Annotated in this window: 53 protein-coding genes and 1 tRNA gene (1 of these 54 cut by a window edge); 26 read left to right on the forward strand and 28 right to left on the reverse strand. The window is 71.7% G+C overall.

The window, feature by feature from the left end; translation table 11 throughout:
* Positions 1–124: 124 nt before the first annotated feature.
* Entirely contained in the window at positions 125–382 is a 258-nt protein-coding gene (locus AW273_RS29250) for a phosphopantetheine-binding protein (protein ID WP_062355019.1), read from the reverse strand.
* A 191-nt stretch (positions 383–573) separates the two neighbouring features.
* On the opposite strand from AW273_RS29250, the gene AW273_RS29255 reads away from it, so the two are divergent.
* From AW273_RS29255 to AW273_RS29265, 3 genes are read left to right on the forward strand one after another with little or no spacing between them, the layout of a single operon-like run.
* Complete coding sequence (locus tag AW273_RS29255) at positions 574–2,136, forward strand: condensation domain-containing protein (RefSeq protein WP_062355022.1); 1,563 nt, start codon at positions 574–576, stop codon at positions 2,134–2,136.
* A complete protein-coding gene (locus AW273_RS29260; RefSeq protein WP_062355024.1) occupies positions 2,133–3,023 on the forward strand; it encodes a hypothetical protein in 891 nt (296 codons plus the stop codon). Before AW273_RS29255 ends, AW273_RS29260 begins: the two co-directional genes overlap by 4 nt.
* Before the next feature lie 10 nt (positions 3,024–3,033).
* Positions 3,034–4,188 (forward strand): cysteine desulfurase family protein, encoded by a 1,155-nt coding sequence (locus AW273_RS29265; RefSeq protein WP_062355026.1) that lies wholly within the window; start codon positions 3,034–3,036, stop codon positions 4,186–4,188.
* 49 nt (positions 4,189–4,237) lie between these two features.
* Here the strand turns inward: AW273_RS29265 and AW273_RS29270 are convergent, their stop codons facing one another.
* Genes AW273_RS29270 through fabG form a run of 18 tightly spaced genes read right to left on the reverse strand, consistent with a single transcriptional unit; the run spans position 4,238 to position 20,558 of the window.
* Positions 4,238–5,185, reverse strand: a complete 948-nt coding sequence (locus AW273_RS29270; RefSeq protein ID WP_062355028.1) for a hypothetical protein — start codon at positions 5,183–5,185, stop codon at positions 4,238–4,240.
* 13 nt (positions 5,186–5,198) lie between these two features.
* Positions 5,199–6,341 (reverse strand): ABC transporter permease, encoded by a 1,143-nt coding sequence (locus AW273_RS29275; protein WP_062355031.1) that lies wholly within the window; start codon positions 6,339–6,341, stop codon positions 5,199–5,201.
* On the reverse strand, positions 6,338–7,516 hold the full coding sequence (locus AW273_RS29280; protein ID WP_062355034.1) for an ABC transporter permease: 1,179 nt from the start codon (positions 7,514–7,516) through the stop codon (positions 6,338–6,340). Before AW273_RS29280 ends, AW273_RS29275 begins: the two co-directional genes overlap by 4 nt.
* Before the next feature lies 1 nt (position 7,517).
* Positions 7,518–8,456, reverse strand: coding sequence for an ABC transporter ATP-binding protein (locus AW273_RS29285; RefSeq protein WP_062355317.1), 939 nt, complete (start codon positions 8,454–8,456; stop codon positions 7,518–7,520).
* On the reverse strand, positions 8,453–9,457 hold the full coding sequence (locus AW273_RS29290) for a right-handed parallel beta-helix repeat-containing protein (protein ID WP_062355037.1): 1,005 nt from the start codon (positions 9,455–9,457) through the stop codon (positions 8,453–8,455). Before AW273_RS29290 ends, AW273_RS29285 begins: the two co-directional genes overlap by 4 nt.
* On the reverse strand, positions 9,457–9,930 hold the full coding sequence (locus AW273_RS29295) for a holo-ACP synthase (protein WP_062355040.1): 474 nt from the start codon (positions 9,928–9,930) through the stop codon (positions 9,457–9,459). Before AW273_RS29295 ends, AW273_RS29290 begins: the two co-directional genes overlap by 1 nt.
* Complete coding sequence (locus AW273_RS29300) at positions 9,927–10,712, reverse strand: alpha/beta fold hydrolase (RefSeq protein WP_062355043.1); 786 nt, start codon at positions 10,710–10,712, stop codon at positions 9,927–9,929. Before AW273_RS29300 ends, AW273_RS29295 begins: the two co-directional genes overlap by 4 nt.
* A gap of 11 nt (positions 10,713–10,723) precedes the next feature.
* Positions 10,724–11,563, reverse strand: a complete 840-nt coding sequence (locus tag AW273_RS29305; protein ID WP_062355046.1) for an ester cyclase — start codon at positions 11,561–11,563, stop codon at positions 10,724–10,726.
* The gene (locus AW273_RS29310) at positions 11,563–11,988 is read right to left on the reverse strand and encodes a holo-ACP synthase (RefSeq protein ID WP_062355048.1); all 426 of its coding nucleotides are present in this window, start codon (positions 11,986–11,988) and stop codon (positions 11,563–11,565) included. The genes AW273_RS29305 and AW273_RS29310 overlap by 1 nt, the downstream gene beginning before the upstream one ends.
* Positions 11,985–12,890, reverse strand: a complete 906-nt coding sequence (locus tag AW273_RS29315; protein WP_062355051.1) for an ACP S-malonyltransferase — start codon at positions 12,888–12,890, stop codon at positions 11,985–11,987. Before AW273_RS29315 ends, AW273_RS29310 begins: the two co-directional genes overlap by 4 nt.
* Entirely contained in the window at positions 12,890–13,759 is an 870-nt protein-coding gene (locus tag AW273_RS29320) for an alpha/beta fold hydrolase (protein ID WP_062355054.1), read from the reverse strand. Before AW273_RS29320 ends, AW273_RS29315 begins: the two co-directional genes overlap by 1 nt.
* On the reverse strand, positions 13,756–14,985 hold the full coding sequence (locus tag AW273_RS29325; protein WP_062355057.1) for an FAD-dependent oxidoreductase: 1,230 nt from the start codon (positions 14,983–14,985) through the stop codon (positions 13,756–13,758). Before AW273_RS29325 ends, AW273_RS29320 begins: the two co-directional genes overlap by 4 nt.
* Positions 14,982–15,704: a nitroreductase family protein gene (locus tag AW273_RS29330; RefSeq protein WP_062355060.1), complete on the reverse strand. Its 723-nt coding sequence runs from the start codon at positions 15,702–15,704 to the stop codon at positions 14,982–14,984. Before AW273_RS29330 ends, AW273_RS29325 begins: the two co-directional genes overlap by 4 nt.
* Complete coding sequence (locus tag AW273_RS29335) at positions 15,701–17,941, reverse strand: beta-ketoacyl-[acyl-carrier-protein] synthase family protein (RefSeq protein WP_062355063.1); 2,241 nt, start codon at positions 17,939–17,941, stop codon at positions 15,701–15,703. Before AW273_RS29335 ends, AW273_RS29330 begins: the two co-directional genes overlap by 4 nt.
* Before the next feature lie 28 nt (positions 17,942–17,969).
* Positions 17,970–19,022, reverse strand: a complete 1,053-nt coding sequence (locus tag AW273_RS29340) for an aminomethyl transferase family protein (RefSeq protein WP_062355066.1) — start codon at positions 19,020–19,022, stop codon at positions 17,970–17,972.
* Positions 19,023–19,026: 4 nt separating this feature from the next.
* Positions 19,027–19,500 (reverse strand): 3-hydroxyacyl-ACP dehydratase FabZ, encoded by a 474-nt coding sequence (gene fabZ / locus AW273_RS29345; protein WP_062355069.1) that lies wholly within the window; start codon positions 19,498–19,500, stop codon positions 19,027–19,029.
* Positions 19,497–19,787 carry an acyl carrier protein gene (locus tag AW273_RS29350; RefSeq protein WP_062355072.1) on the reverse strand — a complete coding sequence of 97 codons (291 nt, stop codon included), beginning with the start codon at positions 19,785–19,787 and terminating at the stop codon, positions 19,497–19,499. The genes fabZ and AW273_RS29350 overlap by 4 nt, the downstream gene beginning before the upstream one ends.
* A gap of 21 nt (positions 19,788–19,808) precedes the next feature.
* Positions 19,809–20,558, reverse strand: coding sequence for a 3-oxoacyl-ACP reductase FabG (gene fabG / locus AW273_RS29355; protein ID WP_198168423.1), 750 nt, complete (start codon positions 20,556–20,558; stop codon positions 19,809–19,811).
* Positions 20,559–20,706: 148 nt separating this feature from the next.
* Here fabG and AW273_RS29360 point away from each other — a divergent pair, with 148 nt between their 5' ends.
* Complete coding sequence (locus tag AW273_RS29360) at positions 20,707–22,257, forward strand: FAD-dependent monooxygenase (protein WP_062355075.1); 1,551 nt, start codon at positions 20,707–20,709, stop codon at positions 22,255–22,257.
* On the opposite strand, the gene AW273_RS29365 is transcribed toward AW273_RS29360, so the two are convergent.
* A complete protein-coding gene (locus AW273_RS29365) occupies positions 22,238–23,656 on the reverse strand; it encodes an AfsR/SARP family transcriptional regulator (RefSeq protein ID WP_198168424.1) in 1,419 nt (472 codons plus the stop codon). The genes AW273_RS29360 and AW273_RS29365 overlap by 20 nt on opposite strands.
* 285 nt (positions 23,657–23,941) lie before the next feature.
* Here AW273_RS29365 and AW273_RS29370 point away from each other — a divergent pair, with 285 nt between their 5' ends.
* Positions 23,942–24,856 (forward strand): aldo/keto reductase, encoded by a 915-nt coding sequence (locus AW273_RS29370; protein WP_062355077.1) that lies wholly within the window; start codon positions 23,942–23,944, stop codon positions 24,854–24,856.
* Here AW273_RS29370 and AW273_RS29375 read toward each other — a convergent pair.
* From AW273_RS29375 to AW273_RS29385, 3 genes are all read right to left on the reverse strand, one after another.
* Positions 24,832–25,500: a response regulator gene (locus AW273_RS29375; protein WP_062355080.1), complete on the reverse strand. Its 669-nt coding sequence runs from the start codon at positions 25,498–25,500 to the stop codon at positions 24,832–24,834. The two genes, AW273_RS29370 and AW273_RS29375, sit on opposite strands and share 25 nt — an antisense overlap.
* Entirely contained in the window at positions 25,481–26,188 is a 708-nt protein-coding gene (locus AW273_RS38195) for a sensor histidine kinase (RefSeq protein WP_062355082.1), read from the reverse strand. The genes AW273_RS29375 and AW273_RS38195 overlap by 20 nt, the downstream gene beginning before the upstream one ends.
* Positions 26,189–26,630: 442 nt before the next feature.
* Positions 26,631–27,470: a UbiA family prenyltransferase gene (locus AW273_RS29385; protein ID WP_062355085.1), complete on the reverse strand. Its 840-nt coding sequence runs from the start codon at positions 27,468–27,470 to the stop codon at positions 26,631–26,633.
* A 441-nt stretch (positions 27,471–27,911) separates the two neighbouring features.
* Between AW273_RS29385 and AW273_RS29390 the strand changes: the two genes are divergently transcribed.
* Both AW273_RS29390 and AW273_RS29395 read left to right on the forward strand, forming a co-directional pair.
* Positions 27,912–29,633: a 2-isopropylmalate synthase gene (locus AW273_RS29390; protein ID WP_062355088.1), complete on the forward strand. Its 1,722-nt coding sequence runs from the start codon at positions 27,912–27,914 to the stop codon at positions 29,631–29,633.
* A 14-nt stretch (positions 29,634–29,647) separates the two neighbouring features.
* The gene (locus tag AW273_RS29395; RefSeq protein WP_232327659.1) at positions 29,648–32,341 is read left to right on the forward strand and encodes an AAA family ATPase; all 2,694 of its coding nucleotides are present in this window, start codon (positions 29,648–29,650) and stop codon (positions 32,339–32,341) included.
* A 1-nt stretch (position 32,342) separates the two neighbouring features.
* On the opposite strand, the gene AW273_RS29400 is transcribed toward AW273_RS29395, so the two are convergent.
* Positions 32,343–33,740, reverse strand: coding sequence for an acyl-CoA carboxylase subunit beta (locus AW273_RS29400; protein WP_269750267.1), 1,398 nt, complete (start codon positions 33,738–33,740; stop codon positions 32,343–32,345).
* A gap of 207 nt (positions 33,741–33,947) precedes the next feature.
* Between AW273_RS29400 and AW273_RS29405 the strand changes: the two genes are divergently transcribed.
* From AW273_RS29405 to AW273_RS29420, 4 genes are all read left to right on the forward strand, one after another.
* Complete coding sequence (locus tag AW273_RS29405; RefSeq protein WP_232327660.1) at positions 33,948–37,157, forward strand: GH92 family glycosyl hydrolase; 3,210 nt, start codon at positions 33,948–33,950, stop codon at positions 37,155–37,157.
* Positions 37,158–37,251: 94 nt separating this feature from the next.
* The gene (locus AW273_RS29410) at positions 37,252–38,061 is read left to right on the forward strand and encodes a hypothetical protein (RefSeq protein WP_157556288.1); all 810 of its coding nucleotides are present in this window, start codon (positions 37,252–37,254) and stop codon (positions 38,059–38,061) included.
* Positions 37,977–38,315 (forward strand): hypothetical protein, encoded by a 339-nt coding sequence (locus AW273_RS29415; protein WP_062355099.1) that lies wholly within the window; start codon positions 37,977–37,979, stop codon positions 38,313–38,315. The genes AW273_RS29410 and AW273_RS29415 overlap by 85 nt, the downstream gene beginning before the upstream one ends.
* 25 nt (positions 38,316–38,340) lie before the next feature.
* The gene (locus AW273_RS29420) at positions 38,341–39,174 is read left to right on the forward strand and encodes a hypothetical protein (RefSeq protein WP_062355102.1); all 834 of its coding nucleotides are present in this window, start codon (positions 38,341–38,343) and stop codon (positions 39,172–39,174) included.
* A gap of 122 nt (positions 39,175–39,296) precedes the next feature.
* Here AW273_RS29420 and AW273_RS29425 read toward each other — a convergent pair whose 3' ends face one another.
* Positions 39,297–41,315 (reverse strand): sensor histidine kinase, encoded by a 2,019-nt coding sequence (locus tag AW273_RS29425; RefSeq protein WP_062355104.1) that lies wholly within the window; start codon positions 41,313–41,315, stop codon positions 39,297–39,299.
* A 371-nt stretch (positions 41,316–41,686) separates the two neighbouring features.
* Here AW273_RS29425 and AW273_RS29430 point away from each other — a divergent pair, with 371 nt between their 5' ends.
* The 6 genes from AW273_RS29430 to AW273_RS29455 all read left to right on the forward strand — a co-directional run bounded on the left by AW273_RS29430 (position 41,687) and on the right by AW273_RS29455 (position 49,561).
* Positions 41,687–44,896, forward strand: a complete 3,210-nt coding sequence (locus AW273_RS29430; protein WP_062355107.1) for an ATP-binding protein — start codon at positions 41,687–41,689, stop codon at positions 44,894–44,896.
* Between the two features lie 357 nt (positions 44,897–45,253).
* Entirely contained in the window at positions 45,254–45,994 is a 741-nt protein-coding gene (locus AW273_RS29435; RefSeq protein WP_062355110.1) for an iron-containing redox enzyme family protein, read from the forward strand.
* Complete coding sequence (locus AW273_RS29440; RefSeq protein WP_062355113.1) at positions 45,991–46,671, forward strand: GNAT family N-acyltransferase; 681 nt, start codon at positions 45,991–45,993, stop codon at positions 46,669–46,671. Before AW273_RS29435 ends, AW273_RS29440 begins: the two co-directional genes overlap by 4 nt.
* A gap of 28 nt (positions 46,672–46,699) precedes the next feature.
* Positions 46,700–47,890: a cytochrome P450 family protein gene (locus AW273_RS29445; protein ID WP_062355116.1), complete on the forward strand. Its 1,191-nt coding sequence runs from the start codon at positions 46,700–46,702 to the stop codon at positions 47,888–47,890.
* Between the two features lie 161 nt (positions 47,891–48,051).
* Positions 48,052–49,080 carry a tetratricopeptide repeat-containing protein gene (locus AW273_RS29450; protein WP_157556290.1) on the forward strand — a complete coding sequence of 343 codons (1,029 nt, stop codon included), beginning with the start codon at positions 48,052–48,054 and terminating at the stop codon, positions 49,078–49,080.
* A 10-nt stretch (positions 49,081–49,090) separates the two neighbouring features.
* Positions 49,091–49,561: a tetratricopeptide repeat protein gene (locus tag AW273_RS29455; protein ID WP_157556292.1), complete on the forward strand. Its 471-nt coding sequence runs from the start codon at positions 49,091–49,093 to the stop codon at positions 49,559–49,561.
* A 330-nt stretch (positions 49,562–49,891) separates the two neighbouring features.
* Here the strand turns inward: AW273_RS29455 and AW273_RS29460 are convergent.
* A tRNA-Pro gene (locus tag AW273_RS29460) sits at positions 49,892–49,968 on the reverse strand.
* An 83-nt stretch (positions 49,969–50,051) separates the two neighbouring features.
* On the opposite strand from AW273_RS29460, the gene AW273_RS29465 reads away from it, so the two are divergent.
* Complete coding sequence (locus tag AW273_RS29465) at positions 50,052–50,468, forward strand: hypothetical protein (protein ID WP_062355326.1); 417 nt, start codon at positions 50,052–50,054, stop codon at positions 50,466–50,468.
* Here AW273_RS29465 and AW273_RS29470 read toward each other — a convergent pair.
* On the reverse strand, positions 50,465–50,722 hold the full coding sequence (locus AW273_RS29470; RefSeq protein ID WP_369409250.1) for a DUF6458 family protein: 258 nt from the start codon (positions 50,720–50,722) through the stop codon (positions 50,465–50,467). The genes AW273_RS29465 and AW273_RS29470 overlap by 4 nt on opposite strands.
* Positions 50,723–50,788: 66 nt before the next feature.
* Here AW273_RS29470 and AW273_RS29475 point away from each other — a divergent pair, with 66 nt between their 5' ends.
* The 6 genes from AW273_RS29475 to AW273_RS29500 all read left to right on the forward strand — a co-directional run bounded on the left by AW273_RS29475 (position 50,789) and on the right by AW273_RS29500 (position 53,976).
* Positions 50,789–51,355: a hypothetical protein gene (locus tag AW273_RS29475; protein ID WP_062355127.1), complete on the forward strand. Its 567-nt coding sequence runs from the start codon at positions 50,789–50,791 to the stop codon at positions 51,353–51,355.
* Positions 51,355–51,897, forward strand: a complete 543-nt coding sequence (locus tag AW273_RS29480; RefSeq protein WP_062355129.1) for a hypothetical protein — start codon at positions 51,355–51,357, stop codon at positions 51,895–51,897. The genes AW273_RS29475 and AW273_RS29480 overlap by 1 nt, the downstream gene beginning before the upstream one ends.
* Before the next feature lie 5 nt (positions 51,898–51,902).
* A complete protein-coding gene (locus tag AW273_RS29485) occupies positions 51,903–52,091 on the forward strand; it encodes a hypothetical protein (protein ID WP_062355132.1) in 189 nt (62 codons plus the stop codon).
* Positions 52,092–52,374: 283 nt separating this feature from the next.
* Positions 52,375–53,289, forward strand: coding sequence for an RNA methyltransferase (locus AW273_RS29490; protein ID WP_062355135.1), 915 nt, complete (start codon positions 52,375–52,377; stop codon positions 53,287–53,289).
* 22 nt (positions 53,290–53,311) lie between these two features.
* Positions 53,312–53,593, forward strand: coding sequence for an ArsR/SmtB family transcription factor (locus AW273_RS29495; RefSeq protein WP_062355138.1), 282 nt, complete (start codon positions 53,312–53,314; stop codon positions 53,591–53,593).
* Positions 53,590–53,976 carry a VOC family protein gene (locus AW273_RS29500; RefSeq protein ID WP_062355142.1) on the forward strand — a complete coding sequence of 129 codons (387 nt, stop codon included), beginning with the start codon at positions 53,590–53,592 and terminating at the stop codon, positions 53,974–53,976. Before AW273_RS29495 ends, AW273_RS29500 begins: the two co-directional genes overlap by 4 nt.
* Here AW273_RS29500 and AW273_RS29505 read toward each other — a convergent pair.
* The gene (locus AW273_RS29505; protein ID WP_232327661.1) at positions 53,951–55,672 is read right to left on the reverse strand and encodes an ABC transporter ATP-binding protein; all 1,722 of its coding nucleotides are present in this window, start codon (positions 55,670–55,672) and stop codon (positions 53,951–53,953) included. The two genes, AW273_RS29500 and AW273_RS29505, sit on opposite strands and share 26 nt — an antisense overlap.
* Positions 55,673–55,916: 244 nt before the next feature.
* Between AW273_RS29505 and AW273_RS29510 the strand changes: the two genes are divergently transcribed.
* A complete protein-coding gene (locus AW273_RS29510; RefSeq protein WP_062355147.1) occupies positions 55,917–56,261 on the forward strand; it encodes a hypothetical protein in 345 nt (114 codons plus the stop codon).
* Positions 56,262–56,382: 121 nt separating this feature from the next.
* Positions 56,383–56,617, forward strand: partial view of a nicotinamide riboside transporter PnuC gene (gene pnuC / locus AW273_RS29515; RefSeq protein ID WP_062355150.1) — the 5' end (the start) only. 383 nt of this gene lie beyond the right edge of the window; the window shows 235 of its 618 coding nt (coding positions 1–235); the start codon lies at positions 56,383–56,385; the stop codon falls past the right edge of the window.

The following is a 56,617-nucleotide window of genomic DNA, read 5'->3' on the forward strand; positions in this document are numbered from 1 at the left end:
CCTCAGCCGCCCGCGCGACCCGGCTCCGCAGCTCGCGATAGGTGAGCGTCACATCCTTGTACGTGACCGCCGCGTGGTCGTCGTCCCCGAACCGCAGCAGGTCGTCCACGCGCGACAGCACGGCTCAGTACCCCGTCCGCGCCGAGTCCAGCAGCGCCGACAACCGCGTCCACAACGACCCCACCGTCGCGAACGTCTCCTCGTCGAGGATGTCGTCGGGCAGTTCCCGGTCGTACCCGTCCTCCAGATCGACCAGCAACTGCACCACCCCCATCGAATCCAGCCCGAGCGCGGTGAGATCGTCACCGGGAGCCAGGTCACCCGGGCCGGCGTAGGGCAGGTGCCGGCGGAGAATGGCCTGGAACTCGTGAGGTATTTCCATCACGGGTCTCCTTGAAATCCCTGCGCTGAATTACCTCGTTCAGGGTCATTGAATTTCTCGACAACTGTCAAGAAAGGGCTCTGGCAGCTTTTTGCCTAAGACAACATGCCAGCGGCAGGTCAGGACGGCGGACGTCTTCTCATTTAGCCTGAGTAGGCTGAACCGTTCAACCGCAGGAGGCGGGGTCGCCGATGAACACGAATCTCGGCTGGGGCCAGCATTACATCTGGCTCCGTTACCACGAACTGCCGCCGCACGCCCGCCACAATACACATATCATTCTGAATCTAGAGATTCCAGCGGGCCTGACGATCCCGAACTGCCGGGCGGTTCTCAACCAGACGATCCGCAGGCACGAGACGCTGCGCACCACCTACCACTTCGACCTCGACGGCGATCCCTACCGGGTCGTCCGCCCGCCCGGCCCGTGTCCCCTCGTCGTCCTGTCCGCCGAGAAGGACGGCACGGCCATGCCCGCCGAGGTCGTGGAGCGGCTCGGCACGACCGAGTTCGACATCGCCGAAGAGTGGCCGATCCGGGTCGTCATCATCACCACCGAGGGCGTGCCCCGGCAGGCGGTGGTGGTGCTGAACCATCTCGCGGTGGACATGTGGACGGTCACGGAGCTCAAGCGCGAGATGTGGGCGAGCTGCGCGGGCGTGGTGGCCCGGCGGCCCACCGCGGTCGAACCGGTCCGGCACCGCCCCTCCGATCTCGTCCGGCACGAGGCGTCTCTGGACCCGGCGCCGGCGCTGGCGTACTGGGAGAAGGAGATCGAGGCCATGCCGGCCGACGGGTTCGGCGCACGCCGCCGGCCCGGTCCGCCCGTGGAGACGCTGCGGGCGTCGCTGGTCTCCCCGGCCCTGCTGGGCGCCGCGCAGCGGATCGCCGCCCGCCACCGGGTGTGGCCGTCGCAGGTGCACCTGGCGGCCTACACGGCGCTGATGGCCGCCTACACCGGCGGCCCGTCCTTCGACCATCTGACGCTCACCGGCAACCGCGAGAGCGGCCCGTACTCGCAGGTCCTGACCTGCATGTTCTCTCCGCTGCTCATGCGCGTCGACGTGCGGGACGACCCGCCCTTCGCCGAGTTGCTCGCCCGCGTCGCCGACCGGTTCGAGCAGGCGCGGCAACACGCCTACGTCCCGTACGACGCGGTGGTCGAGCTGCTGGCCAGGAAGGGCACCCGGCTGGCCTCGGAGTTCAACTTCATCAAGCAGCCCACCCTGGAGTCCCGCGCGCGGCGCAGCAGGATCACCTGGCAGCCGGCGGCCGCCGCTTACGGCACCGACACCTACGTCCGGGTCGACCAGTGGCAGGACTCCGTCGTGGTCGCGCTGAACGCCGCCTCCTCCGTCATGGACGGGGGCGCCGTCGAGCGGTTCCTGCGTGCCCTGGAGACCACGATCCTCACCTACGACGCGACGCCGGACGGCCTGCGGACCAGCGACATCGCCGCACTGGCCGGCTTCGCCCCGGCGCCTCCGCCCGGCCCGTGGCACGACATACGACGTGTCCCGGAGCAGGGGGCGGTGGAGGTCCTCGCGGCCGCCGTGGGCCAGGCGAACGGACTCGCCGACGTCGACCCGGCCCAGAACTACGCCGAGGCCGGAGGCAGGGTCCTGCGGATTCCGCGGGTGCTCGCCCTGCTCCAGGACCTCGGATGGGCGGGAGTCACCCTTCACCAGCTCACCGGGGTCACGCCGCTGAGCACCCTGGCGGGCCAATTACTACAACCCGGAGTTCGATCATGACTGAACTGTCTGCGGAGACCATAAGCAAGTCCCACCGACTCGTCGCCTCGGAGCAGGAGCTTCGCGCCGCCATCGACCGCGAGCTCGCCACCACGAACCTGGACGAACTCGTCGTCATGGGCGGCCACTTCATGTTGTTCGAGGAGGAGGGCACCGGCCGGCTCGTCCCCGGCGTCCTGGAGGAGCAGTCCACCACCACGATGCGCGACCGGATCGCCGGCCGGGTCGGGATCTTCCCCGGATACACCTGGCGGCTCTCGGTCGACCTGATCAAGTCGTACGAGGCGATCGTCGCCGACCGCAGACTGCTGCTGCTGATCAACGACTGGCAGTACGTCCCCACCGGCGGCCGTCCCGCCAGTGAGCTCCGCGCCGAGTTCCTCGACGGCTTCACCGGGCTGCCCGACGGCTACGAGCGCATCCTGCGCGAGGCGGGGCTGGACGCCGGGAGCGTGCTGCCCAGCCGCAAACATCCGCTGGCGTTCCCGGAGACCTGGCTCAAATACCGTTTCCAGAAGGCCGCCGACAAGTTCGTCAAGCAGGGCAAGCTCGAAAAGCGGGTGCTGGAGTCCGGCGCGAAGGACACCGAGGTCTCGTTCCTGGACGAGTCGGGCAACTACCGCACGCTGATCAGCTGCGGCGTCACCGGCTGCGCCGGCGAGATCACCGAGATGATCTCGGAGGTCCACCAGGCCGGCTACCGGACCATCGTGATCTTCGCCCCGGGCGAGTGCCTGTCCCCGGTGCGGACCGGAGTCGAGATCGCGCTCAGCCTCTACGGGCTCACCGGCATGACCGTCGTGATCGCCGACCCCGGCGGCAGCGGCGAGATGTCCACCGACGAGATCTACTCGAAGCTGGTGACGGTCAGCACCTTCCGGAGTTGAGGGCGGAACGATGGACGTCATATACCTGGACAACTGCGCCACCACCCGGGTGGACGAAGAAGTGCTCGACGCGATGCTGCCGTATCTGCGGGAAGAGTTCGGCAACCCGTCCTCCCCACACCTGCTGGGCAAGCGTGCCCGCAGGGCGGTGGACGGGGCCACCGAGTCCGTCGCGCGGCTCCTCGGCGCCGACCCGGCCGGCGTCGTGTTCACCTCCGGCGCGACCGAGAGCAACAACATCGCGCTGCTCGGCGCGTTCGGCCACGACGACCGCTCCCCGGTCAACGCGGTGTTCTGCCCCACCGACCACAAATCGTCGTTGTCGGTCGCCCGCGCGCTGCGCGGGCGCGGCGTCGACATCCGGACCATGGCGGTCCGGGCCGACGGCGTGGTCGACCTGACCCGGTTCGCCGGCCAGCTCGACTTCGACTCCCGGATGGCCACGGTGGCCTGGGTGAACAGCGAGATCGGCACCATCCAGCCGGTCCGCGAGATGGCCGCGCTCTGCCATGAGAGCGGCGCCCTGCTGCACGTCGACGCCGCCCCGGCCGCGGGCCGGATCCCGATCGACGTGGCCGGCGCGGCCATCGACACGCTGGCCATGTCCGCCCACAAGATCGGTGGCCCGAAGGGCATCGGCGTCCTGTACGTCCGCCCGGAGATCCGCCGCAGGATCCGCCCCATCACCTACGGCGGCGGCCAGTACGACCTGCGCAGCGGCACCATCCCCACCCACCTGGCGGTCGGCCTCGGCAAGGCCTGCGAACTGGCCGCCACCCGGATGGAGGAGGACGGCAGGAAGGTCGCGCTGCTGCGCGCGACCGCGCTGGAACTGCTCACCCGCCGGATCCCCGGCCTGCGTCTCAACGGGCGCCCGGAGGCCGGCGTCCCGCACGTGCTGAACCTGGTGCTGCCGGGGGTGCGCGGCGAGAGCCTGGTGGCGAGCCTGCCGTCGGTGGCGCTGTCGACCGGATCGGCGTGCAACTCCGACTCCCAGGAACCCTCACCCGTGCTCATCGCGATCGGGGTGAGCGCCGAGGACGCCAACAACTCCATCAGGATGTGCCTGAGCCCCCGCATGACGGTCGAGGAACTGGTCACCGGACTGAACCTGGTCTGCGACCGGGCCCTGGGCCTGGCCGGAGTCGTGGCGGCGATGCGCTGAGAACAGACACGCTGAGAACACGGGTCCGCCGCCGACGCGGCGGACCCCCTCACGCGCCGCCGGCCAGGAACGTGCGCGCCGCCTGCACACCCGCCTGGAACCTGCTGGTGGCCTCCAGGTCACGCATCAGAGTGGCGATGTGCCGGCGGCAGCTCCGCACCGACATGCCGAGCTTGCGGGCCACCACCTCGTCGGTGTAGCCCTTCGCCATCAGCCCCGCGATGGCCTGCCGCAGGTCGTCGGCGACGTTCGCGTAGCCGGACTCGGCGCCCTCCAGCGGCGTCGCGGTGTCCCACAGGTGGTCGAACAGGTCGAGCAGGAACCGCACGATGCCGTCGTTGTGCACCCGCGCCACGTTGGTCTCGCCGTCCGACAGGCCGAACAGCACGACCAGCGTGCGGTCGAAGACGACCGCGGAGCGCGGCACGTGACTGACCGTGCCGATGGCCGCGCCCGCGTCGATGAGCTGCTTCAGCTTCATCCGGGTGGCCAGGTCGGCCCGGTTCCGGTGCTGGCAGACGATCCGCACGGTGACGCCGCGCGAGAGCAGCGGCAGGTAGGCCCGCGCGAGCTCCTCGGCGTCGTCCTCACCGGACTGCAGGACCAGCACCTCGGTACGGCAGGCGTCCCCGGCCATCTTGAGGAAGCCGCGCACCTCCAGCGACCCGGCCAGGTACTCGATCGGCGACGGCGCGGGGCCGACGAAGTCCCGGATCTGGTCGATCAGCTCCCGCCGCTGGTAGATCTCCCGTTCGACCGAGGAGACCAGCGCGTTGGCCGCGACCTGCGGGTCGACCGGGATGAACCGGTGGGCGGCGCCGTCCACGGCGCGTAACAGGCGGCTCTCGACGAGCTGGTTCACCGCCTCGTTCAGCTCGCGCATGCCGATGCCGAGCTCGCCGGCCGCCACGTCGAGACCGTCGATGGCGCCTTTCCTGGTCGCGTATCGGTAGACACCCGCGATGTCGGCGGGCCATTTGGTGGTCGAATTCATCATGTGTGCTGCCTCCTCAGAGGGTTCTCGTTCGTCGGCTGAACAGGACAAGGGACAGGCTCAGCAGAACGGCGGCCATCAGGCCCAGGACGGCGACTTCGAGCAGCACGTCGCCGAGTCCCGTCCCGGGCCGGGACAGGGTCAGGAGGGCGTCCATTCCCCAGGCGTGCGGGAAAAGGTGGCCGATGGCGTTGAGCGTCTGGCCGGCGGCCTCGGCGGGCCACAGGCAGCCGCCGAGCATGCCGAGCACGATGCCGAGCGGCGGCCCGATCGCGGACGGCTGCGCCGAGGAGCGGACCAGGCTGCCCATCAGGATCGCGGCGCCGGTGGCGACCAGCGCGAAGACGCCCACGACGGCGGCGACGCCGAACGGCTCGCCCCAGGAGACGCCGAACAGCAGCGAACTCACCACCATGATCAGCACCGCCTGGGCGGCGGCCACGATGAAACGGCTGAGCGCCTCGCCGAACAGGACGGCCCCGCGCCGCACCGGGGCGGTGAAGGCCCGGGGCAACATGCCGATGCGGCGGCTCTCGACGAGCGCGGCGGCGACGGCCATGGAGTTGATGAACGTGAACAGCAGCAGGTTGGCCGGGGCGGTGTAGGCGAAGCCCCGCGGGGTGTCGGATGCCGTGTCGGAGTTGACCACCTCGACGTCGGCCGAGGCGGCCTGCGCCCTGCGCACCAGTTCGGCGGCCTGGGCCGGGGTCGCGCCGGCCGAGGTGGCGGCGCGGGTGGCCTCGATGACGCCGGCGACCCGGCCGACGGAGGCGTCGACGGCGCTGCGGGCGGCCATGCCGCTGCCGCTGGACTGGGTCATGACCAGCTCGAACCTGGTCGAGCCCGGCGGGATGACGACTCCGGCGGCCAGCGCGCCGCCCCGGACGCCGGCCCGCAGCTCCTCCTCGCCGCCGACGGCGGTGATCTCCAGGTCGGGGTGCGCGCGCAGTTCCGCCAGGACGGCGGCGGCCACGGGGTCTGAGTCCTGGGCCACCACGCCGACCGGCAGCCGGGAGGCGGCGGCGCCGCCGCCCAGCGCCATGCCGACGAAGATGATGCTGACGAACGGCATCACCACGATGAAGAACAGGCCCACCCGGTCGCGGGAGTGGCGGCGCAGGTTGGCGGCGACCAGCGCGAGAACGGGGTGCGGTCTCATCCGAGGAGTCCCTTCCTGAAGCCCGTCGCGGCGAGCCCGAAGGCGGCCGCGGCGATCGCGCACAGGACGCCGATCGGCAGGGCCACCGAGGCCAGGCCCGCGCCCGAGCCGGCCAGGCCGGTGAGCCCGGTGGTGGTCCAGGCGTTCGGGGTGAACAGGGCGATCTGCTGGAGCAGGTCCGGCAGGGTGTAGAGCGGGACCAGGCTGCCGCCGAAGAACGCGGCCACGAAGGAGATCACCATGATCACTCCGTCCGCCTGGGCGTCGGTCCTGGCGCGGCTGGCGACCAGCATGGTGATCGCGGTGGCGGCCAGCACGTGCGCGAGCAGGAGGGTGAACACGGCCACCGGGTCGCCCCAGGTGGAGCCGAAGATCAGCACCGAGGAGGCCCAGGTGACGCAGACGCTGACCATGGCGAGCACGAACCCGACGACGGCCTTGCCCGCGATCGGGACCCAGCCGTGGATCGGCCCGGCGCGCATCCGGTCCAAGGTGCCCTGTTTGCGTTCGATCAGCAGGCCGCGGAAGGACGCGCCGACCACGAAGAAGGCGAACAGCGCGGCCATGCCGGCGCCGTAGTAGACCGACAGGTCGACCCTGCCGCCGGCCATCGGGTCGTTCTCCAGGGTCAGGGCCGGCCCGGCCGCGCCGTTGCGCTCCACGAACTCCTTGACCTCGGCGGCGGGCACGCCCGCGTCCAGGGAGGCGCGGACCGCGAGCGTGCGGGCCCGCACCAGGCTGGAGATCCGGTCCACCACGGCGTTCGCGACCACCCCAGCCAGCGGCGTGTCCGCCGAGGTCAGCACGCCGACCTGGCCGCCCTCGCCCGCGCCGACGCTGTCGCTGAACCCGGCGGGGAAGATGATCGCGGCCCCGATGTCGCCCGCGTCGAGGGCGCTCTGGGCCTGCTCACGGCCGGGCAGGTCGCGCAGCGTCAGCACACCCTCCAGCTCCGTGGACGCCAGGACCTCGCGGCGGACACCGGCGGGGAACTCGCCGCCGTCCAGGTCGACCATGCCGATGGTGGCCCGCAGCGGCGGGTCGTCACCGCCGAGCGCCACCCCGAACAGGGTGGCCATGGCCACCGGCACGATGATCGCGATGATCAGGGCGGTCCGGTCCCGCACCCGGGTCCGGAGCTCCAGGGCGCTCACCGTGAGAAGCGATCGCAACATGTCAGTCCCTGAGCGTGCTGCCGGTGAGGTGCAGGAAGGTGGCCTCAAGGTCGGGTTCGACGACCTCGACGGCGGTGACGGCGGCGATGCCGTCGACCGTGGAGATGACCGAGGGCAGCAGGTACCGGCCGCCTTCGGCGATCAGCCGGATCGACCCGGCCGCGGTGCGGACCGCCTCGGTGACGCCGCCCAGGCCGCGGAGCTTGGCGAGCGCGGTCTCGACGTCGCCGTCCAGGGTGAGCTCGATCCGGTCGGCCCCGCCGACCAGCTCGACCAGCTCGTGGCGGGTGCCCTCGGCGACGATGGAGCCGTGGTCGATGATGGCGACCCGGTGACAGATGCGCTCGACCTCCTCCATGTAGTGGGAGGTGTAGAGCAGGGCCATGCCGTCGGCCACCAGGCGTTCGAGGCCGTCGAGGATGGACTTGCGGCTCTGCGGGTCGACACCGACGGTGGGCTCGTCCAGGATGAGCAGTTCGGGCCGGTGCAGCAGGGCCGCGCCGATGTTGATGCGCCGCTTCATGCCGCCGGAGTAGGTGTCGAGTTTGGCGTCGGCGCGGTCGGCGAGCCCGACCATGTCGAGCACCTCCGCCACCCGCCCGCGCACCTCCCTGCGCGGGAGACCGAACAGGCGGCAGAAGAAGCGCAGGTTCTCCCGGCCGGTCAGATCCGGGTAGAGGGCGATCTCCTGCGGGACGTAACCGATCTTCGCCTTGGCCGCCATCGGGTCGGCCGAGAGGTCCGCGCCGCCGACCACGACCGTGCCCGCGTCGGGCTTGAGCAGGCCGACCAGCATGGAGATCGTGGTGGTCTTGCCGGCGCCGTTCGGGCCCAGCAGCCCGTAGGCCTCCCCCGGCGCGATGGTGAACCCGACGTCGCGCACCGCGGCCACGCCGCCGTAACTCTTGCTGAGGTTCGCACAGGTCAGCGCGTTGGTCATGGCCGCCACCCCACCGCTTCGCCGGGCTCTCCCTTGGCGGCCACGTTGCCGGCGAAGGTCTGGAGCCCGAGGTCGACGCCGAGCTGGTAGTCCAGCGGCGTGTTGCCGGTGACCCTGTTCCAGAGGACGTGGTTGGCCACCGCGTCGTCGCCGCCCCAGCCCTTGGACGAGCCCATCACGAACGCGGCGCCCATCACGGACTCGCCGCTGGGGTGGTTGTCGTGGACGTCGTTGTCGACCACGCAGACCCGCTCGGTGCCGATCAGCGCGATCCCCACCCCCGAGATCGGCGGGCCCGCCGCGCCCAGCGCGCCGGGATCGTCGCCGCCGGAGGCCAGGTCGTTGCCGTGGACGTCGTTGCCGGCGACCAGGCAGTCCCGCACGCCGCCGTCCGGCTCCCCCTCGTAGGTCTGGTTGAGCAGCATCAGCCCGATCGCGTTGCCGTGGCTGACGTTGCGCAGCACCCGCACCCCGCTGGAGTTGTCGACGAACACGCCGAACGCGTTGGCGAAGGTCTCGTTGCCCTCGATGAGCGCCTCGCCCCGGCCGCAGAAACTGACCGCGACGCCGCCGTACTGGCTGCCGGAGGCCCGGCACCGGAGCACTTCGCAACCGGTGCCCTCCCGCACGTAGACACCCCAGACGGCGTTGTCCACGGCCGTCACGTCCCGGACGGCGAGGCCGGTGACGGAGTGCGCGTAGACACCGGCGCCGGAGAAGCCGCGCACCGTGAGCCCGGCGACGGTGACGTCGCGGACGCCGTGCGCGACGACGCCGGAGACCACGTCCTCGCCCGCGTCGTGCAGGCCCGGGACGTCGGGGCGGAGCCCTGGTCCGGGGAGCAGCACGGCCCCTTCCCCGCACAGGGTCACCCCGTCGTGCCTGATCCAGACGTTCCCCGGGTACTCCCCCGCGGCAAGCAGGATCGTCGCGCCGGGGCCCGCCTCGTCCAGGGCGGCCTGGATCGACCCGCCGGGCCGGACGGTTCTGGTCGTGGACATCAGGCGTCCTTCCTGTCGACGTAGACGACGGCGAGGGAGACGAGCAGCCCCGCGCCGCTCCCCCAGCGGGCCGCGCCCGCCACCTGGCCCTGCCCGGCGGCCAGGCGGAGACGGGCGGCCTCCCGGCAGGCGCCGCGCAGGATGTACGCCGCGCCGGCGGCCAGGGCCAGGCCGGTGGCGGCGGTGAGCTCGGCGGCCGCCTCGTCGAGCAGCTCGCCGGCCCAGAGCGGCGGCGGCTCCGGCGCGGCCTCGAAGTCGTGCCAGCTGAAGCCGGGCGGGCGGCCCCCGACGGCCTTGATGAAGCTCTCCTTGACCGGGAACGTCGCCGTGCCCGGGCCGCGGTCATGTTCGGCGAGGGTGGTGAGGTGGCGGGCGAAGGTCACGCCGCCGCGCGCGACGGCACGGGTCAGCCGGTCGGCCGAGACGATGTCCACCCCGATCAGGACGGCGGGCGTGGTCATGCGGGTGGTCATGCCGGCACCCGGCCGTGACGGTCCAGGAACGACTCCAGGATCGCGGTGTACTCGGCGGCCCGTTCGATCATCGGGATGTGGCCGCTGTCGGCCACGACGACGACCTCGGCGGCGGGGTAGCCGGCGAGCAGCTCCAGCCAGGGGTCGACGGGGGTCATCCGGTCGTGCCGCCCCCACACGTACGCGGACGGGCAGCGCACCTTGTCCAGCGCGGGCCTGACCTGGTAGCGGCGGGTTGCCTTGATGCTGCGGGCCATGCTGACCATCGCCTCTGGCTCCAGCAGCATGGTGCCGACGCCGTCCATCTGCTCCTGGGTGAAGAACCGTTCCTCGCCGTGGAAGAGCGCGGCCATCATCCGGTCGCCGAACTCCGCGCCGACCGGCCGCACGCTGGCCCGCCGGTCGAAGCTGAGGCCGACGTCGGGGTCGGGGGTGAGGCCGGGGGCGCCGCTGACCACGATGCCGCGCACCCGGTCGGGGTGACGCCCGGCGAGGTCGATCGCGACGAGCCCGCCGAGCGAGTTGGCGCACACGATCACGTCCTGCGCGCCGGCCTCGTCGCAGGCCCGCAGGAGCGCGTCGCCGAGCCGTTCGATCGACCCGGCCACCCGCCGGTCGAGGGCGCAGATGGCCTCGTGGGTGCGGAGCACCGGCACTCCCGCCGCCGCCAGGCACCGGTAGGGGTGCTCCCAGATCCAGCCGCCGGCGAACAGCGCGGACATGAACACCACGGCCGGCCGGTCGCCGTCCCCCGGCGCGTGCTCGAAGGTGAAGTCGGTCATCGTTGCTCCCGTCAAAGTAGGGGGACGTCGCCGGGGGTCCACCCGCAGCCGCAGGCCGCGCCGTCGCCGAGCCTGACCACGGTGCCGCAGTCGGCGCAGCGGGCGTACTCGCGGATGGCCTCGGGGATCAGGACGCCGGCCAGGCCCCGGGTGCAGAGCCCGGCCTTGAAGAACCTGCGCACCGCCCGCTGGTGCGGGCGGGCGTGCACGGCACGCACGGACTCCGGCCGGTCGAAGGCGGCGAGTGTGTACTTGCGGTCGCCGATGTCGAACGTGGTGACCCCGAGGAAGCCCTTGGAGGCCCGCAGCCCTTTGACGATCTCCACGCTGAGCAGGTCCACCTCGGCGGCCTCCGCCGGGTCGCGGACCTCCAGCCAGGTCAGGGTGAACGCGCCGGGCCGGTCGGTCCGGTTGCTCGCCGCCCGCGCGCTGACCCCGAACTCGCGCACCTCGTCGGCGGCCGGCACGAAGGCGGCCCGGTATCCGAGCGCCTCGGCGACGGCCAGCCGGTCGAAGGAGCGCCTGACCCGCCCATCGGCGGTGACGAGGTCGGTCCCGGCGATCTTCACGACCCCGCCGACGCCGGGGATGCCCAGGTAGGAGGCACGGTGGTCGGCTTCGATGGTCCACCAGACGGTCACGGCGCCGGTGTCTCCCGTCACCTGCTCGACCTGGAGGCGCGGGTTCCTGAATCGCTCCAGAACGGCCGCCGCGTGCGCGGCCAGCGCGTCGCCGCTCAGCCAGCCGGCGGTGTCGGGGTCCTGGAACCCGGTGACGGCGGCGGCCACGGCGGCGGGGTCGGCGTTCCGCCATGCCTCCAGATGCGCTTCGGCGATCTTCCCGGCGTCCATCACACGTCCCCTTCCGGTACGTCTTCCGGGAGCCCGGCCGAGGCCACGGCCATCGCCAGGGCCCGGCCGGACGCGTGGCTGAGCGAGAGCCGGACGCTCCGGTCGATCCGGGTGGCGAGGGCGGGGCCGAGCCGGACGAAAGGGGGATGGCCGTCGTTGCAGGCGGCGGTGCGGGCGCAGGCCGCGGTGGGCCGGGGCAGGACCTCGACCTGGCCCAGATGCTCGGCCGTCGGCGGGACGTCGAGCAGGCGCAGGACGGCGCGCTTGGCGGCCAACCGGCCGGCCCAGTGCTGGAGCGACCGGCCGGCGCCGGAGCGCAGCCGTTCGGCGGGGGTGTAGACGTCCTCAAGCCGCATGCCGTCCAGCAGGTCCTGCGGCCGGGTGAGCCCGGCGAAGGCGACCATGGCGCTGCCCCACCGGCTCATGCCGCGAGCTCCCTGGCCAGCCGGCGCAGCGTGCCGGGGTCGGCCATGCTCAGGCAGCGCGCGCCGGCCCGCCGGGACAACCCGGCCAGCACCTTGCTGTCGCCCACCTCGACGGCGAGCCCGAGCGCGTCCACCACCGTGACCGTGTCCGTCCAGCGGACCCGGCCGGTGAGCTGGGCGATCAGCGAGTCCCTGAGCACGTCGAGGTCCTCGGTGGGCCTGCCGGTGACGTTGGGCACGACCGGCACCCTGGGCGCCGTCATCGGCGCGGCCCGGACGGCCTCGGCCCACCCCGGCACGGCCGCGGCCATCAGCGGCGAGTGGAACGCGTTGCCCACCGAGAGCTGCACGATCTTGCCGGCGTCGGTGGCCAGGCCGGTCAGCCGGTCCAGCGCCGCCGTCGAACCGGAGACGACCACGTGTCCCGGCGCGTTCTCCAGCCCGACCACGAGCGGCTCGGCCGGGGTCGCGGCCAGCGCGGCCAGCTCCTCGACCCGCTCGACCGGCAGGCCCATCACCGCGCGCATCCCGCCCGTCACGCCGACCCGCGACATCAGCCGCGACCTGGTCTCCACCAGGCGGACCGTGTCGGCCAGCCCGAGCACCCCGGCCGCGTGCAGCGCGGTCAGCTCGCCGACGCTGTGACCGGCCACCACGCCCGGCTCATAACCCTCTTCCCGCAGTACGGCCAGCGCCGCCAGGTTGCACGCGGTCACCGCGATCTGCGCGTGCTCGGTGGCCACCAGCCGATCCAGCGGGCCGCGCACGCACAACGCCGAGATCGGCCACGTCAGCAGTTCGTCCACCTCGTCGAGCACGGCGCGGGCGACCGGCCGGCGGCGCAACCAGGCGCCCATGCCGACCCGGACGGTGCCCTGACCGGGGAACAGGTAGCCGAGCATCAGAGCCGCCTGCGCGGGCGTCGTTCGGCCTGGGCCGAGTCCTCCGTGCCGAGGAAGCCCAGCAGCAGCTTGCTGACCACGTCGGGGGCGTCGAGCGGAATCCAGTGGCCGGCCTCCTCGACCCGCTCGTACCGCCAGGGGCCCTTCACGAACTTGGCCGAGCCGAGCATGCCCTCCTCGCGCAGCGCCTGATCGCCCGCCCCCCAGATGCCCAGGGTCGGGGCCAGGACCGGCGGGAACGGCCGGGCGGGCCGCAGCTCCGCCTCGGGCGAGCGGTTCGCGCGGTACCAGTTCAGGCCGGCGGTCAGCGCGCCGGGCCTGGCCATGTCGCGCAGGTAGCGGTCGTGGTCGCCGTCCCTGCCCATGATCTCCTTGAACAGGCGCCAGCCGTTGCGGCGCAGCAGTTCCTCGCTGACCCCGGGGAACTGGTAGAGCAGCATGTACCAGGAGGCCGCGCGCTGCTCGATCGACGGCCTCGCGAACACCCCGGGGTGGCCGACGGACAACACGGCCAGGTGGTCGATCCTGCGGGGCATCAGGAACGCGTACATCCAGGCGATGGCCGCGCCCCAGTCGTGGCCGACCACGTGCGGGCGGCGGATGCCGAGCTTGGTGGTGAGCGCGACGACGTCGTTGACGATCGTCTGCATGCCGTACGCCTCGACCTCCTGCGGCTTGGAGGAGTCGCCGAAGCCGCGCAGGTCGGGCGCGATCACCCGGAATCCGCCCTCGGCGAGCGCCGGGATCTGGTGCCGCCACAGGTAGGAGGAGTCGGGGTAGCCGTGCAGCAGGATGACGGGGTCGCCTTCGCCCTCGTCCACGTAGGCGATGTCGACGTCGTTGACGCGCACCGTCTTCTTCTCAGTCATGCCGTCTCCCTGAACAACCGTTCCGCGAAGAACTCGCTGAAGCCGAATTCGGGCACATCTTCGGGGGCCACCATGTTCAGCAGGCCCGTGACCTGGGCGGCGAAGTTCTTCGCCATCAACCGGCGGGCCCGGCGGCGGCGTTCCACCGCCTCCTCGCCGAACTCCACGTGCAGCCGGCTGACGATGTCGGCGCCGAACGCGAGCCGGTCGAGCCGGAACTCGCGCTCCCGCACGTACGGCTCGAACGCCGCCGGCGACCAGTCGTCGGAACCGAGCAGGATGTCGCAGACGGTCCGGGAGTCGCGCATCGCGCAGGAGAGCCCGGTGCCGAGCACGGTGTCGGCGTTGCCGGCCTCGTCGCCGATCAGCACCACGCCCTCGGCCAGCGGCGGCCCCTCCGGCACGCTCGACACCGACGGCCACACCGACAGCGGCCCGGCCGGAACGGCCTCGGTGACGGCCTTGCCGCGGTCGGGCAGGCAGTCGAGCTCGAACGCGGCCAGGAATCGTTCGACGCCGCCCTCGCCCCGGTAGCGCAGCTTGTTCTCGGCGGGGAAGTTCAGGTAGAGGCGGGCGCGGCCGTACCCCTGCGGGAAGACCATGAACATGACGTCGCCCTCGGTGCCCATGGCCTGCACGTCGGCCGGCCAGGCGTCCAGGCCCTCGACCATCATGCCGCCGCCCCAGTGGTGCATGGAGTTGCGCATGGTGACGCCGATCTGCCGTCCGACGGTGCAGCCCCGGCCGGTCGCGCCGAGCACCATCCTCGGGCGGATCTCGTGCTCGCCTTCGGCGGTCCGGTAGGTGACGACGGGTTCCCGTCCGGCGGTGACGTGGATGCGGGAGGCGTCCATCACCAGGCGGGCGCCCGAACCGACGGCCTGGGCGGCCATCAGCTCGCACACCGCGTGGTGCGGGAACGACATCGGGCCGCCGATGCCGGGGATGAACCCGGTCATGTCCACGGCTTCCACTTCGTCGTCGTCGACCGCCTCGTCCCAGGTCATCCACTCGCGGATCTCCCAGGCTCCGCCCGCTCCGAAGCAGTCGTAGACGCCGAGCCGCTGCGCCTCGCGGATGCCCCAGGGGGCCAGCCACTCACCGCGGACCAGATCGTGGTAGGCCCGCTGCTTCTCCAGGAGCACGACCTTGAGCCCACCGGCGGACAGTTTGCAGGCCGCCGACGCGCCCGCGATGCCACCTCCGACGATCACGACATCGGTCATGCCTCCCACCTCTCCCAGTACGTGCGTTCCTTCGCGCCGATCCGGTCCGCCGGGCGGAACTCGGTGCCCACCGTGTAGGCGACCGGGATCATGCAGACCTGCGTCACCCCGGACGGGATGCCCAGCAGCTCGCCGACCTGCCGCTCGTGCGGGATGTGCATGCAGGTGATCGTGCTGCCGAGGCCACGGCTGCGCAGCGCCAGCTGGAAGGACCAGATGGCGGGGAAGATCGAGCCGTAGAAGATGCTGGCCCGCATCGGGCCGAGCCGGACGTGATGGCCCGGGTCCTCCGGCGGCTTGGTCGACATGCGCTCCCGCCAGGCGGCGTCGATCGCCTCGATGTCCGGGGGGCGGCCGAGCACGCACGGGATGACCAGGATCGGCACCCGCGCGATCGTCTCGGCCAGCGCGACCACCGACTCGTTGTTGCGGCGTGCCTGCGCCGTGTTCCGCCGCCGCCCCGCGTTGGTCCACACGTCGTTGCGGTGGAACAACCAGGACGCCCGGGTCATCTCGGCGATCTTCTCTTTGACGGCAGGCTCGCTGATCACCAGCCAGCGCCAGTTCTGGTGGTTGTTGGCGGTGGGCGCCTGGACGGCGATCTCCAGGGTCTCCTCGACGATCTCCCTGGGCACCGGCCGGTCCAGATCCAGGCGGCGGCGTACGGACCGGGTCGTGGTCAGCAGCCGGTCGGTCTCGCTCACCTCGAAGAGGGTCATATCGCCCCCAGCAGGACGGCGCCGCGCACCGAGCCGGGCGCGGAGCTGAGCACCAGCGCCCGCCGGGCCGGCTCGGGCAGGTCCGGTCGGCTCAGGTAGTCGGCGAGCCCGCCCGCCACCGGCGTGGCCAGCCCGGTCAGGGCGGGAGCGACCCCGTCCCTGATCGCGAGCGCGGCCAGCACGATGTTCAGGGCGCCGGTCGCGGCCTGGCAGTCGCCGGTGAGCCCGGCCGACGCGGTCAGCGGCACGCCGGGCAGCGCGGCCAGCACGGAGGCGGCCTCCTCGGCGTCGTCGTCGCCCCCGGTGGCCGCGCCGACCACCAGGTCGAGCGGCTCGGTGAGCCCGGCGAGCCCGGTGAGCCCGTCGAAGGGGCCGCTGACGTGGCCGGCGCCCAGCATCCGCGCGTAGGGGCTGCCGCCCCGCGCCGCGCAGTGGTCGGCCGCCTCCACCACGAACGCGACCGCCGCCGACCCGGGCACCCGTCCCGAATCCCGGTCGTACGGCGACACGAACACGTCCTGCGGCACCACGCCGACGTGCTCGTCGGCGGCCACCACCAGGACCACGTCCGCCTTGCCGTCCCTGATCATCTCCACCGCGCAGGTCAGCGCGATCGACGCCGACGCCCCGCCGTTGCAGATCGTCGTGGTCGGCCCGCGCAGCCCGAGGGTCTGGCAGACCGCGCCGCCGGTGGCGTTCAGCACCACGTTGGAGAAGCTGAGCACGGCCGGCTTGTTCGGGTTGGCCGCGATGCTGTCGTCGAAGCCGCCGGTGCTCTCCGCCGACCCGGCGCCGGTGGCGAACACCAGCCCGACGTCGTCGAGTTCCTTCCTGGGCAGCTTCAGCCCGGCGTCCTCCCAGCTCAGCCGGGCGGCCGCGATGGCCATCCTGGACAGGTTGTTCATGTGCCGCCAGAGGGAGCGGGGCGCGAACGTCCGTCCCTCCAGGGAGGGCCGCGCGCCCAGCGCGTGGCGGCGGGCCAGGACGGCCTCGGTGGTCTCGGCGATCCCGGCCCCGAGCCCGCTGACCGGCCCGAGCCCGGTGATCACGACCTCGCGCGGCGCCGGTTCCGCCCACTCCCGGTCGGGGCCCGGCGTGGTCAGAACCAGCGAGACGTTGTTCCCGCCGAACGCGTAGTTGTTGGAGACGACCGTGTCGGTCGACAACTTGCGCGCGAGGTTCGGCACGAAGTCCAGGTCGCCCGGCACGGCGTCGGCGTCGAAGCCGATCGTGGGCGGCGCGATGCCGTCCCGCAGGGCGAGCACGGCGGCGACCGCCTCGACCGCGCCGGCCGCGCCCAGGGTGTGGCCGACGAACGACTTGATGCTGCTGGTCGGCACCTGTCCGGCGCGCGGCCCGAAGACCGCGCGCATGACCTTGGCCTCCATCGCGTCGTTGGCCGGGGTGCCGGTGCCGTGCCCGCTGACGTAGCCGACGTCGTCGGTGGTCAGACCGGCGTCGGCGAGCGCCCGCCGCATCGCGGAGACGCCGCCGCGGCCGGTGGGGTCGGGGGCGGTGGCGTGGTAGGCGTCGGCCGACAGGCCGTACCCGGCGACCTCGGCCAGCGGGACCGCGCCCCGGGCCAGCGCCAGGTCCAGCGGCTCCAGCAGCAGGAACGCGGCTCCTTCGCCGAGGTTCAGGCCGTCGGAGTGGCTGTAGGGCCGGCACGGGCCGGTGCTCAGGGCCTTGAGCCCGGCGAAGCCGGCGTAGGTGCCGAACAGGAGCGGGTCGACGCCGCCGGCCAGGACGGCGTCGGCCTCCCCGGCGCGGATCTTGTCCTTGGCCAGCCCGACCGCGTTGCCGCCGGCCGCGCAGGCCGTGGACACCAGGATGCGGGGGCCGCGCATGCCCAGCCGGTCGGCGATCACGTCCTGCGTGTGGTGCATGGGCTGGTAGTGGCCGGCCGCGTCCGGGGTGGCCTGGCACTTGCCGAGGATCATCCCGAACCGGGTGGCGTCGACGCCGGTCAGCCCCGCCTGGGCGATCGCCTGGCGGGCGGCGATCAGGGCGAGCCCGGCGGTGCGGTCCAGGGCGGTGTCGGGCTCGGGCAACTGCCCGGTGACCCACTCGTCCGGGACCTGTCCGGCGTACCGGGCCTCGAAGACCTCGAAGGCCGGGTCCTGGATGGGGGTGAGGCCGCCTTGGCCGGCGGTGAGCCGGTGCCAGAACTCCTCGGGGTTTCGGCCGATGGCACAGATGACTCCCAGGCCGGTGACGACGACGGGCCGCAGCGCCATACTGGATCTCCTTACCTGGCGGAACCGATCAGATGATCGGAATGCTCCAGCTCTTGGGCACGATGTAAGGGCTGGTCAGCGTGGTCACCCCGGCGCCTTCCACGGTGAGCTCCAGCCCGGCGGCGGCCAGCCCGGCCTCCACCCTGGCCAGGCCGAGCGTCGTGCCGAGGCCGACGCTGCGCACCGCGAACACCACCTCACCGATGTCCTCGCCGCCGGCCAGGACGCGCGCGCCCGGCTCGGGCACGGTGTCGCCGCCGGAGAAGCCGACGGTCCTGCGGCCCTGCCGGGACTCGAACGCGGCGAGCACGGCCTCCTTGCCGACGAACTCGTCCTTGGTGACGTCGACCAGCCAGTTGGCGCCGATCTCGATCACGTTGACGTCGCCGGCGGTCTCCAGCCGGGGGATGGGCTGGCGCACCTCCAGCATGGCCAGCTCCAGCGCCTCCTGCCCGGCGGGCGTGACGTGCTCCAGGGTGGCCAGCCACAGGTCGGCGGCGGACTCGACCGGCACGATCATCTGGTAGCCGTACTCGCCGGTGAACCCGGTCCGGGCGAAGATGATCTCGACGTCGTTCCACACGGTGTCCGACACCGCCTCGAAGGGCAACGAGGCCAGCTCGCCGTCGATCAGGCGGCCGACCACGCCCCACGCGTACGGGCCTTCGAGACCGATCACGGTCAGGTCGGCGGAACGGTCGGCGATCTCCACGCCCTCGTCGCCGACGGCGCGCAGATGCTCAAGCAGCCGGGCGCCCGCCCCGACCGAGCTCTCCAGCAGCAGGCCGTCCTCCCGGCCGAACGCCAGGACCTGGTCGACGACCCGCCCGTCGTCGTCCAGCACCAGGCTCATCATGCAGCGCTCGGAGGTCAGGTACTCGACGTCGCGGGCCAGCACCCGCTGCGCGAAGTCCACCGCGGCCGGGCCGCTGATCTCGATCAGCGTGTGGCCGCTCAGGTCGAGCGCCACCGCCCGTTCCCTGAGCACCTTGTACTCGGCCGACAGGTCGCCGAAGCGGAGCGGGACGGTGGCGTCGCCCACCTGGCCGTACACGGTGTCCTCGGGGTGCGTGAGCGTCATCTGGTCACACCTTTCCTGCGGCGGCGTTGCCCGCCGGATCGACGATGGTGAGGATTCCTTCGGCCGCGACCTGGCCGTCGACCCGGGCCGAGACCCGGAACTCGGCGAAGCCCGCGCCGCCTCCGGTCCGCTCGGCGGTCAGGTTGAGCCGGTCGCCGGGGACGACGGGGCGGCGGAACCGCATCGACCTGACCCCGGCCAGGTAGCTGATGCGGCTGGCCCCGGCCAGGGCGAAGACCAGGCCGGCGAGTTGCGCCATGGCCTCGATCATCACCACGCCAGGCAGCACCGCCTCGGTCGGGAAGTGGCCCTGGAACCACAACTCGGTGCCGGTGACGTTCTTGGTCGCCGTGCCCTTCACGCCGGGTTCGACCCTGCCGACCCGGTCCAGCAGCAGCATCGGCCAGCGGTGCGGCAGCACCTCGCGGATCTGGTCGTTGCTCAGCCCGGTGACGGGGGCCGCCGCCACGATCGTCATGCGGTCGCCCCGAGCCGCGGATCGACCTCGTCGGCGAGGCGGGAGATGGAGCCGAAGACGGCCATCTCGCTGTCGTACAGGGCCACCCCGAACTCGGCCTCGATCGCGACGTACAGCTCCAGCACGTCCAGGCTGTCGAGTTCGAGGCCGCGCCCGAAGAGCGGCTGGTCGTCGGTGATCCAGTCGGGGTCGACCTCCAGGTCGAGGCGGGACACGATCATCTTCTTGATCTGGCTGCACGTCTGCTGACGCTCGGCGGCCTTGGCGCGTAGCTCGTCGACGGTCATCTGTCCTCCAGGTTGGGTTCTTCAGCCGAGGCCGCCGCCGTGGGCGACCACGACAGAGCCGGAGATGTAGGACGCCTTGTCGGATGCGAGGAAGCTGACGATCGAGGCGATCTCCTCGGGCCGCCCCATCCGGCCCAGCCGGATGCGGGACTCGTACTGCTTCCTGATCTCGGCGGGCACCTTTCGGGTCATGTCGGTGGCGACGAAACCGGGCGCGACGACGTTCGCGCGCACCCCGTGGGGGGCGGCCTCGTTGGACAGCGCCTGGGTGAACGCGATGATCGCGCCCTTGGACGCCACGTAGTTGGTCTGGCCGGGGAAGCCGCCGTCCAGGCCGCTGGTGGAGGACAACGTCACGATCGCGCCGCGGCGCTGGTGCTGCATCAGCCGCAGGGCCTCCCGGCAGGCCAGGAACGTGCCGAGCATGTTGACGTCCATCGGCGTGCGGAACTGCTCCAGATTCATCGCGACGAGGTAGCGGTCCAGGGTGATGCCGGCGCTGGTCACCAGGATGTCCAGGCGGCCCCGGACGGTGCGGACCTCGCGGAACATGGCCCGCACCGCGTCCTCGTCGGTGACGTCCGCGCGTACGGCCGTCGCGGTGCCGCCGCGCTCCTCGATGAGGGCTACGACCTCCTTGGCGTCCGCCTCGGAGCGGGCGTAGTTGACGATCACGTGCGCGCCCTCCGCGGCGAGGTCGAGCGCGACGGCCCGGCCGATTCCGCGGGAGCCCCCCGTAACCAGGGCCACGGAGCCTTCGGCAAACAGCATCATCGCCTCCAGATTCGTGGGATTCGAAAATCACACTCGGAAATAGTCTGCAACTTGCAGAATCAAACTACTAAGGTGCGATATCACGCCTGTATCACCGGGTTATCCCAGGATTGACGTGTATTAGGGGATATATGACTCTGGCTCCGTGGATGAACCAGGCGTCGAGAACGTCGAGACTCTGATCGTCGGCGGCGGCCCGGTCGGGCTGGCGGCGTCCATCGAGTTGTCCCGGCATGAAATATCTTCGTTACTTGTCGAAAAACATCCGGATACATCTCTTTTCCCGAAAGCGCGGCTCGTGTCCACCCGGACGATGGAGATCCTGCGCTCCTGGGGCATCCAGGACGAGGTGGAGCGGGCCGGCATGCCGCGCGAGGGCGTGCTGGCGGTCGGCGTCGGCACCTCGCTGAGCGCCGCCGACTACCTGCGCAAGGCGGCGGCCATCGCGGAGGACGCGGCGCAGAGCCCGACCTACACCTATCTGTGCTCCCAGGACGTCCTCGAAGTGATCATGCGCAGGGTCGCCGGGTCAGCCGCCGACGTGCGTTTCGGCACCACCATGACCGACCTGCGGATCGACCGTGACGGGGTCGAGGCGACGCTGGTCGCGGGCGGGGCCGCCACCCGGGTCAGGGCCCGCTACCTGATCGCCGCCGACGGCGGCCGCAGCACGATCCGCGAGCGGCTCGGCATCGCCATGGAAGGCCCGCCCCCGCTCGGGCACATGGTCAGCATCATGTTCGACGCCGACTTCGGCTTCCTGCCGCCCGACCGCCGCGCCGCCCTCTCCTTCGTCCGCAGCACCCCGGGCGGCGCGATCGAGGCGGTCGACAACCGCCGTCGCTGGATCATGCAGACCGGGTACGACCCCGCCAGAGGCGGCAGCGCCGACGACTTCACCGAGGAGTACTGCCTGGCCGCCGTGCGTTCGGCGATCGGCATCCCCGACGTCCCGGTCGACATCGTCGGCGTGATGCCCTGGCTCCAGCAGGCCGCGGTCGCCGCCGAGTTCGCCAGGGACCCCGTCTACCTGGCCGGGGACGCCGCGCACGTGGCCACCCCGCAGGGCGGGTTCGGCATGAACTGCGGCATCCAGGACGCGCACAACCTGGCCTGGAAGCTGGCCGCCGTCCTGCGCGGCGAGGCCGGCCCGCGACTGCTGGACACCTACGCGGAGGAACGCCGCCCGATCGCGGTGCGCACTGTGGACGAGAGCCTGGTCAACGCCATGATCACGTTCCAGATGATGGCCGGGCGGCTGTCCATGCACGAGGCCATCGAGCAGCAGGCGGGGCGGCGCGGGTCGGAGGGACTGGTGCTGGGCTTCCACTACGACTCGGCCGCCGTCATCCCGGACGGCACGCCGGAGCCCGCGCCGGCCGATCCGTACCGGACGTATGTGCCGACCGCCCGTCCGGGCCACCGCGCCCCGCACGTCTGGGTCTCACCCGGCGTGTCCACGCTCGACCTGCTCGGCCCGGCGTTCACGCTGCTCACCGCGCCGGGCAGCGGATGGGCGGCGGCGCCGGGGGTGAAGGTCGTGGAGATCGACTCGGCGGAGTGGGCCGAGGCGTACGGCGTCGGCCCGCAGGGCGCGGTCCTGGTACGGCCCGACGGCCATGTCGGCTGGCGTACCCGCGGCGCCGACCACGCCGAACTGGAGAAGGCGCTCGACGTCATCCTGTCCCGGACGTGACCGGCACGGTGCCCGACACGGTGACCGGCACGGCTCGGGAGCGGATCCGGGCGGCCCCCATCCGCAACCGCAGCGGATTGCCGCAGGAGTGCGCCAGCAGATCCGTCACGGCCTGCGCCCCGGCCGGTCCGGCCAGCAGACCGGCCAGTTCCCTGGCGGCCTCGGCGGCGAGCGGCCGGACGAACTCGCGGTGCGCGCCCTGCCGGGCCACCAGCTCGTCCAGCGGGTCGGTGCTGGTCACGATCACCCGGCAGTTCGCGCCGCCGGGCAGCAGCGGCAGCACCTGGGCGGCGTCCCTGGCCCGGTCCAGCACCACGACCATCCGGCGGCGGGCCGTCCAGCTTCGGAACAGCGCGACCTTCTCGTCGCGGTCGGCGGGGATGTCGGCGCGGGGCACACCGAGCGCGCGCAGGAACCGTCCCAGCACGGCGGCGGGCTCGGTCTCCTCCAGGTCGGCGAACAGGTGACCGTCGGGGAACCAGTCGGCCCGGTCGTGCGCCCACCGCAACGCCAGCGCGGTCTTGCCGATGCCGGCCGGGCCGCTCAGCACGGTCGTGCCGGGCAGCGCCACCTCGGGGTCGGGCCGCAGCACCGCGTCCAGCGCGGCCAACTCCTCTCCGCGCCCGACGAACGGCAGGACCCGGGGCGGGAGCTGGGACGGCACGACCGTTCCGGCCCGGTTGGCGGGCTGCCGCATCAGGCCGGACTCGTCGCGCAGGATGCGCTCGTGCAGGTGGCGCAGCGCGGGGCCGGGCTCCAGGCCGATCTGGTCGCGCAGGTAGCGGCGGGTCTCCTGGTAGGTGCGCAGCGCGTCGGCCCGCCGGCCGGCCCGGTACTGGGCCAGCATGAGCTGGGCCCTGACCCGCTCACGGAACGGGTGCTCGGCGACCAGCGCCAGCAGTTCGGGGATCACCTGGTGGTGGTGGCCCAGCTCGATCTCCAGCTCCAGGCAGGCCTCGGCGGCCTCCAGCCGGGACTCTTCCATCCGGGCCACGTCGTAGCGCAGGCCCCGGATGTCCTCGAAGGGGTTCCCGCGCCAGAGCGCCAGCGCCTCCCGCAGCAGCCGGACCGCCTGCTCCCGGTTCTTGCCCGCGGCCTCGCCCCGGGAGCGGGCCACCAGGGACTGGAACCGCAGCCAGTCGATGCTGTCGGGGGCCGGGCGGATCAGGTAGCCGGGGCTGGAGGTCTCGATCACGCCGGCGCCCAGGACACGGCGGAGCCGGGACACGCAGATGGCGATCTGGCGGCGCGCGCTGGAGGGCGCGGACTCCGTCCAGACCGTCTCGATCAGGCGGTCGACGCTGACCGCGCGGCCCGCGTTGAGCACCAGGCTGGCCAGTATCGCCAGCTCACGGCTGGCGCAGATCCGCAACTCGGCGCCGTCCCGCAGGACCTGCATGGGGCCGAGCACCCGGAATATGAAACCGCCGTCCATCATCGGGCCCATATATTCTCGAAGAGATAATGTCGAGCAATTTCCATAATCTCTCCCGCACGGATTCCACTGACTCCGAACCTAATGAGCGGCCCCGCCGTCCCGGCACCCCTAGCACCCCCCTGTTAACCACCACCCCGCCACCCGATTGGGATTCCCCTATTTCTCCCTGAGAGCGGCAGCGGCCGAACCGTCACTGTACGCTTTTGATCGGACTTTGACCGACAACGAGCTCGCCGAGGGGGGAAATTGCGTTATACGAGACTCGGACGCGACGGCCCGGTGATCTCGAATATCGGGCTCGGCACCCTCGCGCTGTCCGGGGCGTACGGGTCGGTGGACCCCGGCGACGCGCTCAACCTGATCGGCCGCGCGCTGGACGCCGGCGTCAGCATCGTCGACACCGCCGACCTGTACGACGACGGCCGGGTCGAGCGCCTGATCGGCCGGGCGGTCGCGGGCCGCCGCAAGGAGATCGTGGTCTGCACCCGCGGGAGCGGCACCGCGCAGGCGTGCGAGGCGTCGCTGAAACGCCTCGACGTGGACGCCATCGACCTCTACTACCTGCGCTCCCCACGCCGGGACGCCCCGGTAGAGGAGAGCATGTCCGGGCTGGCCGACCTGGTCAGAGCCGGGAAGATCCGCCATGTCGGCCTGTCCGACGGGACGCTGCGGCAACTCCGCGAGGCAAACGCCGTCCATCCGGTGGCCGCGCTCGCGGTGGAGTACTCGCTGTGGGGACTGCGCGCCCAGCCCGGCCTGCTGGCCGAGGCCCGGCGGCTGGGCGTCAGCGTGGTGGCCGCCCGTCCGGTCGGCCGGGGTTTCCTCACCGGCCGCATCCGGTCCGCCGACCAGCTCACGCCCGGCGACTGGCGGCGCCGCGACCCCCGCTTCCGTCCCGCCGGCCTGCGCCGCGGCCTGGACTCCCTGCGTGCGGTCGAGGACGTCGCCGCCCGGCTGGACCTGGGCGCGGGGCGGCTGGCGCTCGGCTGGCTGCTGTCGCAGGGCGACCATGTCGTCCCGGTGCCGAGCACCCGCGACGAGGTGCATCTGGAGATGAACCTCGCCGCCTCCGAGGTGCGGCTCGCCCCGGGCATCCGGGACGAGCTCAGCCGGATCTTCCCGCCCGGGGCGGCGGATCAGTCCGGCTCTCTCCTGATCTGAGCCGGGATCAGCGACGCGGCCATCGCCTTGTTGACCGCGTCGATCCGGGAGACCGCGTTGAGCTTCACGAAGATGTTCCGCATGTGCCGCTTGACGGTCGCCTCGGCCAGCCCGAGCCGGCGGGCGATCTGGAGGTTGCTCAGCGCCTGCGCGGCCAGTTGCAGTATCTCCTTCTCCTTCTCGGTCAGCACCCCCGGCTGCGGGCCCTCCACCTGGGCCAGGCTGGCGCGGGACACGGCGAGCACGACCCGGCCCGGGTCCTCGTACACGCCGCGGACGGCCGCGAGCAGTTCGTGCCGGTGGATGCTCTTGAGCAGGTAGCCGCTGATCCCGGCCGCCAGCAGGCGGGTGAGAAGGTGCGGGCCGTCGTACATGCTCAGGATGACGATCCGGGTGGACGGCGAGAACGTCCGGATCCGGGTGACGGTCTCCAGCACGTCGTCGCCGGGGATCTCCACGTCCAGCAGCACCACGTCCGGGCGGGTGTCCCGCACGAGCTGCACGGCGTCGGAGGAGTTGCCCGCCTCGCCGGCGATGACCAGGTCGGCGGTGGATTCGAGGATCTCGCGCAGGCCCTCGCGGAACAGGGCGTGGTCGTCGACGAGCGCGACCGAGATCCGCCCGCTAGAGCTCTTCGGGCTCACGCGACTGCCTCTTGAGCGGAACGGACAGGTCGACCCGGCAGCCGCTGCCCGGGTCGCTGGTGATCGCCAGCCGGCCGCCGAGCAGCTCGGCCCGCTCCCGCATCGAGGCCAGCCCCACGCCGCGGCCCCGGGCCCGGGACGGCTCGAAGCCCCGGCCGTTGTCCTGCACGAACGCCTGGAGTTCGTGCGGGGCGATGTCGACCCGCATCAGGATCATCGACGGCCCGCCGTGGGTCAGCGCGTTCCTGGTCGCCTCGCGGATGATCAGGAAGGACTCGTCCAGGACACGCGGCTCGGCCCACGACTCGTCGCCGTTCACGTCCAGGCCGACCGACACCCCGTCGTCCTCGATCGCTTCGAGGAACCCGAGCAGCGCCTTCTCCAGGCTCTTGACCCGCACCTGCGGGTGCAGTTCCGAGGTGATCTGGCGGAGGTGCTCCATCGCCTCCTGGATCGCCTGCTGGGCGATCCCGATCTTGATGGCCGCCCTGGCGGGGTCGGTGACGCGATGGAGCTCCGACAACGCGAGCTGCTGGTGGGCGACGCTGACGCCGTGACCGATCCGGTCGTGCAGGTCGCGCGACATCCGGCGGCGCTCCTCCTCCTGCGCCTGCTGGACCTGGTTGAGCAGGAACCCGTGGTAGCTCTCGGAGGCCTCCCTGACCCGGCGCGACAGGCTCTCCTCCATGCCGGTGGCGACCAGCGCGAAGACCTCGGTCGGGTGGTCGGAGCCGGCCGCAATTTGCCGCGCCAGATGTGTGAGCGCGGACCTGAAAAAAAGTGAGCCCGCCTCAAGAGATGCCTTCGGATGAACTCTGGAAGCCGCCCTGCTGGTGCCGACTTCCCAGGCGTGAAACTTATAGAGTTCGCTGACCTGCACTTTTCCGGAGCGTAGTGTCGCGGCTACGTCGTCGAGAACGTACTGGGCCGTCATAAGAGCCTGGCGAACCGCGTTCGGATCCGTGGAGAGCGCGTTGCCGGTGGCGTGCAGCTCCGACTCGAATTCCTCGAGGATTTCGGCCCGGCACGCATCCACGAATCTCGCCGGATCACTCTCCGCCCCGAAATCAGCACCCAAGGAAGTCCCTCTCGATTTGGGACGTGCGAGAGCCTACAATCTCTCACTTACGTCACAAAAGCAACATATCCTTCCCAATATTAGAGGACAGGACAGTAATGTGAACCACGTATTGCGTCGCCATGAAGGCCCGGTAAGGCCTTCGCCGCCGCCGCCGGGCGGCGTCGGCGTGCGCGGTGCGACCCGCGAGGGTGACGGCCACCGCTCCGGCGAACATGGCCAGCGCGGTCTCGGCGAGCGGCGCCGAGAGCACCACGCTGACCACCCAGAATGACCCCGCCAGGAGCAGCGCGGCGGCCGACATGACGTTCCTGGCGGCACGCGCGCCCCACATCACCGCGATGGTGCGCCGACCGGCGGCGGCGTCCCCCTCGATGTCGGACAGGTCCTTGGCCGGGACGCCGACGAACGTCATCCAGCAGGTCGCGGCCGTCGCGAACATGATCAGGCTGAGCGGCGTGGCCCCGTCCGCTCCGTTGACGACCACGGTGAACCCGCCCCAGTAGGCCAGCAGCCCCGAGCCGCAGAGCACCGCGACGGTGCCGCCGGAGCGTCGCTTCAGGTGGAACGGCGCGCCCGAGTACAGGTACCCGAGGATCAGGTTGGCCGCGATGACCCAGGTCATCGCAGTGGGCAGCCCGGCGGTCGCCAAAAGCGACAGGGCCGCGGTGACCGCGGCGGCCGCGGTCGCCGTGCGCGGGTCCAGGTCATTGCGGGCGATCGGCCGGCGGGACCCGTTGACCCGGTCCTCGTGGACGTCCGAGACGCCGTTGCCCACATAGATCGCGAAGATCGACAACACCCAGGCGGCGGCGCCCTGCAGCACCTTCGCCGGGTCGGGAGCGGCGGCGACCGGCAGTGCCAGCGTCGCCCCCGCCAGGAATCTCAGCATGGACACGGCCAGAACGGCCGGCCGGGCCTCGATCGCGCAGAATCGCAGCGCTCTCGCCGCGCGTCTGAGGGTGGAAGGTCCGGATGCCCGGCCCGATACCCAGGTGCTCGCCATGACCGATTGTTACGCCGGAATCGAAGCCCGGTTAAGGGGGGTAATCCGAGGGTGGCAGGCGGGAATACAACTTTTGATACCCCCCTTACCACTCGGGGCTACTTTCCCCGAACTGCCGACACCCCTTCTTGCCGGGTCGCGGCGGCCCCTATTAGCTTGAGGCCAGCGGAACAGGGATCGTACAACTTTCAACCAGCACAACCTTAGGGAACCTCGTGCCGGATATCAAGCTCCGGCGCCGCCAGGGTGCCAACTGGTAAGCGCACAGGTCAGACCGTGCTGGGCTCCCTCTACCCGCCGGTATTCATCAGGAAAGGAAATACGGCGATGAAAGGTGTCCAGCGCTATTCCGGATTCACCCCCCTTGTTCTGGCCGATCGCACATGGCCGGGAAACCGCATCAGCACCGCGCCGCGATGGCTCTCCACCGATCTGCGGGACGGCAATCAGTCACTCGCCGATCCGATGACACCCGAGCGGAAACTCCTGATGTTCGACCTTCTCGTGGGGATCGGCTACAAGGAGATCGAGATCGGTTTTCCGGTGGCCAGCCGGAGCGATTACGATTTCGTGCGAATGCTCATCGAACGCGACCGAATACCGGACGACGTCTCGATCACCGTGCTCACCCAGGCCCGTGAAGACCAGATCCGGCGCACCGTGGAGTCCCTGAAGGGCGCGCGCCGCGCGGTCGTGCACATCTACAACGCGACGTCCCCCCTGTTCCGCCGCACCGTGTTCGACCTCGACCGGGCGGGCGTGCGCGACCTGGCCGTCCAGGGCACCCGGACGATGATGCGCCACGCCGAGCACATGCTGCCCGACTGCGATTTGGCCTACCAGTACTCCCCCGAGTTGTTCAACGAGACCGAGGCCGACTTCGCCCTGGAGGTGTGCGAGGCCGTCATGCGGGTCTGGCAGCCCGAACGCGGGCGCGGCATCATCCTGAACTTCCCGACGACGGTCGAGCGGTCGCTCCCGAACGTCTTCGCCGACCAGATCGAGTGGCTGCACCGCAACCTGTCCCGGCGCGAGCACGTCTGCCTGTCGGTGCACCCCCACAACGACCGGGGCACCGCGGTCGCCTCCGCCGAGCTGGCCCTGCTGGCCGGCGCGGAACGGGTCGAGGGCTGCCTGTTCGGCAACGGAGAACGCGCCGGCAACGTCTGCCTGGTCACCCTCGCGATGAACATGTACAGCCACGGCGTCGACCCCGGCGTCGACTTCTCGGAGATCAACACGGTCCGGCGCACGGTCGAGCGGTGCACCGGGCTGCCGGTCCACCCCCGCCACCCCTACGGCGGCGACCTCGTCTACACGGCGTTCTCCGGGTCGCACCAGGACGCCATCAAGAAGGGCTTCGACGCCCGCGTCCGGCAGGCCGCGGAGACGGGCACGCCCCCCGACGCGCTGCCGTGGCAGGTGCCCTACCTGCCGGTGGACCCCAAGGACGTGGGCCGCACGTACGAGGCGGTGGTCCGGGTGAACGGCCAGTCCGGCAAGGGCGGCGTGGCGTACGTGATGAGCGCCTGGCACGGCCTGAACCTGCCGCGCGGCCTGCAGGCCGACCTGTCCGCCCGGGTGCAGTGGCACGCCGACGCGGCCGGCGGCGAGCTGAGCCCGAACCGGATCGGCGCGCTGTTCTCCGAGGAGTACCTCTACCGCGGCGAGCCGGCCGACCCGCTCCCGGTGGGCCGCGAACCGCTCGCGGCGACCCTGCACGTGGACGGCGGGTTCGAGGTCGGCGGCGACCAGGCCGACGCGTTCGGCGCCCTCGGCTCGGTGCTGAGCCCGTGGGGCATCCGGGTCGACGTGGTGCACCGCACCGGACGGCCGCTCGACAACGACGATCTCACCCCCGACCAGGCGGTCAGGTCCGGCGGCGAGACCGTGATCTACGCCGAGTGCCGCAGCGGCGGAGCCGTCGCCTGGGGCGCGGGCATCGACAGGGACGTCGCGGCGGCGGCCTTCTCCGCGGTCCGCGCGGCCGCCGACCGGCTCGCCAGGGACGGACACATGAACGCTCACCTGGCCGCCGCCGGGCACTGACCAGGGGGACGACAGTGGACGACACACATGAGGGCATGGCCACGCTGCGGGTGCTGCTGGCCGAGGCGGTCGCGGGCAAGGGCAGGATCGCGATGGTCACCGGCGCGGTGGCGACCGGCAAGAGCGAGCTGCTGTACCTGATCGCCGAGCACGCCCTCGACCAGGGCGCGCTGCCGCTGACGGCCACCGGTTCGCCGGCCGAGAGCGGCCTGCCGCTGGGCGTGTTGTCCCAGCTTCTGACCCACGCGCCGCTGCCGGACGAGCAGCGGGCCGCCATGCTCGGCCTCCTGCACGAGGGTGCCCGCAGGCAACTCGCCGGCGACGCGGGCGCCGAGTCGATCGAGCACGTGGACGCGCAGATCGTGGACGCCCTCTGCGTGGTCCTGCTGGAACTGGCCGGGCGCTGCCCGCTGGTGATCACCGTCGACGACGTGCACCACGCCGATCGCGCCTCACAGTTGTGCCTGGCCTATCTGGCCAGGCGGATCAGGTTCGCCAACGTGATGCTGGTGTTCAGCACCCCCGACCACAGCCCCCACCTGCGCACTCTCTTCCACACCGAGGTGCTCAGGCAACCGCACTGCCGTCCGGTACGGCTCACCCACCTGTCCCGCGACGGCGTCGACGCCCGGCTCGGCGACGACGCCCACCGGTTCGGCGCGCTCGTCCACACGCTGAGCGGCGGCAACCGGCTGCTCGTCGACGCCCTGCTGGAAGACCTCCAGGTCACCGGCGCCCCCGGTGACCGCTACGGCGAGGCGGTGCTGGCGTGCGTGCGCAGGCTGGGGCCGTGCGCGCAGGAGGCGGCGTACGGCCTGGCGGTGCTGGGCGAGCCCGGCTCGATCAGCCGCCTGCTCGGCCTCGGCGAGAGCGAGGCCGTCGTCGCCAAGTCGCTCCAGGCGATGGCCGGAGCCGGGCTGCTGGACGGCGGCCGGTTCCGGCACGAGGCGGCGCGCTCGGCCGTCCTGGCCGAACTGGACGCCGTCGACCGCATCCACCTGCACCGCCGCGCCGCCGAACTGGCCCACCGGGACGGCGCGTCGGCCGACGTCGTGGCCGGCCACCTCCTGCAGGCCAGCCACGCGGGCGACCCGTGGGCACTGTCGGCCCTGGAGGAGGCGGCCCGGCTCGCGCTCCGCGACGACGGCGTGGAGTCCGCGATCGAGTACCTCAGACTGGCCTGGCGGACCTGCGGCGACGAGCGCCGCCGGGCCAGGATCGGCACCGCGCTGGTCCGGGCCGAATGGCGGATCGACCCCGGCACGCCCGCCGGCCACCTCGCCGGGCTGACCGACGCCCTGCACAAGGGCCACCTCGGCGGCGGAGAGACCGTCGTCCTGGCCAAGGCGCTGCTCTGGCACGGTCACACCCGGGACGCCCTCGACGTCCTGGGCCGCCTGCGCGAGCTGCGCGAACTCGGCGAACCCGACCGGGAGACCGCGGCCGAGCTCGCCGCCGCCCGCCCGTGGTTCCGCGCCCTCTACCCCTCGTTCCTGCCGCACCTGCCGGAGGTCGGCGTCCCGTCCGCCCCGGCCCTCGGCGTCGGCCGCCGGATCCAGTCCGCCGACGTGCTCGCCGACGTCCTCACCGACGGCCCCAGCGACGAGACCATGACCGCCGCCGAGCACATCCTGCGCGGCTGCCGCCTCGACGAGGTGACCATGGACACGGTGGAGACGGCGCTGCTGGCGCTGACCTACACCGACGGCCCCGGCCGCGCCGCCCCGTGGTGTGACGCGTTCATCGCCGAGGCCGAAGCCCGCCGTGCGCCCAGCCGCCAGGCCCGCCTGTCCGCCATCCGGGCCGAGATCCGCCTCCGGGAGGGCGACCTGGCCGCGGCGGCCGGGGACGCGCGGCGCGCCCTGGAGATCATCCCCGCCGGGAGCTGGGGGGTGGCCGTGGGCGGGCCGCTGGGCACCCTGCTGCTGGCCGGCGCCGCGATGGGCCGGCCGGACGACTGCCTGCCCGAGTTCAACCTGCCCGTCCCCGAGGCGATGCTGGAGACCCGGTACGGCCTGCACTACCTGCGGGGCAAGGGCCGGCTCAACCTGACGGCCGACCGTCCCGGCCAGGCCCTGCGGGACTTCCGGTTGTGCGGCGAGCTGATGACGCGATGGGACCTGGACGCCCCCGGGTTCATCGCGTGGCGGCTGGACGCCGCCGAGGCCCTGATCGCGCTGGGTGAGGAAGAGGAGGCCAGGCGACTCGTGAAGGAGCAGCTCTCCCGCTGCGGGCCCCGGTCCCAGCGGGTCCGCGGTTCGGCGTTACGCCTGCTGGCCGCCGTCAGCGAGGTCCACCAGCGCCCGTCGCTCCTGCGCCAGGCCGCCGACCCGCTCCAGGAGGGCGGCGACCGCTACGAGTACGCCCGCCTGCTGGCCGACCTCACCGAGGCCTACCATGCCGTCGGCGACCACCGCAGGGCCGGGATGCTCAAGCAGCGGGCCCGCGCCATGGCCAGGGAGTGCCACGCCGAGCCGCTCACCCGGGCCCTGGCCCGCAGGGACCCGGCGGCCGGCGTGCCCGCGCCGCTCAGCGACGCCGAACGCCGGGTGGCGGAACTGGCCGCCGAGGGTCACACGAACCTGGAGATCGCCACCCGGCTGTACATCACCGTCAGCACGGTCGAGCAGCACCTGACCCGCGTCTTCCGCAAGCTGAACGTGTCCCGCCGGACGGAGTTGCCGGCCACCCTCGCGCGCATCGGATGACTCACAACGGGATGTTGCCGTGCCGCCCGCGCTCGCAGGGGACCCGGTCCAGGGCCTCCGCCAGGCGGAACCGGGTGGTGTCGGGCGAGATGACCTCGTCGACGACGCCGAGCGCGAGCGCCCGTTCGACTCCGCCGGAGACGCGCAGGTGCTCCTGGGTGAGCCGCGCCTTCAGGTCCGCGCGCTCGTCCTCGGGCGCGGCGGCCAGCGCCTTGCGGTGCAGGATGCCGACGGCGGACTCGGCCCCCATGACCGCGACCTCCGCGTTGGGCCACGCGAAGACCGCGGTGGCGCCGAGGGAGCGCGAGTTCATCGCGATGTACGCGCCGCCGTACGACTTGCGGGTGATCAGCGTCACCCGGGGCACCACCGATTCGGCGAAGGCGTGCAGCAGCTTCGCGCCGCGCCGGACGACACCATCCCATTCCTGGGCGATCCCGGGCAGATACCCGGGCACGTCGACCACCACCACCAACGGCACGCCGAGCGCGTCGCACATCCGCACGAACCGGGACGCCTTCTCTGCGGAGAGCGTGTCCAGGCATCCGCCCTTACGGATCGGATTGTTGGCCAGCACGCCCACGGAACGCCCACCCAGCCGGCCGAGGCCGACGAGGATGTTGCCGGCCCAGCGGGGCTGCAACTCCAGGAATCCCTCGTCGACGATCGCGTGCACGAGCGGCCGGACGTCGTACGCGCGGCGCGGCGAGCCGGGCAGGATCGCGGCCAGGTCGCGGCCTTCCGCGAGCGCGCCGAAGTCGAAACTCCCGGGCCGGGTGAAGATGCCGGTGAGCCGGCGCGCCTGCTCGTACGCCTCGTCCGCGTCGCCCGCGACCAGGTGCGCGACCCCCGACTTGCGGCCGTGCGCCTCGGGACCCCCGAGCCCGGCCATGTCGATGCGTTCCCCCGTGACACTGCGGACGATCTCCGGACCGGTGATGAAGATCCGCGCGTCCTCGGCCATGATCACGATGTCGGTGAGCGCGGGCCCGTACGCGGCGGCCCCCGCGGCCGGGCCCAGCACGACCGAGATCTGCGGGATCACCCCGGACACCCTGGTCATCGCCGCGAACATGCGCCCCACCCCGTGCATCGACTCGACACCGTCGGCCAGGCGCGCCCCGCCCGAGTGCCACAACCCGATCACCGGGCAGCCGAGCCGTTCGGCCGCGCCGATGGCCTCGACGACGCGCTCCGCGCCCGCTCCCCCGAGCGCGCCGCCCATCCGGGTCGCGTCGGTGCAGTACGCGACGACCACCGAACCGTCCACCCGCCCGCACACGGCCTGGACCCCACTGTCGTCGTCGGCGTGCAGCGGCACCACCGAACCGGGGTCGAGCAGCCGGGCCAGCCGGACCGAAGGAGCCCGGTGATCCATTTCGATTTCGACGATCGGCATGGTGGTCATCCGCGAATCCCGATTCCCTGAGGGTGTTTCGCCGAATGTGCCTGTCCGCGCCACCTGCGGCCAACCCCTATTTTCCCGGATAGGCCCGTGACCAGCGGAGACGCCTATTGGCAACTTGTTGCCGCCACTTCTGCCAATTGACTCGTCATCTCACGTCCCCGTTTTCTCGTCGTGATCACCTGAACGATGGAGGGCACTTTGTCCAAATGGTCAGCACCGACGATCGCCGCCCTTCTGGCGGCGATGGCGTTGCCGGCGGGCGCGGTGGCCGACACCGTGCCCACGCCGGTCAGCGACGTGGCCGCACTGGTCAACCCGTTCCTCGGCACCAAGGCGGGCGCCGCCGACTTCGGGCACGGCGGCGGCGCGGGAATGAACTTCCCCGGCGCGGTCGTGCCGTTCGGCATGATGCAGTGGAGCCCCGACACGATGGAGAACGCCGGGGGCGGCTACGCGTGGGAGGACAACCGCCTGCGCGGTTTCTCGATGACACACATCTCCGGCCCCGGGTGCACCGGCGCGCAGGACTTCCCCGTGATCCCGATCTCCGGCCGGATCGGCCGGTCGCCCGCGACCCACGGCGCCGACTACGTCCAGACGTTCAGGCACGAGAACGAGAAGGCCGCCCCCGGCTTCTACAGCTCGGTCCTCGACACCGGCGTCAAGACCGAGTTGTCGGCGAGCACACGCGGCGGGGTGGCCCGCTTCAGCTTCCCGGCCGGCAAGCCGGGCACGCTCCTGCTGAACACCAGCGGTTCGGTCAACGGCGTGGACGACGGTGAGACCAGGATCAGCGGCGACACCGTCACCGGCTGGGTGCAGACGGGCGGCTTCTGCGGCCCGCCGATGCGGTACAAGGTGTACTTCCACGCCACGTTCGACCAGCCGATACTCGGCTACGGCACCTGGAAGGACGGCACCGTCACGCCGGGAGGCGCGGCCGTGCGGAACGCCTCGGAGGCCAAGGTCGCCAACGCCGAGGTGGTCACCCCCGGCGACATCTCGGTGAACGGGCCCGGCTCGGGCGCGTACCTGGAGTTCGATCCCGCCACGCCGGTCCAGATGCGGGTGGGCCTGTCCTACGTGAGCCTGGCCGGCGCGAAGAACAACCTGGCGGCCGAGATCGGCCAGGACGGCGTGAACCAGGTCGCCGCGAAGGCGCGGGCCGCCTGGAACGCCAGGCTGGGGCAGGTGCGGATCGGCGGCGGCACCGACGAGCAGCGGCGCACCTTCTACAGCAACCTCTACCACGCGCTGCTCCAGCCGTACGTCTTCGAGGACGTGGACGGCACCTACACCGGCATGAACGGCCAGACCTACAAGGTCGCGCCGGGAAGGCACCACTACGCGACGTTCTCCGGCTGGGACGTCTACCGCAGCGAGGTCCAGCTTCTCGCCCTGCTCGCCCCGGACGTCGCCAGTGACATCGCCCAGTCCATGTACGACAACGCCCAGTCGGTCGGCAACGTCTGGGACCGCTGGTCACACCAGAACGCCATCACCGGCGTCATGGTCGGCGACCCGTTCCACTCGATCCTGTCCAGCGTGTACGCATTCGGCGCCCGTGCCTTCGACGCCCCCGCGGCCCTGAAGGCGATGGCCGAGTCCGCCCGCCGGGTCGGGCCCAAGGACATCGGCCACCCGCAGCTCGGCTATGACCAGCGCCCCGGCAACGCCGACTTCATGGCCAAGGGCCACGTCCCGATGGACGTGTCGACCACCCTGGAGTACGGCATCGCCGACTTCGGCATCGCCCAGCTGGCCGCCCGCCTGGGCGACACCGCGCTGGCGGGCGAGTTCATGAAGCGCGCCCAGGCCTGGCAGAGCACCTACAACCCGGCCAACACCTGGATCCAGCCGAAGATGGCCGACGGCGCGTTCCGGTCGCCGTTCGACCCGGCCACGATGAACTCCTACATCGAGGGCAACGGCGCGCAGTACCACTGGCTGGTGCCGCACAACGTGCGCGGCCTGTTCGACTCGATGGGCGGCGACGCGGCGGCGGCCGCCCGCCTGGACGACTTCTTCAAGGTCCTCAACGCGGGCCCGAACCAGCCGTACGCCTACCTCGGCAACGAACCGTCCGCCGCCACGCCGTGGTTGTACGCGTGGGCCGGCCGGCCGTACAAGACCCAGGACCTGGTCCGGCGCATCCAGAAGGAGCTCTTCTCCTCGGCCCCGGACGGCCTGGTCGGCAACGACGACCTCGGCGCGATGGGCTCCTGGTACGTCTGGTCCGCCATCGGCCTGTTCCCGGCGATCCCCGGCCGCGCCGAGTTGCTGGTCAACACGCCGCTGTTCGACACGATCACGATCAAACGCCCGGCCGGCGACCTGGTCGTCAACGCGCCGGGCTCCGCCAACCGGTACGTCAGGACCCTGAAGGTCAACGGCGTGGCCACCACGAAGGCGTGGTTGCCGGAGACGATCGCGCAGCGCGGCGGCAGACTCGACTTCACCACCTCGGCCGTCCCGAACACCACGTTCGGCTCGGCCCCCGCCGACGCGCCCCCCAGCTTCAACGAGGGCGCCAAGCCGGTGCTGCTGGGCCTGAACCCGGGCAGCGGCCCGGTCGAGCCCGGCAGGACGTTCGAGACCACGATCACCGCCCGCTCGACCAGCGGGTCCGCCGCGTCGGTGCGCTGGGAGGCCAAGCCCCCGCCGGGCGTCTCGGTCACCCCGGCCAGCGGCACGCTCACCCCGGCCGCGGGCGCCGCCGCCTCACGGCGGATCACGGTGACCGTGCCCGCCGGCACCCCGCTCGGCATGATCAGCATCCCGATCATCGGCTCCGGCCAGGTCGGTGCCGGCATCCGGCTGAACGTCGCCAAACCGGGCACCCCCGCCTGGCACCACAACAACGCCAGCATCGGCGACGACACCAAACCCGGCAGCGCCAACGTGGACGGCGCGAACTTCAGCTACTCCGCCCAGGCGCTCGGCGCGGCCGGCCTCACCCCCGGCGCGACGGTCGGCTGGAACGGCTTCACGTTCACCTGGCCGAACCGCGGTCCCGGCGAGTGGGACGACATCCAGCCCGGCGTCAAACCACTGGACGTCACGGCCCCCACCGGCGCCACCGAGATCGCCTTCCTCGGCGCCGGCACCGGCGGCTACCCCGAGGTGGACACGACGATCACCTACACCGACGGCACCACGACCACCGCCCGCCTCGGCATGAGCGACTGGCTGCTCGACTTCGGCGGCGGCTCACCCCGGTACGGCAACGAGATCATCGCCTCCAGCCCCTACCGGCTGTACGGCGGCTCGTGGGCCATGCAGCCCATCCCGGCGCACGTGTTCGCCGCCCGGCCGATCACGCTGAACCCGGCGAAGAAGCTGAAGAGCATCACGTTCGGCCCGTCCGACGACGGAACCCTGCACGTCTTCACGTGGGCGTTCCGGTAACCAGCCGAGAAGGGCGCCCCGCAGGCCGCGGGGCGCCCTTTCACGTCCGGGAACCCTCATGTGCCGCGCGGTCATCACGTGACCCGAGGTACCAATGAAAACGATGGTCCTGCGCCATCCACGCACGAAGCCACTGCTGGTGGCGCTCGCCGCGGCGACCACGCTGGCGGCCGCACCTGCCGCCGGGTACGCGGACGGCGGTCAACCCGCGCCGGTCACCGGCGGAATCCCCTTGATCAACACGGCCGAGAAGATCGGCCCGGGAATCGACTTACAACACGTGAAGGCGCTCGACCAGAAGGGCTGGTACGACGCCCGCTTCCTCACCGTGGACCTGTCCAACAAGGCGGTCAGCACCGACCTGCTGACCGCCGGACCGGTCGCGTCCGGCGGCCCGCTCAGCGTGGCCGCCAACAGGGCCGGCGCCGTCGCGGGCGTCAACGGCGAGTTCTTCGACATCGGCAACTCCAACGCGGCGCTCGGCGGCGAGGTCCAGAACGGTCGGCTCATCAAGACCGCCGACATCGGCGGCCGCCAGCATGTCGGCGTCGGCGGCGACGGCATCGCCCGGCTCGTGAACCTCATGGTCGACGCGACCGCGAACTTCGCGGGCGCGGACCACACGGTCCTGTCCGTCAACGCCGCGAACGGCGGCGGGGTCCCCGCGGACGGCCTGATCGCGTTCACCTCCGCGTGGGGCGACTACAGCCGCAACCGCGCTCCAGCACGATGGTCGCCCGCGCGCTCGGCCACGACGACGCGACCGTCCGCAACGTCCCGTCCGACGGCCGCGAGCGCAACAACCCGAACGGCGTGGGGGTGTTCGTCGCGAAGGGCGACGGCAAACTGCACCGGCTCCTCATCAAGCCCGCGCCGGGTGCGGCGTCGGCCGACGGCGACCTGAGGGTCTTCCCGGGACTGCGCCGCACGCTCGTCGCGGAGGGCGTCGACGATCACCAGACGCCGGTGAGCGTCGACCCCGAGTCCGTGTTGTGGTCCGCTCGCGGAGCGTCCGTCGAGGGCGGGACACTCGTGGCGCCGGCCGAGCCGAACGGCCGGATCACCGTCGACGCGCGGGTGGGTCCCGCGGTGGCGCAGCCCGCGAAGGTCACCGTCCTCGACCCGGATCGACCCGCGGGACCTCGCGCTCGACTATGACCACGACGTCGTCGGCATCCAGCCCGTGGACGGCAAGCTGAAGATCACCCCGCTCACCGCCGAGGGCACGATCCTCACGGTCTCGGTCGGCGGCGCGTCGGTCCAGCTCCCGATGCTGCAGAAGGCGCTCCAGGACGCCGAGAAGGACCCGTCGGTGCACAACGTCCTGGTGTTCGCCCACCACCCGGTGGACGACCCCGCCGAGACCGATTCCAGTCGGCTCGGCGACCGCGACGAGGTCGCGCTCATCGAGAACATGCTCACCGACTTCCGCGACTCCACGGGCAAGGGCACCGCGATGGTCGGATCCCACGCCCAGATCGCCGACGTCCACCGCCTCGAAGGCGTGCCGTACATGGTGCTGCCGTCGTCGGGCAAGGACCCGTACGGCACACCGGACCGAGGCGGTTTCACCGGGTGGGTCAACTGGTCCGTCGACTCGCGGCGGGACGCGGACAAACAGTGGCTTGAGGCCGAGGTGCGCGCCTTCGCGCAGTCCATCACGCTCACCACCCCCGACTCGCTTGAGGTGGGCGGGACGGCGCAGCTCGCGGGCAGCATCGTGCAGCCGGCGGGCGTGTCGACGGGCACCCGTGTGGTGCCGCTGCGGTACCCGATGTCAGTCGACTGGAGCGGCTCGTCCAACCTGGCGATCGGCAGCGGTGCGGACGCCGTCGACACGGCCGTCCGCAAGGGCAGGGTCGCGATCCTCGACCCGCGGACCCGGACGCTCACGGCGCTGAACCCCGGCTCGGTGACCGTGACGGTGACGAACGACTCGATGCGCGCCTACACCGACGACAACTCGCTCGCGCCGGTCACGACTTCGAAGACCATCCAGGTCCTGCCCGGCAAGTGACCGGCAGCGACAACACCGGCCTCCAACCGCTGCGGATCGGCTCCCGAGCGGTCTGACACGCGGGGCGGCCCGGCTGAGGGCGAGCACGTACGTGCTCGCCCTCAGCGCTGTCCGGCCGACCGCTACGTGAGCCCGGTCGCGGCAAGCGGCAACTCGACCACGACGGTGGTGCCCTCCCCCGGCTTGCCGGTGATGCCGCAGAACCCGCCCAGTTCCGCCGCCCGCTCCCGCATGGAGATCAGGCCGACGCCCGGACGCCGGTCCGGCGGGAGCCCCGCGCCGTCGTCGGCGATGACCAGGCGCAGCGTCCCGGGCTCGCGGCGCAGTTCCACCCGGACGCGGGTGGCCCGCGCGTGCCGGCGGACGTTGGTCAGCGCCTCCTGCGTGATCCGGTAGACGGCCACCTCGACGGCGGCGGGCAGGTCGGTCACGTCGCCCTCGGCCGTCACCTCCACGGCCGCGCCTCCGGCGCCGTCCGGCCCGGCGAGCGCCACCAGGGCGGCGACCAGGCCGAGGTCGTCCAGGGCAGGCGGGCGCAGCCCGTGGACGAGCTGGCGGATGTCGCCGGCGACGGTGTCCATGCCGGACCGCAGGTCGCGGAGCAGCGCGTCCGTCGCCTCCGGGGAGCTCTTCAGGTTGTGACGGGCGACGGTGATGGCCATGGCCATCCCGCTGAGCGTCTGGCCCAGGCCGTCGTGCAGGTCGCGGCGCAGCCGCCGCCGTTCCTCCTCCTGGGTGGCCAGGATGCGTTCCCGGGAGCGCTGCAGGTCGGCCGCCATCCGCACGGCGTGCGCCACGTCGGCCGCGTACGGAACCAGGGTGGCGAGCACCCGTTCGTCATGTGCGGCCGGGAAACGACGCGGGGCGGGCGGCCCCACCAGCAGCCGCCCCACCTGTTCGCGATGCCAGATCAGCGGCACCTCGCGCGGCGTGTCGCCGACCCGCCCGACGGTCACGGTCGCCACACTGACCCGACGGCCGGGCTCCCCACCGGTCACCTCCGCCGTCACCCCTTGGACGGCGAGCCCCTCGCGCAGCACGCCGACCACCGAGGCCAGCGCCTGCGCCGGGTCGGCCCGGCTCACCTCCTGGATCACCCGTTCGGCGAGCACGCCCGGATCGCCGACGGGTCCGTAGAGCAGGCGGTCGATCGCCCGTTGCAGCACCCGCCGCAGCGGCTGGAAGAACGCCCCCGTCAACACGGCGGCGGCGAGCCCGGCCGTCTCCCCGACGCCCGACACCAGCAGGGTCGACACCGCGGCCACCCCGAAGTAGACCGCGCCGACCACGGCCAGCAGGCCGGCCGCGACGAAGGTCCGGCTGACGATGGTGTCGATGCCGTACAACCGGTGGCGCAGCACCGAGAACACCAGGGCGACGGGGATCAGCATCGCCCACACGACCGACACCCAGTACAGCTCCGGCACGACCACGGACAGGAGCATGAACACGATGTACACGCCGAAGGCGAACAGCGGCCAGCCGATCTGCCGCCGGCCCTCCGAATCGGCCCGGCGGAACCGCAGCAGCAGCGACAGCGCCGCCAGCGGGATGGCCACGAATATCCCCGTCCAGGACACCGTCGACAGCAGCCCGTCGTAAGGCCCCATCGCGGGAATCTGGAACGGGTTGGGGACCACGGCGGGAAGGTGGTAGTCCTCCAGGGGCGGGTCCGGCCGGACGAACACGCGCACGTTCTCGACGTTGACCGACAACACCCCCAGCCACACCACGGCCCGCCAGCGCCGAGAAGGCAGCCTGCCGTCGGGAGAGTAGAGCGGCAGGAGTATCTCCAGAGCGAGTGTGGACGCCGTCCAGCCCACTTGGGCCGGAAGCCTCAGCAGGCCCGCCGTCGCCAGATCACCGCCCGCCGCCAGCGCCAGCGCCGTCGCATGGCTCAAGTCGTAGAGTGCGCCGCCGAGCCCGCCCACGATCATCAGCCACGCGAGCCTGAGCCGGGGCCGCCGGACGATCAGGAACGCGCCGATCGCGGGAAAGGTCACCCCCGCCGCGGTCAGCGGCGTGACCGTCACCGGCCGCCATTCCTCCGGAAGCCCCGCCGTGATCACCATCGCCACGGCGACCAGCAGGGGAGAAACGACGCCCAGGGCCACGGCGACCGCCCGGGATTCCCACGCCATACCGCCCCCCGCTTTCCTCCGTTCCAGCGTGACCCTAACGGCTGCGGCGGGCGTTCCCAGCGTTCACCCTGCTGGAAGACGCGCGGAGCGCGTCCGAGCTCGGCGACGACCTCAGCCGCGGCGCGGCGTGATCGCCGCCGATGGGGCCGCCAGGCGCCCGGGATCGTGGCGGTCGACCGAAATCGGGCACGCACGCCATTATTAACTCAGCCGAAACGGCAATTCCATCGGCCGTTCAAACAGCGGGCGAATCGGCGCACGGGGTCCGATCAGGACTGCTTTGTCAATCAGTCGCACGAGTGATGAGCGGCGGCGGGCGGCTGGCCGATTATGAAGGCCGGTCATCCATTCCTCTCGCGTCAGGAGGCGAGGTGCGATTCGGTGAGAGCCACGTCGAGTTCGGCGTCCTCGGGCCGTTCGAGGTGCGTCACGCCGACGAGCCGGTCGACATCGGCGGCCCCCGGCGGCGGACGGTGCTGGCCCGCCTGGTGGCCGCCGCGGGCACCGTCGTCTCGACCGACACCCTGATCGACGACCTCTACTCCGGCGCGCCGCCGGTCAACGCGCTGGCGTCGATCCACGTGCAGGTGTCGAACCTGCGGCGGGCGATCGAGCCCCGGCGGGCCCCGCGTACGCCGCCTCGGCTGCTCGTCGCCCGGCGGCCGGGCTACATGCTGGCGACCTCCAACGTCGACGCGCTGCGGTTCGCCCGGCTCGTGGCCGAGTCGGCGCAGCTCCCGGCCGCCGAGGCGCTGGAGTCGCTCGACGAGGCACTGTCGATGTGGCGAGGCCGGCCCTACGGCGAGTTCGCCGAAGAGGTGTGGGCGATCGCCGAGGTGAACCGGCTGCAGGAGGTGCGGCTGACGGCGATCGAACGGCGTGCCCAGGCGCTGCTCGACCTGGGCCGGCCGCAGTCGCTGATCCCCGAGCTCGATGCCGAGATCGGCGACCATCCGCTGCGCGAGCGGTTGTGGTGGCTGCTGGCGCTGGCCCTCTACCGCACTGGACGGCAGGCCGACGCGCTGGCCGCGCTGCGCCGGGCTCGCCGGCTGCTGGACACCCAGCTCGGGCTCGACCCGGGGCCGGAGTTACGGGCGCTGGAGCAGGACATCCTCCGCCAGGCCGAGACACTCGCCCCGCCGTCTCCGGAGTCCGTCGCGGTGCCGGTCCCCCGGCGACCGCCCCGGGTCGCGCGCACGCATCTGATCGGACGCGAGCGGCAGCTGGCGACGCTGGTGTCGTTGCCCCTTCAGGCCGATCGGAACGGGGTCGTGGCCGCCGCCGTCAGCGGGGAGCCGGGCATCGGCAAGACGCGGCTGCTGCGGGCGTTCCGCGACGAGTGCGCCCAACTCGGGCACCTGGTGCTGTGGGGGCGGTGCCACGAGGGCGGGGGTGTTCCGCCCCTGTGGCCCTGGCTGCAGGTGCTGCGGGAGCTGGCGGTGACGGTGCCGCCGCCCGGGGAACTGGCCGGGCTGCTCGACGACCGGCCGCCGCCCGAGGGGACGCCGCGGCACCGCAACATGCACATCGCCCGATGGCTCATGGACGCGGCCGGGCGGCGGCCCCTGGTGATCGTCCTCGACGACCTCCACTGGGCTGATTCGGCCACCCTCGAACTGCTCAGAGATGTCGCGGTGTGGTCCGGCGGGCGGGCCGGGCACGTGTCGCTCACCCTGGTCAGCGCGTTCCGTGACGTCGCCGCCGACCCGTTCCGGCTGTCGGTCGACGAGGTGCTGCACCAACTCGCCCGCTACGACCTGGTGCGGGTCCGGCTGACCGGACTGACCACCGCGCAGGTGGGTGCGCTGGCCAGCGAGATGGGTGTCACCGTGCCCGACGCGCAGGTCGAGCGGCTGGCCGTGCGCAGCGGCGGCAACCCCTTCTTCGTGTGCGAGAGCGTGCGGCTGATCGCGCGGGGCGAAGGGCTCGACGGGGTGCCCGACGCCGTCGCCGACCTGATCCGGCAGCGCCTGGCCGGGCTCGGCGCCCGGACCGCCGACGTGCTACGGACGGCGGCCGTGGTCGGCCGTAACTTCGACCCGGCGCTGGTCGCCGAGGTCGGCGCCGAGGACGCCGCCGAGACCTACGGCCGGCTCGACCGGGCTGCCGAGGCGGGGCTGTTGATCAGCGGGACCGGTGTGATGACGTTCGTCCACGACCTGGTCCGAGAGACCCTGCTGGGCGACCTGCCACCGCTGCGCAAGGCGATGATCCACCGCGCGGTGATGACCGCCCTGGCGGTCCGGCCCGGCGCCGACGTCACCACCATCGCCCACCACGCCGTGCAGGCCGGCCCGGCCGCCTACCGCGAGACCGCCCACTGGGCCAGGGCCGCCGCCGACCAGGCCGGGCTGCGGCACGCCTACGAGGAGGCGGCCTCCTGGTGGGGGCATGCGGTCACCGCCCACGGCGCCGGCGACGGGGCGCTGGACGAACACGTCGAGCTGCTGCTCCGGCAGGTCCGCGCCCTGCTCCACGCGGGCGACGCCATGAGCGCCCGGAGGGTCCGGGCCCAGGCGGTGCGGGTGGCCAACCGGTCGGGCGCCGGGCCGGGGCTGGTCGCGCGAGCGCTCACCGCGCTCGACGCACCGGCCATGTGGGCGTTACGCAACCCGTACGAGTCGGTGGAAGGCTCGCTGGTGGAGCAGTTCGAGGCGACCCTGCGGGCGCTGCCGCGGCGCGAGGGCGCCGAACGGGCGCTGCTGCTCGGCGGGCTGGCCCAGGAGCTCTACGGCACCGGCGACGAACGCTGCGTCGCCCTGTCGGAGCAGGCCATCGCGACGGCCCGCCGCATCGGTGACCCCCGGCTGCTGCTGCGGATCCTCAACGCGCGCACCCTGTCGGTGCCGCAGGCGGACCGCGTCGAGGAGCTTCTCGGCATCGCCCGCGAGATCCGGTCTCTGGCGGCGGCGACCGGGTCGGCCCGGTTCGAGCTGCTCTCCCACCAGATGGACACGCACTACCTGCTGGAACTCGGCGACATCGAGGGCGCCGACCGGGCGGCGCGGCGCTGCGACGTGATACTCGACCACCTGCGACTGCCGTGGCCGAGATTCCAGCACACGATGTGGCGTGCCAACCGGCTGACCCTCGCGGGCGCCTACACCGACGCCGAGACCCTCTACGCCGAGGCCGAACGCCAGGGCCACCGCATCGGCATGTGGTACGGCGCCGCCGTGGCCGTCAACGGCCGCCTCATGCTGCGCTACCAGAGCGGCGCCATGGCCGAGGCGGGCCCGCTGATCGACGTGATCACCGGCATCCACCCCACCGTCGACCACGACGCCCGGATCCTCCAGTTCGTCGCTCAGGGACGAGCCGACGACGCGGCGGCCCTGGCCGCCCAAGGCTGGCCGACCCCACCACCCGACTGGTCGTGGTTGACCATGACCTGCCTCCAAGGCGCCGCCCAGGCGGCCGTCGGCGACAAGGCGGCCTGCCGGGTGACACGCGAGAAGCTGCTGCCCTACTCGGGACGCATCTCGGGGGGCTCGGCGGTGGCCTGCATCGGCCCGGTCGACCATTTCCTGGACCTGCTGTCTGCGGCGCTCGGCCTGGTGCCTGACCGCGTCTGGTCCTGACGCCTCCCACCGGCGGATTCCAACGCCGTCCGCATGCCCGCATCGCATCCCGTCGTGACGCCGTGGGCGGCCGGCGTCCACGACCCGTTCGTTCCCGCGACTGCCGACGGCAGCGGGCCGGCGGGCCGAAACGAAGCTTCTGCCCTGTCGACGTGACCGAAACGTACCTTCGCCGCCGGCCCCAGCAGGCGTTTCCCGCCGAACCCGACCGGTTTCGGTCCGTCATTTAGAGCCGTAACTCGCCGTTCCCTTTCCTGCCGTCTCCATCGTAAGCAGCCCATAAGACCGGCTAAGAGGCCGATAAGCGCCCCCCGCTTGACTTCTTGGCGGACCGGTTTCCCCACAGAGGAGATTCTCGTGAGCAGCAAGCTGAACGAATACGAAGCGGCACTCCAGGAAAGCCGCGAGCAGTTCCGGACCGACCCCGTCGTCTTTCCGCTTTTCGCCCCCGACGTCGACGACCGCCTCTTCGCCCGCTGGATGCTGCGCTGGAGCGCGCACGGCATCCACATGACCCACGATGTCGAGCGCTGGATCGCCGGCGCCGGCGAGGCCTGCGGGAACCTCGGCATGGACAAGCTCGCCAAGGCCCTCAAGGCGCACTCGCGCGCCGAGGCCGGGCACGACACCATGATGGTCGACGACGTCATCGCGATCAGCGACTGGTGGCTGCGCACCTACGGCGAGCCGGTCGACGGCGAGGGCCTGCTGGCGGCCCCGGCGCTGGCCAGTGCCGGGTTCTACGCCCGCCTCCACGAACAGGTCATCACCGGCCCGACGCCGTTCGCGCAGCTCGCGATCGAGTACGAGATCGAGCGCCTGTCCGTCACCATCGGCCCGGACCTGATGACCACCTGCGAGCGGGTCTTCGGCGCGAACACCTCCTGCTACAGCTTCCTGGCCGAGCACGTCGAACTCGACGCCGGTCACACCGCCTTCAACCAGCGCCAGCTCGGCGGCATCCTCGACGAGCGGCCGGAAGAGCTGACCACCATGGTCGAGACCGGCAGAGCCGCGCTCGCCAGCTACGCCGCCTTCATGGCCGAGTGCGCCCAGCTCGCCAAGGGCGACCTGGAACCGGAGCCGGTCCCGGCATGAACACCCTGGTCACCACGGGCCGGCTGGAGATGCTCGTGCGCTTCCACCCCGAGGACCTGCCGCCGGCGCCGTGGCTGGAGGACCTGCGGAGGTTGCGCGCCGAGGTCTTCTACGAGGACGGCCGGCGTCCGGACTTCCGCCGGAACGGGGTGTACGAGGACTCCTCGCCCCTCGACCTCGGCTCCTTCCACCTGTCCGTCCACCCGGCAGGTGAAGACCGGGTCGTCGCCTGCGCCCGGGTGTCGCCCGGTTCCCGATCCTCGCTGTTCCAGTCGAGGGAGCACCTGGGCGGCCCGGCCTTCGACGGGCTGCTGGCCTCTCTCGGCACCGCCCCGGCCGACACCGCCGAGGCCGGACGGCTCGTGATCGCCCGCAAACACCGGGGCCGCGGCCTCGGCGGGCACCTCCTCGCCTCCGTCCCCGCCGTCGGCGAGGCGATCGGAGCCTCCCTCATGTTCTGTACGACCGGCACCGTCGACGGCCAGGACCGGCTCTACGCCCACTACGGGTGGCGCGCCTGCCCCGGCACCGACGGTTTCGACCCCCATTACCGGGACGTCGTCCTCGTCATGTCGAACGACCTCGGCCCGATGAGGCGCAGCGAAGCCGTCCGGGCGAAGGTACGGCGCCAGCTCGGCGACCTGCCGAGGACCGGGTCCGCCCGCCTGGCGATCTGACCGACCCACCGACGAGACATGGAGCAACGTGGTTTTCACTCCGGAGTTCTTCCAGAACCCCTATCCGACCTACGCCCACCTTCGCCGGAACGACCCCGTCGCGAGGACCACGATCCCCTTCACCGACGTGGACGTGTGGCTGGTCAGCCGGTTCGAGGACGTCCGTGCGGCGTTCGCCGACAACCGGCTGAGCAGTGACTACTCCAACGCACCGGCCCACTTCCACGCCGCGCACCTGGCGTTCGGCGGGGACACCGTCGGGGCCCGGACGATGCTCAACCTGGACGCGCCCGACCACACGCGGGTCAGGAAGCTGGCGGCGGCCACCTTCACGGAGCGGCGGGTCGCCCAGTGGCAGGAGACGATCGCCGGGATCGTCGACGGCCTGCTGGACGCCGTGCCGGCCAAGGAACCGGTCGACGTGCTCGACGCCATCGCGGCGCCCCTGTCGGTGCGGATGATCTGCACCGTCCTGGGCACGCCGCCGGCCGACAGCGTGCGGCTCCGTGCGTGGGGCGACGCGATCTTCACCGCGGACCCGGGACAGCGCCACCTCATCCCGCAGGCGCTGGACGGGCTGATCGGCTACTCGGCCGACCTGATCGCGGCGAAACGCAGGGCACCCGCCGACGACCTGCTGACCGAGCTCATCGAGGCGAGCGGCGCCCCCGGCCTGCTGACCGGGAACGAGCTGCTGGCCACGGTCACCGGCCTGGTCGTCGCCGGGTACGAGTCGACCATCGCCATGGTGGGCGACCTGTTCCTGGCCCTGATCGACCACCCCGACCAGCTCGCCCTGCTCCGGCAGGACCCGTCCCTGGCCGACGCCGCGATCGAGGTGGTGCTCCGGTACGACGGCCCGCAGGCGTCGTCGTTCTGGCGCTTCGCCACCGAGGGCCTGGAACTCGCCGGGACGCCGATCGCGGCCCAGGACGTCGTGGTCCTGCTCGTCGGTTCGGCCCACCGCGACCCGGCGCGCTACCCCGACCCCGACACCTTCCACATCCTCCGGGAGGACAAGAAGCACCTGGCGTTCGGGCACGGCATCCACCGCTGCCTGGGCTCCCAGCTCGCCCGCCGCAACACCCGAACGCTGCTCACCAGGACCCTTGAGCGGTTCTCCTCGTGGTCGCTGGCGATCCCGCGTGAGTCGGTGTCCTACAAGCCCAATCTGATCGTGCGCGGACCGGCGGCGCTCCCGGTCACATTCGACCACTGACCTGCCCGCACTTCCGGCCCGCGGTGCCCTCCCCCCCGCGCCGCGGGCCTCTCTCCGGAGAGGCCCGATCCGGCGGGAACCTGCGACCCTTGACCCCCACCCTGTCCGGGACGGTCTGAGGGAGTCGAACGGAGCACTCCGATATCGGAGAATGCCTGGTGATGCAGACTCATGATCTTCGTCCGGAACTGCCTCGCCACCCCGTCCCCCACTTCACGGGCCGGGAGGAGGCCTTGGCGGAACTGCGCGCGGGCCCACCGGTCCAGGTGGTGGCGGGGCCCGGCGGGATGGGCAAGACCGAGCTCCTGCTCCAGTACGTCGACCGGTTCGGCGCCGACCACAGTCTCGTGTGGTGGATCGACGGCGCGGGGGCCGTGCGGATCGAGGAGGGCCTGGCCGACCTGGGCCGCGCCCTGCTGGCCGCGCCGACCCTGGAGATCGCCGTCCCGTGGGCGCTGGAGTGGCTGCGGACCCACCCGGGCTGGCTGCTGGTCTTCGACGACGTGTGGGACGTCGCGCACGTCCTGGACCACGTCGAAGGACTGCACGGCGGACGCGTTGTGATCACCACCGCCTTCGACCCCGGCGGCCTGGCCGCCGTGCCGCTGGGCCCGCTGCCCGTCGACCGGCTGGGCGGGAACCCGCTGGCCCTCGCCCTCATGGACGGCCTGCCCGAGCCGGAATCGGTGCCCGATGACGGCGACCCGGTGAAAACGGTGCTGCGGCTCGTCGTCGGCCGGATCGAAGGGCTCGACCCCTTCGCCGGGCGGCTCTTCGAGACGCTGGCGCTGCTCGGCCGCGAGACGGTGCCGCGTGAGCTCCTGCCCGCCACGCCGGAGATCGACGCGGGGCTGCGGCTGCTGGCGGGGCACCGGCTGATCAGCCTGCACGACGGGCTGATCGGCGTACACGAGGAGATCCAGCTCTTCGTGGCTGCCGAGGTCGGCGCCGAACGTCGGTTCCGGGCCTTCGAGGAGGCAGTGTCGTGGATCGGGGCGCTGCTGCCGGAGGACCCCCTGGTGCCCCTGTCGTGGCCGGCCCATCGGCGGATCATGCCACTCGCCCGTAAGGTGCTGCCGGTCACCTCCCGGACGTGGGAGCTCAACAAACGGCTCGTCGACCGGGAGGGCGCGGCCGCAGTGGTGGCCCGGCGCGAGATCGTGCGCCGCAGCGTGGCACGGAGCGGATGACCCCGAGACCTTGAGATCCCGGCACAGCCTGGCGCTGTGGACGGGCATGGCCGGTGACGCGGTCGCCGCCAGGGAACAGTTGAACGGGCTGGTGGCCGTCTGCGAGCGCATCCTCGGCCCCTACGACCCGCTGACCCTCACGGCCCGGCACGAGCCGGCCCACTGGACCGAGAACGCGGGCGACGCCGCCCAGGCCCTCGACCTGTACACGTGGCTGCTGGAGGACCGGCGGCAGATCCTCGGCCCCGACCATGTCAAAACACTGACGACCTGGTTCGAGACGGCCCGCGTGACCGGGGTGGTGGGCGACCACGCCGGCGCCCGCGACCAGTTCGGCCTGCTGCTGGCCGCACAGGAACGCGTCCAGGGCGCCGAGCACCCCGGGACGTTGCGCACCCGCCGCGCGTTCGCCGTCTGGACCGGGCTGGCGGGCGATCCGGTCGCCGCAAGGGACCTGCTTGCCGCCCTGCTGCCGGTCTAAAAGCGGGTGCTGGGCGCCGGAGACCCCCACGTGACCGCCACCCGGGAAGCGCTGGAGACCTGGTCCGAGCAAGCACTCGCCTCGGGTGACCGGAACCCCGAGTCACCCGCACGTGGTGGACAGGGCCGCGGTCCGACGATCAGTACATGAAGCCCAGACACCTCATCGTCGCCACCGCGGCGGTGTCGGCGAATTAGATTGGAGGACACCGGCGCCCTGGCCGGCCATGGACGTACGCAGGTGACCGAGATCGTCTACCGACGCGAGATCTTCAAGAAGCGGGAAAGGGGCTCCGGATAATCTCCGAAACCCCTTGCGACCAGACAAAACTGGTCGGGACGACAGGATTTGAACCTGCGACCCCTTGACCCCCAGTCAAGTGCGCTACCAAGCTGCGCTACGTCCCGTTCACTGCTTCGTGCCCCTCAGGCACGGAACAACCTTAGCGCAGATTCGCGCCCCGCGTGCACCGACGCGTAGTGTGGCGATCATGGGAAGGCGCCCGCAGGTCGATCACGAGGAACTGGCGAGGCTCTCCGCCAGGGGCTGGTCCAACGCCGACCTGGCGGCCCACTTCGGCGTCACCGAGTCGGGCATCCTCCAGGCCAAGCGCTCGGCGGGCCTGTCGAAGCCCATGACCGACCACTCGGCCGCCATCCCCTGGAAGCTCGCCAGGCCCCACTCCCAGTCCGGCCCGGCCACCAACCTGCGGAATCTCTCGGCCGCCGCCCAGGGCAAGCCCGTACCGAAAGAGAAGATCAACACAGCTCTCCGGTGGGCGACGAGGCTGGTCGAGAACGGCCTCGACATCGCCTACGACCCGGAGCGGGGGTTCCACGAGGTCGAGGCGTCAGCGGCCTCGCACATCGCGCAGGTTCTCAGGTCGGCTCGGGAGAAGCTCGGCTAAAGGGTCTCGTCCCGCATGTCGACCGTGTTCACCAGGTCGTCCTCGACCACCTGATCCGTTGAGCGCCGCCGCCGGGCGAGCAGTGTGGTCACCACACCGCTGATCACGCCGACGCACATCATGATCCAGCCGATGGCCTGGAGGTCGAAGCCGGGCGCCTCCCATTTCACCGCGAACGCCAGCACCGCCCCTACCACCACGAAAGCCAAACTGGCTCCAAATCCCATAAGGACGCCGCCTACCCGGCAATTCATGGGTTACGCCCTCATTTCACGGGCAGTCCGGAGTGTCGAAGACAAAGCAGACAGCCGGAGGCAGACATGAGCGCCATCGCATGGGTGGTCGTGGTCGTAGCCGTCGTCGTGGCGCTGGGAGCCATCGGGTACGTCGTGGCGGGCCAGAGCCGGCGGCGCCACCTGCAGGACCGATTCGGCCCCGAATACGACCGCGTCGTCCAGGAGACCGACAGCCGCAGGGACGCCGAGCAGGAGTTGCTGGCCCGGGAGGCCCGCTACGCCGATCTCGACATCCGTCCCCTCGACGCCGAGGCCCGGGACACGTACGCGAAGAAGTGGCGGGAGGTGCAGGAGCGGTTCGTCGACGCGCCGAGTTTCGCCGTCACCGAGGCGGACGCCCTGGTCACCGCCGTCATGGCCGACCGCGGCTACCCGACGGACGAGTTCGAGGAGCGGGTGAACGTCCTGTCGGTCGGGCACGCCGGGACCCTCGACCGCTACCGCGAGGCCCACCAGATCAGCGGCCGGGCCGCCCGGCAGGAGGCCACCACCGAGGATCTCCGCCAGGCCATGGTCCACTACCGCGCCCTCTTCGACGAGCTTCTCGACGACGTGCACGCCCACTCTCCCCGCAAGGAGGCCGATCACTGATGACCACGTACAACCCTTACGACCGGGACAAGACGGCCGAGACCGACAGAGACGACGTCCTCGCGGACGACCACCGGAACGACGACAAGCTGGTCGCCTCCGACCTGGTCCCGGGCCCGCGTGACACCGGCGACCGCGTCCCCGGCGACCGCCTCTCCGATGACCGCAACGCCGAGACCGCGCCCGTGGGCGTGGCCGGCAGCGCCTCCGTCACCTCGCCCGACGCCGTCGACGAGGCCCACCGCGACACCGCGGGCGACCTGTCCGACGCCGAGGCGGCGACCGTCGAGGACACCACGCCGAGCCCGGTCGGCGACATCGACTTCGACGAGCGCTGGCGCGACATCAAGGCCGCCTTCGTCGACGACCCGCGCGAGTCGGTCGAGAAGGCCGACGCGCTGATCGACGAGGCCGTCTCGGCGCTGGCCGCCACGCGCCAGTCGCTGGTCGACCAGTGGAAGAACTCCGGCACCAACGACACCGAGCAGCTCCGGCTCGCGCTCCGCGAGTACCGCGACCTGTTCGACCGGCTGAAGGGATAAGTCACATGCTGGCCATCGCCGCGGCGGTCGTCTTCGGGATCGCCTTCCTGCTCGACCTGCTCAACGCCGACATCGGCATCGGGCTGACCGCGCTCATCGCGCTCGGGCTCTGCCTCCTGGCGCTCCACCAGGCCGGCATCGGCACCGCGAGCGTCGGCAACGGCGGCTGGCGCCGGGGCCGGGTCCGCAGGTAGACCCGTACAGAAGAATCGCCGCGCGGCCGCTCAGGGCCGCGCGGCTTTCTTTTTCTTTTACGGCTTCGCACACTCTCCGGCCAGGAAACCGCCGTCGTCGCCGGTGCCCCGCGGAGAAAACCCGTCGCCCCCGACCGATGAGCCGTGGCACCATCCTCGGCATGTTCACGACGTTCTTCCGAGCCGGCTAGCGCTCCGCCAGCCACTCTGAGGCCCAGCCCGCGGCTGGCGAAGCGGGAACCGGCCATCCTGCCGTTCCCGGGCGCCGACCCGGAGTTGCGTCATGCCCTCAGAGTTCCTCGTCCGCACCGTCACCGGCCTGGAAGACCTGACCGCCGCCGAGATCACCGAAGCCGGTCACCGCGTCGTCGACGTCACCAAACGCCAGCTCGTCGTCGAGGCCGCCGGTCCCGTCGTGACCCGCCTGGCCGACGACCTGTTCGCCGTCCGGGCGTCGGTCCCCGACCCGGGCCGCACCAGGGACGGCCTGCGGCAGGCCGTCGCCCGTCTCACCGCCCGCGTCGCCCACGGCGGCCCGATCAGCGTCACCGCCTCGTTCACGGGGTCCCGGAACTTCAGCCGGTTCGACGTCGAGGACGCCGTCGGTGCGCGCCTCGGCGAGCCCTACTTCTCCCGCCGCCACGGCACTCCCCCGCCCCCGGGCACCACGGATCTGCGGGTGACCCTCGACGGCAAGGCGATGTGGCTGGGGGTGCGCCCGCATCCCGCGCCCCTGCACCGCCGCGCCTGGCGGAGGGCCACGGTGGTCGGCAGCCTGCATCCGCCGGTGGCCGCCGCGATGGCCAGGCTGGCCGGCATCCGGCCCGGTCACGTGGTGTTCGACCCGTGTTGCGGGGCGGGGACCCTGCTCATCGAGGCACGGATCCAGGTGCCGGGCGCGCGTTACCACGGCACCGACATCGACCCGGCGGCCATCCGGGCCGCGCGGATCAACGATCCGGGCATCGCCTGGCGTACGGAGGCGGTCGAACCCGACCGGATCCTGGCCAATCCTCCCTGGGGGGTGCGCCTGCCCGCCGACGCGGTCCCCTCGGCGGGGTGGCCGGAGGCGGGGCGGCTGGTGGCGATCCTGGGTGAGGGCCAGCGGCTCGACCGGCGGTGGACGACGGTCGGGGAACATGCGCTGACCGTGGCCGGGAGGCATCCGCGCATCGTCGTGGCCTTGATAGGCAAGTAGCGGCTTGCCTATACTCCTGCGGGTGGGTGACATCTACAAAGCCCTCGCCGACCCCACCCGCAGGAAGATCCTCGACGAGCTGACCGACCGGAACGGTCAGACCCTGTTCGAGATCTGCACCCGCCTGGCCGGCCGGCACCAGCTCGCCTCGTCGCGACAGGCCATCTCCCAGCACCTGGAGGTGCTGGAGGCGGCCGGGCTCGTGGAGAGCCGCCGGGAGGGCCGGTACAAGTTCCATTTCATCGACCCCGCGCCGCTGCGGCAGATCGCCGAGCGGTGGATTCCACCGGAGGAACCGGTATGAAGATCAACCTGGCCAGCGTCCTGGTCGACGACCAGCACAAGGCGCTGGCGTTCTACACCGACGTGCTCGGCTTCGTGAAGAAGACCGAGATCCCGATGGGCGAGCACGCCTGGCTGACCGTCGTGTCGCCCGAGCAGCCGGACGGGGTCGAGCTCGTGCTGGAGCCCGACGCCCACCCGGCCGCCAAGCCGTGGAAGGCCGCCCTGGTCGCCGACGGCATCCCCTACACCTCGTTCGCGGTCGAGGACGTGCACAAGGAGTTCGAGCGGCTGAGCGCCCTCGGCGTGCGGTTCACCCAGGAGCCGGCGAACATGGGGGCGGTGACGACCGCCGTGTTCGACGACACCTGCGGCAATCTCATCCAGATCGCGTCGATGAACTGAGCCGGTCCTCTTCGACGAGGAAGCCGCCCGACTGGTGGTGCCAGAGCCGCGAATAGGGTCCCCGCGCCTCCAGCAGTTCGGCGTGCGAGCCCTGTTCGGCGATCTCCCCCCGGTCGAGCACGACCAGGCGGTCCATCCGCACGACCGTGCTCAGCCGGTGGGCCACCACCAGCGCGGTCCGGTCGCGCATGAGCCGCCAGAGCGCCTCCTGCACGAGGATCTCGCTCTCGGAGTCGAGCGCGCTGGTGGCCTCGTCGAGCAGCAGGATCGGCGCGTCGCGCAGGATCGCCCGCGCGAGCGCGACCCGCTGCCGCTGGCCGCCCGACAGTTTCACGCCGCGCTCGCCGACGAGGGTGTCGAAGCCCATCGGCAGGCCCTCGACGAACTCGGTGACGTGGGCGGCGCGGGCGGCCTCCATGATCTCGGCCTCGGTGGCCCCCGGCCGGGCGAAGGCGATGTTCTCCCGCAGCGTGCGGTGGAACATCGCCGGTTCCTGCGGCACGTAGGCGATCAGGCTCCGCAGGTCGGCCTGCCTCATCCGGCTGATGTCCTGGCCGCCGACGAGGATCCGGCCGCCCTGGATGTCCATGAGCCGCAGCAGCAGCCGGGTCAGCGTGGTCTTCCCGCCGCCCGACCGGCCGACCAGGCCGATCTTCGTGCCGGCCGGCACGTCGAGGTCGAGCCCGTCGAACAGCGGCGGGTTGCCCTCGTGGGCGAAGACGACCCGCTCGAACCGCACCCCGGCGTCGGCCGCGCACAGCGCCTGCGACCGCGGGTGGTCGACCACCTTCGGCGGTTCGAGCAGCAACTCGGTGAACTGCCCCGCCTCGGTGAGCACGCTCTCCATCCGGCGGTAGACCTGGTTGAACTCGAACATGATCCCGGTGGCCTGCGCGTAGTACGTGAACGTCACCATGAGCGCCTCGATGCCGAGACCGCCGCGCAGCACCACGGCCAGGAGCACCCCGGCCGTGCTGGTGATGATCGACATCGGCGCCACGACCATGTCGACGCGCAGGTTGCCGTAGTCCCACGACCGCAACTGGGCCCGGCGCACCTCGGCCAGCCGCAGCCGCGTCTCGGCGGCCTCCCGGTCCTCCGCCGCGAAGGCCCGGACCGTGTCCATGTTCGACAACACGTCGGCGACGTGCCCCGACATGCGGACACTGGCCGCCTCCCGGATGTTGACCAGCCGCTGGCGGCGCACGATCAACGGCGAGACCAGGAACCCGCTGACCACGATCAGGCCGACCAGCACCACCACCAGGATCGGGTGGTACTGCCAGAGCACGACCGAGGCGAAGATCAGCGGCAGCAGCTTGGCCATGATCCCGAAGATCAGCGTGTCGACGAAGTCCTCGAACGAGCGGGAGAAGGCGAGCACCCGCTTGGTCAGCGACCCGGCGAAGTTGTCGTGGAAGAACGCCGCGTCCTTGGCCAGCAGTTCGTCCATGCCGATGACGCCCAGGTCCTCCATGCCCCGCGCGTCGATGCGGTTGAGGAAGTGCAGCCCGCCCCGCCAGATGATCTCGCCGAGCAGCAGGATCGCGCCGAACCCGAGGACGTACGGGATGAGGGTGCCGGCCTCGCTCTCCCCGGCGGCAAGGCGGCCGACCAGGGAGGCCACGACGAGCGGGGCCAGGTAGAAGAGACAGATGTTGCCCAGCGCCGGGAGGAACAGGGCGGGTGTGGCCACGGGCCACTTGAGGCGCAACTGCGTTAAGTAGTAGCGGAGTACGAGGCGTATCGCCGATTTCGGTGGCTCTGGTGCGTCACCTGATTCCGTCATGACGTGGATCCCCCAATTCGCTCCGCCACCATCGTTTCGCAGCGGGTGAACGGGAGGCGAACGGTTTTCCGACGTGTCGATCTTGGACACGGAGCGTGCGGGGTTGAATACTCGACGCGCTCCCCCCGCAACCCTCTCAACAGGAGTATCGATGCGTTACCTGAGCATCCCCTTCGCCGTCCTCGCGGCGGGAGCCTGCCTCTCCATGTCCACCCCGGCCGGCGCCACGTCCACGCCGGTCTCGGCCCCGGCGGTCGTCGACGGTTACCAGATCGTCACCCTGCCCAACGCCAACGTGCCGAACTTCCAGCGCCGCACGGCCGTCTGCCCGGCGGGCAAGCGGGTGATCGGCGGCGGCGCCGAGGCCCAGGGCAACGAGGCCGTCCTGGTCGGCTCGTTCCCCACCCCGACCGGCAACGGCTGGATCGGCCTCGGCCGCCAGCCCGGCAACTCCACCGTCGGCATCAGCGTGTTCGCCATCTGCGCGAACGCCTGATCCCGCCCGATCCGCCACGGTCCCGGTCCGGGGCCGTGGCGGATCCCGCCGGCGGCCCGCACTCCGATTCGGCAGGCCGAATTGATATCGTCCTGGCGACGATTAGGAGTGTTTGGGCACTATGACCGATCTACTCGGACCGTTACTCGAACCCGCCTTCACCCTGGGCGGGGTGCCCACGAGCTGGGCGGAACTTCTCGGATTCGCCACCGGCCTGCTGACCGTGTGGATGGTGGCCAGGCAGAACATCTGGAACTGGCCACTCGGGGTGGCCAACGTCATCCTGCTCGGCCTGGTCTTCCTGACCGCGGGCCTCTACGCGGACGCGGCCCTCCAGATCGTCTACGTCGTGCTCG

Origin of the sequence: Herbidospora yilanensis, from assembly GCF_001570565.1 — a bacterium.
GTDB lineage: Bacteria > Actinomycetota > Actinomycetes > Streptosporangiales > Streptosporangiaceae > Herbidospora > Herbidospora yilanensis.

What these genes read in the sequence shown, in the direction of transcription:
- AW273_RS29250 (WP_062355019.1), bottom strand. Translation starts at nt 382, where the DNA reads ATGGAAATACCTCACGAGTTCCAGGCCATTCTCCGCCGGCACCTGCCC.
- AW273_RS29255 (WP_062355022.1), top strand. Translation starts at nt 574, where the DNA reads ATGAACACGAATCTCGGCTGGGGCCAGCATTACATCTGGCTCCGTTAC.
- AW273_RS29260 (WP_062355024.1), top strand. Translation starts at nt 2,133, where the DNA reads ATGACTGAACTGTCTGCGGAGACCATAAGCAAGTCCCACCGACTCGTC.
- AW273_RS29265 (WP_062355026.1), top strand. Translation starts at nt 3,034, where the DNA reads ATGGACGTCATATACCTGGACAACTGCGCCACCACCCGGGTGGACGAA.
- AW273_RS29270 (WP_062355028.1), bottom strand. Translation starts at nt 5,185, where the DNA reads ATGATGAATTCGACCACCAAATGGCCCGCCGACATCGCGGGTGTCTAC.
- AW273_RS29275 (WP_062355031.1), bottom strand. Translation starts at nt 6,341, where the DNA reads ATGAGACCGCACCCCGTTCTCGCGCTGGTCGCCGCCAACCTGCGCCGC.
- AW273_RS29280 (WP_062355034.1), bottom strand. Translation starts at nt 7,516, where the DNA reads ATGTTGCGATCGCTTCTCACGGTGAGCGCCCTGGAGCTCCGGACCCGG.
- AW273_RS29285 (WP_062355317.1), bottom strand. Translation starts at nt 8,456, where the DNA reads ATGACCAACGCGCTGACCTGTGCGAACCTCAGCAAGAGTTACGGCGGC.
- AW273_RS29290 (WP_062355037.1), bottom strand. Translation starts at nt 9,457, where the DNA reads ATGTCCACGACCAGAACCGTCCGGCCCGGCGGGTCGATCCAGGCCGCC.
- AW273_RS29295 (WP_062355040.1), bottom strand. Translation starts at nt 9,930, where the DNA reads ATGACCACCCGCATGACCACGCCCGCCGTCCTGATCGGGGTGGACATC.
- AW273_RS29300 (WP_062355043.1), bottom strand. Translation starts at nt 10,712, where the DNA reads ATGACCGACTTCACCTTCGAGCACGCGCCGGGGGACGGCGACCGGCCG.
- AW273_RS29305 (WP_062355046.1), bottom strand. Translation starts at nt 11,563, where the DNA reads ATGGACGCCGGGAAGATCGCCGAAGCGCATCTGGAGGCATGGCGGAAC.
- AW273_RS29310 (WP_062355048.1), bottom strand. Translation starts at nt 11,988, where the DNA reads ATGAGCCGGTGGGGCAGCGCCATGGTCGCCTTCGCCGGGCTCACCCGG.
- AW273_RS29315 (WP_062355051.1), bottom strand. Translation starts at nt 12,890, where the DNA reads ATGCTCGGCTACCTGTTCCCCGGTCAGGGCACCGTCCGGGTCGGCATG.
- AW273_RS29320 (WP_062355054.1), bottom strand. Translation starts at nt 13,759, where the DNA reads ATGACTGAGAAGAAGACGGTGCGCGTCAACGACGTCGACATCGCCTAC.
- AW273_RS29325 (WP_062355057.1), bottom strand. Translation starts at nt 14,985, where the DNA reads ATGACCGATGTCGTGATCGTCGGAGGTGGCATCGCGGGCGCGTCGGCG.
- AW273_RS29330 (WP_062355060.1), bottom strand. Translation starts at nt 15,704, where the DNA reads ATGACCCTCTTCGAGGTGAGCGAGACCGACCGGCTGCTGACCACGACC.
- AW273_RS29335 (WP_062355063.1), bottom strand. Translation starts at nt 17,941, where the DNA reads ATGGCGCTGCGGCCCGTCGTCGTCACCGGCCTGGGAGTCATCTGTGCC.
- AW273_RS29340 (WP_062355066.1), bottom strand. Translation starts at nt 19,022, where the DNA reads ATGACGCTCACGCACCCCGAGGACACCGTGTACGGCCAGGTGGGCGAC.
- fabZ (WP_062355069.1), bottom strand. Translation starts at nt 19,500, where the DNA reads ATGACGATCGTGGCGGCGGCCCCCGTCACCGGGCTGAGCAACGACCAG.
- AW273_RS29350 (WP_062355072.1), bottom strand. Translation starts at nt 19,787, where the DNA reads ATGACCGTCGACGAGCTACGCGCCAAGGCCGCCGAGCGTCAGCAGACG.
- fabG (WP_198168423.1), bottom strand. Translation starts at nt 20,558, where the DNA reads ATGCTGTTTGCCGAAGGCTCCGTGGCCCTGGTTACGGGGGGCTCCCGC.
- AW273_RS29365 (WP_198168424.1), bottom strand. Translation starts at nt 23,656, where the DNA reads ATGCAGGTCCTGCGGGACGGCGCCGAGTTGCGGATCTGCGCCAGCCGT.
- AW273_RS38195 (WP_062355082.1), bottom strand. Translation starts at nt 26,188, where the DNA reads ATGGAGGAGAGCCTGTCGCGCCGGGTCAGGGAGGCCTCCGAGAGCTAC.
- AW273_RS29385 (WP_062355085.1), bottom strand. Translation starts at nt 27,470, where the DNA reads ATGCTGAGATTCCTGGCGGGGGCGACGCTGGCACTGCCGGTCGCCGCC.
- AW273_RS29390 (WP_062355088.1), top strand. Translation starts at nt 27,912, where the DNA reads ATGAAAGGTGTCCAGCGCTATTCCGGATTCACCCCCCTTGTTCTGGCC.
- AW273_RS29400 (WP_269750267.1), bottom strand. Translation starts at nt 33,740, where the DNA reads ATGCCGATCGTCGAAATCGAAATGGATCACCGGGCTCCTTCGGTCCGG.
- AW273_RS29410 (WP_157556288.1), top strand. Translation starts at nt 37,252, where the DNA reads ATGAAAACGATGGTCCTGCGCCATCCACGCACGAAGCCACTGCTGGTG.
- AW273_RS29425 (WP_062355104.1), bottom strand. Translation starts at nt 41,315, where the DNA reads ATGGCGTGGGAATCCCGGGCGGTCGCCGTGGCCCTGGGCGTCGTTTCT.
- AW273_RS29440 (WP_062355113.1), top strand. Translation starts at nt 45,991, where the DNA reads ATGAACACCCTGGTCACCACGGGCCGGCTGGAGATGCTCGTGCGCTTC.
- AW273_RS29450 (WP_157556290.1), top strand. Translation starts at nt 48,052, where the DNA reads ATGCAGACTCATGATCTTCGTCCGGAACTGCCTCGCCACCCCGTCCCC.
- AW273_RS29465 (WP_062355326.1), top strand. Translation starts at nt 50,052, where the DNA reads ATGGGAAGGCGCCCGCAGGTCGATCACGAGGAACTGGCGAGGCTCTCC.
- AW273_RS29470 (WP_369409250.1), bottom strand. Translation starts at nt 50,722, where the DNA reads ATGAATTGCCGGGTAGGCGGCGTCCTTATGGGATTTGGAGCCAGTTTG.
- AW273_RS29475 (WP_062355127.1), top strand. Translation starts at nt 50,789, where the DNA reads ATGAGCGCCATCGCATGGGTGGTCGTGGTCGTAGCCGTCGTCGTGGCG.
- AW273_RS29480 (WP_062355129.1), top strand. Translation starts at nt 51,355, where the DNA reads ATGACCACGTACAACCCTTACGACCGGGACAAGACGGCCGAGACCGAC.
- AW273_RS29485 (WP_062355132.1), top strand. Translation starts at nt 51,903, where the DNA reads ATGCTGGCCATCGCCGCGGCGGTCGTCTTCGGGATCGCCTTCCTGCTC.
- AW273_RS29490 (WP_062355135.1), top strand. Translation starts at nt 52,375, where the DNA reads ATGCCCTCAGAGTTCCTCGTCCGCACCGTCACCGGCCTGGAAGACCTG.
- AW273_RS29500 (WP_062355142.1), top strand. Translation starts at nt 53,590, where the DNA reads ATGAAGATCAACCTGGCCAGCGTCCTGGTCGACGACCAGCACAAGGCG.
- AW273_RS29510 (WP_062355147.1), top strand. Translation starts at nt 55,917, where the DNA reads ATGCGTTACCTGAGCATCCCCTTCGCCGTCCTCGCGGCGGGAGCCTGC.